This is a genomic window from Paenibacillus sp. 1011MAR3C5 (assembly GCF_003591485.1).
Taxonomy (GTDB): Bacteria; Bacillota; Bacilli; order Paenibacillales; family Paenibacillaceae; genus Pristimantibacillus.
Genome location: NZ_QZCF01000005.1, coordinates 1 through 57,157, shown reverse-complemented (window position 1 = coordinate 57,157; position 57,157 = coordinate 1). Strand labels below are relative to the sequence as shown.

The 57,157-nt window shown below is 53.3% G+C and carries 57 protein-coding genes and 1 riboswitch (1 of these 58 cut by a window edge); of the genes, 15 read left to right on the top strand and 42 right to left on the bottom strand.

Features of this window, described 5'->3' with window-relative positions; all coding sequences use genetic code 11:
* On the top strand, positions 1 to 328 hold the final stretch of the coding sequence (locus D3P07_RS16185) for an S-layer homology domain-containing protein (RefSeq protein ID WP_182914359.1). Its footprint begins 1,043 nt before the window's first position; the window shows 328 of its 1,371 coding nt (coding positions 1,044–1,371); its start codon lies off the left edge, out of view; its stop codon occupies positions 326 to 328.
* 47 nt (positions 329 to 375) lie between these two features.
* On the opposite strand, the gene trmD is transcribed toward D3P07_RS16185, so the two are convergent.
* The 21 genes from trmD to D3P07_RS16080 form a co-directional block, all read right to left on the bottom strand.
* Positions 376 to 1,125: a tRNA (guanosine(37)-N1)-methyltransferase TrmD gene (gene trmD, locus D3P07_RS16180; protein ID WP_119801289.1), complete on the bottom strand. Its 750-nt coding sequence runs from the start codon at positions 1,123 to 1,125 to the stop codon at positions 376 to 378.
* 4 nt (positions 1,126 to 1,129) lie between these two features.
* Complete coding sequence (gene rimM / locus D3P07_RS16175) at positions 1,130 to 1,654, bottom strand: ribosome maturation factor RimM (RefSeq protein WP_119801288.1); 525 nt, start codon at positions 1,652 to 1,654, stop codon at positions 1,130 to 1,132.
* A 90-nt stretch (positions 1,655 to 1,744) separates the two neighbouring features.
* The gene (locus D3P07_RS16170) at positions 1,745 to 1,975 is read right to left on the bottom strand and encodes a KH domain-containing protein (protein ID WP_119801287.1); all 231 of its coding nucleotides are present in this window, start codon (positions 1,973 to 1,975) and stop codon (positions 1,745 to 1,747) included.
* A gap of 25 nt (positions 1,976 to 2,000) precedes the next feature.
* On the bottom strand, positions 2,001 to 2,273 hold the full coding sequence (gene rpsP, locus D3P07_RS16165) for a 30S ribosomal protein S16 (protein ID WP_119801286.1): 273 nt from the start codon (positions 2,271 to 2,273) through the stop codon (positions 2,001 to 2,003).
* Between the two features lie 44 nt (positions 2,274 to 2,317).
* The gene (ffh, locus tag D3P07_RS16160; RefSeq protein ID WP_119801285.1) at positions 2,318 to 3,706 is read right to left on the bottom strand and encodes a signal recognition particle protein; all 1,389 of its coding nucleotides are present in this window, start codon (positions 3,704 to 3,706) and stop codon (positions 2,318 to 2,320) included.
* Positions 3,685 to 4,095, bottom strand: a complete 411-nt coding sequence (locus D3P07_RS16155) for a putative DNA-binding protein (RefSeq protein WP_119801630.1) — start codon at positions 4,093 to 4,095, stop codon at positions 3,685 to 3,687. Before D3P07_RS16155 ends, ffh begins: the two co-directional genes overlap by 22 nt.
* Before the next feature lie 187 nt (positions 4,096 to 4,282).
* Positions 4,283 to 6,916: a cohesin domain-containing protein gene (locus D3P07_RS16150; RefSeq protein WP_119801284.1), complete on the bottom strand. Its 2,634-nt coding sequence runs from the start codon at positions 6,914 to 6,916 to the stop codon at positions 4,283 to 4,285.
* The gene (locus D3P07_RS16145) at positions 6,913 to 8,151 is read right to left on the bottom strand and encodes a cohesin domain-containing protein (protein WP_119801283.1); all 1,239 of its coding nucleotides are present in this window, start codon (positions 8,149 to 8,151) and stop codon (positions 6,913 to 6,915) included. The genes D3P07_RS16150 and D3P07_RS16145 overlap by 4 nt, the downstream gene beginning before the upstream one ends.
* Positions 8,152 to 8,180: 29 nt before the next feature.
* Complete coding sequence (locus D3P07_RS16140; protein WP_182914358.1) at positions 8,181 to 10,040, bottom strand: S-layer homology domain-containing protein; 1,860 nt, start codon at positions 10,038 to 10,040, stop codon at positions 8,181 to 8,183.
* Positions 10,041 to 10,440: 400 nt separating this feature from the next.
* Positions 10,441 to 11,448, bottom strand: a complete 1,008-nt coding sequence (ftsY, locus tag D3P07_RS16135) for a signal recognition particle-docking protein FtsY (RefSeq protein ID WP_119801281.1) — start codon at positions 11,446 to 11,448, stop codon at positions 10,441 to 10,443.
* 47 nt (positions 11,449 to 11,495) lie between these two features.
* The gene (gene smc / locus D3P07_RS16130; protein WP_119801280.1) at positions 11,496 to 15,074 is read right to left on the bottom strand and encodes a chromosome segregation protein SMC; all 3,579 of its coding nucleotides are present in this window, start codon (positions 15,072 to 15,074) and stop codon (positions 11,496 to 11,498) included.
* A gap of 465 nt (positions 15,075 to 15,539) precedes the next feature.
* Positions 15,540 to 16,244, bottom strand: a complete 705-nt coding sequence (rnc, locus tag D3P07_RS16125) for a ribonuclease III (RefSeq protein ID WP_119801279.1) — start codon at positions 16,242 to 16,244, stop codon at positions 15,540 to 15,542.
* On the bottom strand, positions 16,234 to 17,475 hold the full coding sequence (fabF, locus tag D3P07_RS16120) for a beta-ketoacyl-ACP synthase II (protein ID WP_119801278.1): 1,242 nt from the start codon (positions 17,473 to 17,475) through the stop codon (positions 16,234 to 16,236). The genes rnc and fabF overlap by 11 nt, the downstream gene beginning before the upstream one ends.
* Positions 17,476 to 17,631: 156 nt before the next feature.
* Positions 17,632 to 17,865: an acyl carrier protein gene (gene acpP, locus D3P07_RS16115; protein WP_119801277.1), complete on the bottom strand. Its 234-nt coding sequence runs from the start codon at positions 17,863 to 17,865 to the stop codon at positions 17,632 to 17,634.
* Between the two features lie 94 nt (positions 17,866 to 17,959).
* Positions 17,960 to 18,709: a 3-oxoacyl-[acyl-carrier-protein] reductase gene (fabG, locus tag D3P07_RS16110; RefSeq protein WP_119801276.1), complete on the bottom strand. Its 750-nt coding sequence runs from the start codon at positions 18,707 to 18,709 to the stop codon at positions 17,960 to 17,962.
* A 21-nt stretch (positions 18,710 to 18,730) separates the two neighbouring features.
* Complete coding sequence (gene fabD, locus D3P07_RS16105; RefSeq protein WP_119801275.1) at positions 18,731 to 19,660, bottom strand: ACP S-malonyltransferase; 930 nt, start codon at positions 19,658 to 19,660, stop codon at positions 18,731 to 18,733.
* A gap of 72 nt (positions 19,661 to 19,732) precedes the next feature.
* A complete protein-coding gene (locus tag D3P07_RS16100) occupies positions 19,733 to 20,719 on the bottom strand; it encodes a beta-ketoacyl-ACP synthase III (protein WP_119801274.1) in 987 nt (328 codons plus the stop codon).
* Between the two features lie 9 nt (positions 20,720 to 20,728).
* A complete protein-coding gene (plsX, locus tag D3P07_RS16095; protein ID WP_119801273.1) occupies positions 20,729 to 21,718 on the bottom strand; it encodes a phosphate acyltransferase PlsX in 990 nt (329 codons plus the stop codon).
* The gene (gene fapR / locus D3P07_RS16090) at positions 21,702 to 22,298 is read right to left on the bottom strand and encodes a transcription factor FapR (protein ID WP_182914379.1); all 597 of its coding nucleotides are present in this window, start codon (positions 22,296 to 22,298) and stop codon (positions 21,702 to 21,704) included. The genes plsX and fapR overlap by 17 nt, the downstream gene beginning before the upstream one ends.
* A gap of 226 nt (positions 22,299 to 22,524) precedes the next feature.
* Positions 22,525 to 22,698 carry a 50S ribosomal protein L32 gene (gene rpmF, locus D3P07_RS16085; protein WP_116043433.1) on the bottom strand — a complete coding sequence of 58 codons (174 nt, stop codon included), beginning with the start codon at positions 22,696 to 22,698 and terminating at the stop codon, positions 22,525 to 22,527.
* Positions 22,699 to 22,732: 34 nt separating this feature from the next.
* Positions 22,733 to 23,248 carry a YceD family protein gene (locus D3P07_RS16080; RefSeq protein WP_119801272.1) on the bottom strand — a complete coding sequence of 172 codons (516 nt, stop codon included), beginning with the start codon at positions 23,246 to 23,248 and terminating at the stop codon, positions 22,733 to 22,735.
* 166 nt (positions 23,249 to 23,414) lie between these two features.
* Between D3P07_RS16080 and D3P07_RS16075 the strand changes: the two genes are divergently transcribed.
* Complete coding sequence (locus D3P07_RS16075; RefSeq protein ID WP_119801271.1) at positions 23,415 to 24,659, top strand: nucleotidyltransferase; 1,245 nt, start codon at positions 23,415 to 23,417, stop codon at positions 24,657 to 24,659.
* A gap of 312 nt (positions 24,660 to 24,971) precedes the next feature.
* Here D3P07_RS16075 and D3P07_RS16070 read toward each other — a convergent pair whose 3' ends face one another.
* Positions 24,972 to 26,060: a S16 family serine protease gene (locus D3P07_RS16070; protein WP_182914357.1), complete on the bottom strand. Its 1,089-nt coding sequence runs from the start codon at positions 26,058 to 26,060 to the stop codon at positions 24,972 to 24,974.
* Between the two features lie 104 nt (positions 26,061 to 26,164).
* Here D3P07_RS16070 and D3P07_RS16065 point away from each other — a divergent pair, with 104 nt between their 5' ends.
* Complete coding sequence (locus tag D3P07_RS16065) at positions 26,165 to 27,388, top strand: nucleoside recognition domain-containing protein (protein WP_119801269.1); 1,224 nt, start codon at positions 26,165 to 26,167, stop codon at positions 27,386 to 27,388.
* Between the two features lie 49 nt (positions 27,389 to 27,437).
* Here D3P07_RS16065 and coaD read toward each other — a convergent pair whose 3' ends face one another.
* Entirely contained in the window at positions 27,438 to 27,968 is a 531-nt protein-coding gene (gene coaD / locus D3P07_RS16060; protein ID WP_119801268.1) for a pantetheine-phosphate adenylyltransferase, read from the bottom strand.
* The gene (rsmD, locus tag D3P07_RS16055; protein WP_259391540.1) at positions 27,955 to 28,554 is read right to left on the bottom strand and encodes a 16S rRNA (guanine(966)-N(2))-methyltransferase RsmD; all 600 of its coding nucleotides are present in this window, start codon (positions 28,552 to 28,554) and stop codon (positions 27,955 to 27,957) included. The genes coaD and rsmD overlap by 14 nt, the downstream gene beginning before the upstream one ends.
* A gap of 162 nt (positions 28,555 to 28,716) precedes the next feature.
* On the opposite strand from rsmD, the gene D3P07_RS16050 reads away from it, so the two are divergent.
* A complete protein-coding gene (locus tag D3P07_RS16050) occupies positions 28,717 to 29,055 on the top strand; it encodes a L,D-transpeptidase (protein WP_119801266.1) in 339 nt (112 codons plus the stop codon).
* Between the two features lie 90 nt (positions 29,056 to 29,145).
* On the opposite strand, the gene D3P07_RS27610 is transcribed toward D3P07_RS16050, so the two are convergent.
* Positions 29,146 to 29,277, bottom strand: coding sequence for a hypothetical protein (locus D3P07_RS27610; protein ID WP_259391538.1), 132 nt, complete (start codon positions 29,275 to 29,277; stop codon positions 29,146 to 29,148).
* Positions 29,278 to 30,298: 1,021 nt separating this feature from the next.
* Between D3P07_RS27610 and ku the strand changes: the two genes are divergently transcribed.
* The 3 genes from ku to D3P07_RS16035 all read left to right on the top strand — a co-directional run bounded on the left by ku (position 30,299) and on the right by D3P07_RS16035 (position 32,648).
* Positions 30,299 to 31,165, top strand: coding sequence for a non-homologous end joining protein Ku (gene ku, locus D3P07_RS16045; RefSeq protein WP_119801265.1), 867 nt, complete (start codon positions 30,299 to 30,301; stop codon positions 31,163 to 31,165).
* Positions 31,162 to 32,064: an ATP-dependent DNA ligase gene (locus tag D3P07_RS16040; RefSeq protein ID WP_119801264.1), complete on the top strand. Its 903-nt coding sequence runs from the start codon at positions 31,162 to 31,164 to the stop codon at positions 32,062 to 32,064. Before ku ends, D3P07_RS16040 begins: the two co-directional genes overlap by 4 nt.
* Before the next feature lie 71 nt (positions 32,065 to 32,135).
* Positions 32,136 to 32,648 (top strand): hypothetical protein, encoded by a 513-nt coding sequence (locus tag D3P07_RS16035; protein ID WP_119801263.1) that lies wholly within the window; start codon positions 32,136 to 32,138, stop codon positions 32,646 to 32,648.
* A 50-nt stretch (positions 32,649 to 32,698) separates the two neighbouring features.
* On the opposite strand, the gene D3P07_RS16030 is transcribed toward D3P07_RS16035, so the two are convergent.
* From D3P07_RS16030 to D3P07_RS16020, 3 genes are all read right to left on the bottom strand, one after another.
* Positions 32,699 to 33,433: a suppressor of fused domain protein gene (locus D3P07_RS16030; protein WP_119801262.1), complete on the bottom strand. Its 735-nt coding sequence runs from the start codon at positions 33,431 to 33,433 to the stop codon at positions 32,699 to 32,701.
* Between the two features lie 82 nt (positions 33,434 to 33,515).
* The gene (locus D3P07_RS16025) at positions 33,516 to 35,093 is read right to left on the bottom strand and encodes a MutS-related protein (protein ID WP_182914356.1); all 1,578 of its coding nucleotides are present in this window, start codon (positions 35,091 to 35,093) and stop codon (positions 33,516 to 33,518) included.
* A gap of 1,221 nt (positions 35,094 to 36,314) precedes the next feature.
* Complete coding sequence (locus tag D3P07_RS16020) at positions 36,315 to 36,710, bottom strand: hypothetical protein (RefSeq protein ID WP_119801260.1); 396 nt, start codon at positions 36,708 to 36,710, stop codon at positions 36,315 to 36,317.
* A 587-nt stretch (positions 36,711 to 37,297) separates the two neighbouring features.
* Between D3P07_RS16020 and D3P07_RS16015 the strand changes: the two genes are divergently transcribed.
* The 4 genes from D3P07_RS16015 (at position 37,298) to D3P07_RS16000 (ending at position 39,169) form a co-directional block, all read left to right on the top strand.
* Positions 37,298 to 37,909 carry a hypothetical protein gene (locus tag D3P07_RS16015; RefSeq protein WP_119801259.1) on the top strand — a complete coding sequence of 204 codons (612 nt, stop codon included), beginning with the start codon at positions 37,298 to 37,300 and terminating at the stop codon, positions 37,907 to 37,909.
* A 127-nt stretch (positions 37,910 to 38,036) separates the two neighbouring features.
* Positions 38,037 to 38,267: a spore coat associated protein CotJA gene (locus D3P07_RS16010; protein WP_119801258.1), complete on the top strand. Its 231-nt coding sequence runs from the start codon at positions 38,037 to 38,039 to the stop codon at positions 38,265 to 38,267.
* Entirely contained in the window at positions 38,267 to 38,530 is a 264-nt protein-coding gene (locus D3P07_RS16005; protein WP_119801257.1) for a spore coat protein CotJB, read from the top strand. The genes D3P07_RS16010 and D3P07_RS16005 overlap by 1 nt, the downstream gene beginning before the upstream one ends.
* A gap of 69 nt (positions 38,531 to 38,599) precedes the next feature.
* Positions 38,600 to 39,169 carry a manganese catalase family protein gene (locus tag D3P07_RS16000; protein WP_119801256.1) on the top strand — a complete coding sequence of 190 codons (570 nt, stop codon included), beginning with the start codon at positions 38,600 to 38,602 and terminating at the stop codon, positions 39,167 to 39,169.
* Between the two features lie 222 nt (positions 39,170 to 39,391).
* Here the strand turns inward: D3P07_RS16000 and D3P07_RS15995 are convergent, their stop codons facing one another.
* From D3P07_RS15995 to D3P07_RS15940, 13 genes are all read right to left on the bottom strand, one after another.
* A complete protein-coding gene (locus tag D3P07_RS15995) occupies positions 39,392 to 39,889 on the bottom strand; it encodes a DinB family protein (protein WP_119801255.1) in 498 nt (165 codons plus the stop codon).
* A 212-nt stretch (positions 39,890 to 40,101) separates the two neighbouring features.
* Positions 40,102 to 40,254: a hypothetical protein gene (locus tag D3P07_RS27105; RefSeq protein WP_182914355.1), complete on the bottom strand. Its 153-nt coding sequence runs from the start codon at positions 40,252 to 40,254 to the stop codon at positions 40,102 to 40,104.
* A 136-nt stretch (positions 40,255 to 40,390) separates the two neighbouring features.
* Positions 40,391 to 40,783: a zinc ribbon domain-containing protein gene (locus D3P07_RS15990; RefSeq protein WP_119801254.1), complete on the bottom strand. Its 393-nt coding sequence runs from the start codon at positions 40,781 to 40,783 to the stop codon at positions 40,391 to 40,393.
* A 278-nt stretch (positions 40,784 to 41,061) separates the two neighbouring features.
* Positions 41,062 to 41,727: a peptidoglycan recognition protein family protein gene (locus tag D3P07_RS15985; RefSeq protein WP_119801253.1), complete on the bottom strand. Its 666-nt coding sequence runs from the start codon at positions 41,725 to 41,727 to the stop codon at positions 41,062 to 41,064.
* 75 nt (positions 41,728 to 41,802) lie between these two features.
* Positions 41,803 to 42,573, bottom strand: coding sequence for a glucosaminidase domain-containing protein (locus D3P07_RS15980; protein ID WP_119801252.1), 771 nt, complete (start codon positions 42,571 to 42,573; stop codon positions 41,803 to 41,805).
* A 121-nt stretch (positions 42,574 to 42,694) separates the two neighbouring features.
* Positions 42,695 to 43,519: a TatD family hydrolase gene (locus D3P07_RS15975; RefSeq protein WP_119801251.1), complete on the bottom strand. Its 825-nt coding sequence runs from the start codon at positions 43,517 to 43,519 to the stop codon at positions 42,695 to 42,697.
* Positions 43,509 to 44,285, bottom strand: a complete 777-nt coding sequence (locus tag D3P07_RS15970) for an ABC transporter ATP-binding protein (protein ID WP_119801250.1) — start codon at positions 44,283 to 44,285, stop codon at positions 43,509 to 43,511. Before D3P07_RS15970 ends, D3P07_RS15975 begins: the two co-directional genes overlap by 11 nt.
* Positions 44,272 to 45,069 (bottom strand): ABC transporter permease, encoded by a 798-nt coding sequence (locus tag D3P07_RS15965; RefSeq protein ID WP_119801249.1) that lies wholly within the window; start codon positions 45,067 to 45,069, stop codon positions 44,272 to 44,274. The genes D3P07_RS15970 and D3P07_RS15965 overlap by 14 nt, the downstream gene beginning before the upstream one ends.
* Entirely contained in the window at positions 45,059 to 45,361 is a 303-nt protein-coding gene (locus D3P07_RS15960; protein WP_119801248.1) for a thiamine-binding protein, read from the bottom strand. Before D3P07_RS15960 ends, D3P07_RS15965 begins: the two co-directional genes overlap by 11 nt.
* Before the next feature lie 94 nt (positions 45,362 to 45,455).
* The gene (locus D3P07_RS15955) at positions 45,456 to 46,493 is read right to left on the bottom strand and encodes an ABC transporter substrate-binding protein (RefSeq protein WP_119801247.1); all 1,038 of its coding nucleotides are present in this window, start codon (positions 46,491 to 46,493) and stop codon (positions 45,456 to 45,458) included.
* Between the two features lie 187 nt (positions 46,494 to 46,680).
* A riboswitch (TPP riboswitch) is annotated at positions 46,681 to 46,789 on the bottom strand.
* 62 nt (positions 46,790 to 46,851) lie between these two features.
* A complete protein-coding gene (locus D3P07_RS15950; RefSeq protein ID WP_119801246.1) occupies positions 46,852 to 47,967 on the bottom strand; it encodes a GerAB/ArcD/ProY family transporter in 1,116 nt (371 codons plus the stop codon).
* A 41-nt stretch (positions 47,968 to 48,008) separates the two neighbouring features.
* Positions 48,009 to 49,217: a Ger(x)C family spore germination protein gene (locus D3P07_RS15945; RefSeq protein ID WP_119801245.1), complete on the bottom strand. Its 1,209-nt coding sequence runs from the start codon at positions 49,215 to 49,217 to the stop codon at positions 48,009 to 48,011.
* 15 nt (positions 49,218 to 49,232) lie between these two features.
* Complete coding sequence (locus D3P07_RS15940) at positions 49,233 to 50,780, bottom strand: spore germination protein (RefSeq protein ID WP_119801244.1); 1,548 nt, start codon at positions 50,778 to 50,780, stop codon at positions 49,233 to 49,235.
* A gap of 135 nt (positions 50,781 to 50,915) precedes the next feature.
* Between D3P07_RS15940 and D3P07_RS15935 the strand changes: the two genes are divergently transcribed.
* Positions 50,916 to 51,986 (top strand): glycosyltransferase, encoded by a 1,071-nt coding sequence (locus D3P07_RS15935; protein WP_119801243.1) that lies wholly within the window; start codon positions 50,916 to 50,918, stop codon positions 51,984 to 51,986.
* A gap of 62 nt (positions 51,987 to 52,048) precedes the next feature.
* Here the strand turns inward: D3P07_RS15935 and D3P07_RS15930 are convergent, their stop codons facing one another.
* Positions 52,049 to 52,525 carry a hypothetical protein gene (locus D3P07_RS15930; RefSeq protein ID WP_119801242.1) on the bottom strand — a complete coding sequence of 159 codons (477 nt, stop codon included), beginning with the start codon at positions 52,523 to 52,525 and terminating at the stop codon, positions 52,049 to 52,051.
* A gap of 320 nt (positions 52,526 to 52,845) precedes the next feature.
* Between D3P07_RS15930 and D3P07_RS15925 the strand changes: the two genes are divergently transcribed.
* The 3 genes from D3P07_RS15925 to D3P07_RS15915 all read left to right on the top strand — a co-directional run.
* On the top strand, positions 52,846 to 54,117 hold the full coding sequence (locus tag D3P07_RS15925) for a DNA polymerase IV (RefSeq protein ID WP_119801241.1): 1,272 nt from the start codon (positions 52,846 to 52,848) through the stop codon (positions 54,115 to 54,117).
* Entirely contained in the window at positions 54,114 to 54,443 is a 330-nt protein-coding gene (locus D3P07_RS15920) for a YolD-like family protein (RefSeq protein ID WP_119801240.1), read from the top strand. Before D3P07_RS15925 ends, D3P07_RS15920 begins: the two co-directional genes overlap by 4 nt.
* A gap of 726 nt (positions 54,444 to 55,169) precedes the next feature.
* A partial coding sequence (locus tag D3P07_RS15915; RefSeq protein WP_220482029.1) for a collagen-like domain-containing protein occupies positions 55,170 to 57,157 on the top strand: 1,988 nt, incomplete at its 3' end.

Below are 57,157 nucleotides of genomic sequence, written 5' to 3'. Positions count from 1 at the left end.
GGACAAGCTTGCAGGCTCTGCTGCAAGAGACCATAGCGAAAACATGAGGGACAAGCAGTTTTTCAGCCACAAGAACCTGGACAATAAAACGCCGTTCGACCGGATGAAAGCCAAGGGCATATCATACCGGCTAGCCTCGGAGAACATTGCCGCAGGCTTCGATAACAGTATATTCGCACATTATACACTGCTCAATTCAACGAGCGGTCACCGTGAGACGCTGCTTAACGGAAAGCTGACTCGACTAGGTACAGGTATTGCGTTAGGCGGAAATTATCAAGTGTATTATACCCAGGACTTTTACACGCCGCTTGAGGCGGAAGAATAGCCTTACAGCAATAAGGGAATGCAGCCTCCCCCGGAAGCCGCATTCCCTTATTGTTGTTCTGCATCGTCACGCTTTGGTAAAGAAGCCAGCCACTTCTTCTCCTTCGCGGTCAATTCGGCCGTCTCCAGCAGGTCGGGACGGCGCTCCAGCGTCCGCAGAAGCGACTGCTCTCTTCGCCATGCATCAATCTTGGCATGATGCCCGGACACAAGAATATCCGGCACGCTCCATCCCCTGAATTCAGGAGGCCTTGTATAATGAGGATGCTCCAGCAATCCTGTGCTGTAGGAATCCGTCACCGCCGACGTCTCATTGCCCAGCACGCCGGGGAGCAGCCTGACGACGCTGTCGATGACCGTCATAGCCGGGATCTCGCCGCCGGTCAGCACGTAATCGCCGATGGAAAGCTCGTCCGTGACGAGATGCTCCCGAATACGCTCGTCATAGCCCTCATAATGGCCGCAGATGAGAACGAGATGCTTCTCCTTCGAAAGCTCTTCCGCCTTTTGCTGAGTGAACGTCTCGCCTTGGGGACACATCAGGATGACACGCGGCTTGATTCCCGGGTCGCTCTGAAGATCCTCTACCGCCGCAAACACCGGCTCGGGCTTAAGCACCATACCCCCGCCGCCACCGTATGGATAATCGTCTACTGTGTTATGCTTGTTATTGGCATACTGGCGGAAGTTGACCGCTTCCAGGGATACGATGCCCTTTTCCTTCGCTTTGCCCAAAATGCTTGCTCCGAAGACCCCTTCGAACATCTCCGGGAATAGCGTCAATACGTCAATTCTCACGTTGTTAGACCAACCCTTCCATCAGCCTTACGGTAACCCGCTTGTCCGTTACATTCACATCCAGTACAACCTCGTCGATGACCGGCAGCAGGAGCTGCTTGCCCTTCGATTTCGGACGCTCGACGACCCACACATCATTGGCCCCGGGGCTCAGGATCTCTGAAATAACGCCCAGCTCTTCCCCGTCTTCTGTACCAACAGCGCAGCCGATGATCTGATGGTAGTAGTATTGGCCTTCCTCCAGCTCGCCTTGCTCCGATTCTGATATTTTCAACAGCCAGCCTTTGTACTTCTCGACTTCGTTAATGTTATTGAAGCCGTCCAGCTTGAGCAGATAGACGTTTTTTTGTTCTCTGGAGCTTGTAATTTTGACCTCGCGTGAATCTCCGTTTTCCTCATTCACCATCAGCAGCTTGTTGCCTGGAGCAAACCGTTCCTCCGCAAAATCGGTCTGCGGCAATACCTTCACATCGCCCCGAATACCATGCGTATTTACGATCTTGCCTACCGTGTACCATTTTCCGTTCATGCCATCATTCCTTCTTTTCGTTGGTTATGACTATTATAACACGGCAAAGAGGGTCAGGACATTCGTCCCAACCCTGAAGATGCCAGTCCATTATGAAAGAATATCAACGATCACACGCTTGCTTGATTTGACAGAGGCGGAGGTTACGACGGTACGCATCGCTTTGGCGATACGCCCTTGCTTGCCGATTACCTTGCCTACGTCATCGGGATGAACCGATAACTCGTAAACCGTGCTGCGTTCATCATCCTTCACGCCGACCCGCACTTCGTCCGGATGATCCACCAAAGCCTTCGCTATGACAAGAATTAATTCTTTCATCACAAAGCCCTCCGCTCTTCAACCGTTACTTCTGTTGCTTAAGCTCATGGAACTTTTTCATAACACCAGCTTTGGAAAGCAGGTCGCGAACAGTGTCGGAAGCTTGCGCTCCAGTTTGAAGCCATTTCAGAGCTTTCTCTTCGTCGATCGAAACTTGAGCTGGCTGTGCAACCGGGTTGTAAGTACCAATCTCTTCAATAAAACGTCCATCACGCGGGGAACGGGAATCCGATACAACTACGCGGTAGAAAGGAGCCTTGTGAGCACCCATACGTTTCAAGCGAATACGTACTGCCATTATCATTCACCTCCTTCGAAAAATGAACTGCGGTCTATCTCACATTAAAACGGAAACTTCATATTGCGTCCGAGCATGCCCTTCAGGCCTTTCTTGCCGCCTTTGAGCCCCTTCGGACCTTTCGGTCCCATCATGGACGAGAATTGCTTCATCATCTTACGCATATCGTCGAATTGCTTGATCAGACGGTTCACTTCCACGATGGTCGTTCCGCTGCCTGTCGCGACGCGCTTGCGTCTGCTGTGGTTAAGAAGCTCGGGCTTCTGCTTCTCTTCCTTCGTCATGGAACGAACAATTGCCTCGATGCGGCCGATCTGCTTCTCATCGACCTTCAGATCCTTCATTCCGCCCTTCATCTTGTTCATGCCGGGCAGCATATCCATAATCTGATCCAGAGGTCCTAGCTTGCGGACCTGCTCCATCTGATCCAGGAAATCGTCGAACGTAAATTCGGCGGTCCGCATCTTGCGTTCCATCTCTGCCGCTTTCTCCGCGTCGATGCCCGCTTGTGCTTTCTCAATCAGGGACAGCATATCGCCCATGCCGAGAATCCGTGAAGCCATCCGCTCCGGATGGAAAGCCTCCAATGAGTCGATCTTCTCGCCCATAGCTGCGAATTTGATCGGACAGCCCGTGACAGCTTTGACGGACAGCGCTGCGCCGCCGCGCGTATCGCCGTCCAGCTTCGTCAGAACAACACCGGAGAGCTCCAACTGCTCATGGAAGCTCTGCGCTACGTTGACCGCGTCTTGACCTGTCATCGCATCGACAACGAGGAGAACCTCATCCGGCTTCACATGCTCATGAATTTGCTTCAGCTCATTCATAAGCTCTTCATCGATATGCAGTCGGCCTGCGGTATCGAATATGATGTAGTCGTTGCTGTTATCCTTCGCATGCTGGAGGCCAGCCTTCGCAATTTCGACCGGAGAGGTCTTGTCGCCAAGCGAGAATACCGGCGCGCCAATCTGCTCACCCAGCACTTGCAGCTGCTTGATCGCAGCTGGCCGATAGATGTCGCAGGCCACAAGAAGCGGCTTATGGTTGCCCTTCTGAAGCAGCTTCGCCAGCTTGCCCGACGTCGTTGTCTTACCCGCGCCCTGCAAACCGACCATCATAATAACGGTCGGAGGCTTGTTCGCCTTGGCAAGCTTCGCCTGCGTACCGCCCATTAATTCGGTTAGTTCCTTATTGACAATGTCGATAATGACCATGCCCGGAGTGAAGCTCTTCGACACGTCCAGTCCAACGGCCTTCTCCTTCACCTTGGCGATGAAGTCCTTCACGACTTTAAAGTTAACGTCGGCCTCCAGAAGCGCCAGGCGAACCTCCCGCATTGCGTCATTGACATCGGCTTCGGATACTTTGCCTTTGCCCTTCAGCTTGCTGAACACATTCTGAAGCCGATTGCTTAAGCTTTCAAATGCTGCCATGAACTCCCGCCTCCTTCTCTTGCCGTTCCTTCCGCCGCCCGAAATTGCCCGATGGCGTCGATGATCGACTGTTTATCCCATTCATTCGTCACGATGGCCTTCACATCGCGCTCCAGCTTATCGGTCATCGCCATCAGCTGCACATGTCTTGCCAGCAGGGACAGCTTCTCTTCATAGCTCTCTAGGATGCCCTCGGCGCGCTTGATGTTGTCGTAGACCGCCTGGCGGCTGATCCCGAACTCGGATGCGATCTCGCCAAGCGAGAAGTCATCGTGATAATAATAAGTAAGTATAGTACGCTGCTTATCTGTAAGCAAGCTCTCGTAGAAGTCGAACAGCAAATTGACTCTTGTCGTTCTGGCTAAGGCATCCGGCGTATGCTCCTTCATTCCGTCGCCCCCTTCTTCGTCTTGCCGCAACTGTTACCGTCAAGGAAAAACCCTTTACACTTATGCAACGACTCTTATCATACATGAAGGCGAATACCCTGTCAAGCATTTGACCTTGTCACTTGCGCAGACTTTCAAAGCAGCTTGAATAGCCCGGGCTTATGCACCCGGGCAATTCTATTCAGCGTTAATCCTCGAATAATACAAGCGCTACAAGTGCGACATCCGTGACGTCTACCTTTCCGTCTCCGTTCAGGTCATATCGTTCATCTGCTGCCGGCTTGCCCGCTTGCTTCGCAACGGCAACGAGATCCTCGATACTCACCTTTCCGTCTCCATTCACATCCTCGCGATGCTTCTTCAAAGCCACGATTACGGTTACATCGGTATCCGCAGCATACAGTAGACCGCTCTCAGGCGTGTGCACAGCCCCGACAGTCGAACCCTTCTTCAGCACGACAGAAGCTTGGCCGCTCCCCTCTTTGGCTTCAAAGAAAAGCCTCAAGATATCCGCATCCCCGTTCACTCCGCTCGGACCAGTCGCCGAGACGACTGCAAGTGCGCTTCCGTCCTCCTGGTTTATGCGGCTGTCCAGATAGGCCTCATCGCCAAAGCTGTCTCCTCGCTTGATTTCCTTCAGCTCCAGCAGGCGAGGATCGAAGCCGAAAGCCATATTGGCTCCGTACAAGCCAGCCGCCCCATCCATCTTCACACGGACCTCAAAGGTGTTGCCCGGAACAGCCATGCTCGGCGCCGTCAATCGCAGCTCGCCAGGCGCAGCATACAGTTCCTCCTCAAGCCCAACGCTCATGAGCCTTCCCTCCTGAGCGTAATAGATCCGGCCGTCATCGCCAATATCAAACAGAGCAGTCGTATTGCCGGATTCCACATGCGCAAGCGTCTCCGGGTCAACCGCAATAAGCTTGCCGAATAAATCTGTGTACATATTGCCGTCATCGGCGAATCGGATATGGATCGGACGCCACATTCCGTAGTTTTGAACGCCGCTGTATACCTGCTTGCTCTTAACGATAGCCCTCGTCTTCGGATCAATCGCAAATAATGCCCCGTCTGCTGCCGCCCATAGCAATCCTTCTTCGTCGAAGGTCAAGCCGCTAATCATGATCGGCGCTTTGGACGCACCGGGAATATCCGGCTCCCACTCCGCTACCTTCTGTTCCTTTGCCACATCCCAAATGAACATCTTGGCCTTTGTCTCAGGCGTAACGCTGTCAAGCCCCCCGCGGATCGTCGTCGAACCGTAGATCAACCCGTCACGGTAGGCGAGCCCTACGATGCTTTGCCCGGATACGATGTTGCGGTGGACGCGCAGCGTACCCTGCGGATCGGACTCCTCAAATACAGCAAGCGCTCCCCCGATTTCTCCATAAGACGGTATCGTGCCGAAGAAGGCCTTCCCGTCGCCAAAGGTATTCACATAAGGCCGGTCCTGGGACTCCTCAAGATGAAGCAGCGTAACCGGATTCCGGTTCGGCTTCGCCGCATCCGGCTGAAGCGGAAGATCCGTATCATACATATGGATGGAAGCGCCAGGATATTCGCCATAGTAGACTCGGCTGCCGCTAATGCCAATGCTCTCCGCTTGCCCCATGGTAAAGGTCGAAAACTGTTCAGATGCAGGATCGTATACCGCAGCAGTCGCAGCTGTATACCCGCTCATGAACAGCTTGCCCCCAGGCCCTTTCTCCAGCGCATGAATGGACAAGGCGCTTCCTTGAATGCCGGGCAGCCGGGTCGTTACTTTGCCCGCATCGACATCGAATAAGGCGACACTGCCGCCATAATGCACCGTAGCAAGCACAGGGTTCTTAAAGTCGGTATCGCCCTCAAGCTCTACCCAGCCTGAATTGCGAAGGCTTGAACCGTATGCTATGCCAGTTGATACCGCCTCATGCGTAGCCATATCCCATGCCATCAGCTCTTTGTTTTGCAGAAAATAGACTTTGCCGTTGTATGCAGGAGAAGCCTTCAATCCCGCTGCTCCCCAATACTCTTCCTCAAGCCAAGCGCCGCTCTTCAGATTATAGATGATATAGATTGCCTTGCCGTCTCCGCTCAAAAACGCAAATAAGTAGTCGCCTCGTACATCTAGGCCATATACAAATGGATACTGCTGAACGCCGTCGATGGGCTTCAGGGGAATAAGCGTCTTCTCTCCTGTCTCGACATTCAGCTTTACGATATCCCCGATGGAGCCAATGCCCGCATAAATAAATCCGTCTTGATAAGCAATGGAACGGACATAATCCCTGCCCTCCACCATCACGCCGTAATCTCTGAATTGTCCAGTAACCGGATTGTACTGAAACACTTTTCCTTGATCGAAGGTACCGCCATAGACATTGCCTTGCTCGTCGGAGATCAGCGACCAGATCGACTTCGCTCCCGATACGGCATTCCCCAAATGCTCGATTGTGCCCGTTTCCGGATTATAGCGATGCAGGATCGGACCGCCGTCGGATACGCCGATATAGACGCTCCCGTCAGGCGTTGTCGTATGAGCCCAGGCGCTTTTCCCTTCTGGAAGCGGAACGGCCCGCACAAGCCGGTTGGCGTCAAGATCTACCGCATTGAACATAGCTGGATTGCCTGCCGAAGTCGTGTACACCATGTCGTGACCCTTTTCCTTGCCGAACACTCCGTCGAACAAAGCGGCCTGCTGAATCGGCTGACCGATTTCGACCGGGGTCCCAAAGCTTTGCTTGGCTGCAGCGCTTGCATGTTCAGCCGGCACAGCCAGCGTAGCCGCGATTAAAGCAATAGACAGTAGCCAAACCATCGTGTAGCGCTTCATTCTCATTCCGCATCCCCCTCTACCAATAAGCGTGAAATTACGGCCAAATCCGCAAAATCGATTTCACCGTCGCCATTCAGATCCAAGCGGACATTGGAGCCATTCACAGGTCTGCCGATCGCTTGCGCTACGATAATTAAATCCGCCAAGTTTATTTTGCCGTTATCATCGACATCGCCGGCATGAGTCTTGATCGTGGTCTCCAGCGTCATGCCTGCTTGGAAGACCGTCGATTCTCCCGTTTCGTCCGCGTCTTGTTTGGCAGCGATGGCGAAGGGCTCCAGATTGATTTTTGCTGACACTGCAGCAGCAAGCGGCACAAATTGCATAATAGCAACCTCGGCATCACCCGATATGGAGCGCTCGCCCAGCTGCGACACAATCACCTTTACCTTTCCTGGAGCCAGCTCTCTCGCCTCCGCATACACCTCTTGTTCGCCATGGAACGATTCGGCGGCTTGCATGGATACAAACCGGAATTGTCCCGGATCATACGATAGAACAGCCTCAACCGCATACAAGGAGGAAGCGCTCTCGGCGAACAGCTTCACCGGGTAATCCCCGTCAACAGTCGCCGTTGCAGGACCGCTTAACGCTAGCAAGCGAGCGGCAGGAGCGGCTTCGCCAGGGAAAACGCCTTCTATCTCAAAATCATCGTAGTAAGCCCCGGAAGTCTGATAGAAGTTGGAGAGCGACGCTATCAATCGAACCGTCTTGGCGTCAGACGGAGCCTGCAGCGGCTTGGTCGACAGCTTCACCCACTTGGACTGGCCAGTATGATGGATGAGCGCATCTGTATCGGAGCCGACCTGCTGACCCGCTTCATTGTAAAACCTCATAATAAAGCTGCCGCGGTTCGGGACCGAGGAACCATTATGCATGAACGACGAGCCTTCTATATACATCCACACCGAGCCCGAATAGCTCTCTCCAGGCACAACGTCAACCGTGTGAGACCAGATGGATACGCCATCGGCGCCGTCTTTATCTGTAACTTTGAGGCTGTAGCTGCCGCTATGCGCCTTCTCGTCCGTAACTTCATAGGTGACAGAGCTTCCTTTGGGCGATATAAAGGTTGACCAGCCGGGGATCAAGCCACCGGATACAGGCTCCTCAAACCCGGGGTTGCGCAGCCCCGATGAAGCAGCCCATGCCGTCTCCACAGAGGCCCAGAGAGATAGTGCAAGCATTGCCGCCAGCACAATGGAGATTGCCCGATACCAGCTATTCCGAATCAACATGAATCATTCCTCCTTATTAGCTTCATGATCTATTTCACTACATGAGTGGAGGTGCTCCATGCTACGATCATACGCATAAGCACCACAGCAGCATCATCGCGGCCGACCTCATCATTCGGATGAAAACGATAATACTCGTCGCCCTTCATGAATCCGGAAGCGCGCATTCGGTAGACCGCACTCACCGCCCATTGCGGGATATGTTCGTCATCGGTATAGCTTTGGATAGCTGAATGGGATTCGACTCCATGACCTGGCCACATTCTATCCAGCATAACCGCAAGCTCGGCTCTGCTGATCCGCTCATCCGGACGGTAGGTCCCATCCTCATAGCCCGTAATCCACCCTTGAGAGCTAGCTGCCGCAATAAACGGCGCATACCAGCGTCCGTTCTCCACATCCTTGAATGCTGTATCGCTTCGTTGTCCCGCTTTCTCATGCGCATCCAACCCCAACGCCCTCACGAGCATGGCTGTCCATTCCGCTCTCGTCACAAGTTGCTCCACGCCGTAGGAATCGCCGCCTTTGCCACTCACCACGCCTCTTGCCCCAAGAGCGCGTATCGCTTGTGCCGCTTCATCATACGTAGAGCCAAGATCAGCAAATTCCTTCTCGTAGAGAAGAAAACCGTACTCGCCATTTTCCAGAAACGTCGTTATGGTGCGTCCCGCATGATCCCGTTCGCTCTCACGCCTATATGCCCAATCCCCGGATTCGGCATCCCATCGATAGACGCCTGCCAGGACTTCGTTCATACGTGCGGGAATTAACCATCGAACCTTCACTGAAGATGCATCCTCAAGCTGCCCAAACTGAAACCGGTAGCTTCCGACCGGCTCCACTCGGGTAATTCCATGGTGTTCAACAGGCCGAATAACTGGAACAACCGATACACTTGCATATCCCGATGAATTGAATCGCAAGCGGTCCGGTTCCAGCATGATGACAAAATGCCTGTTTTTCATTTCTATAGCCAGTCCGAGAGAGGCTGCACGATCATGAATCAATGAAGCTATGCGCAGCTCCGTGCGGTCGCGCTCATCCGCTTCGACTGTCAGCGCATACGGATACGATAGGACTGCTCCTGCTGCCTTGGCAGTCTGCTGGAGCAAGTGATAGGCCTCCAGCACAGGCATGAGCGAGGCATCGTTGAGAACGACTTGCATGACGCTTCCAACCTCTGTTCGAACAGGATGGACTGTCAGCAATCGGATCGAAATGTCCCGAACAAGCGCTGACCAGCCTTCGATATCCGACTGGATATCCGACTGTCTAAGCCTATCCGTCAGTAGCGCTACCGCTTTCAGCGCGTCAGGCTCCTTCCGAATGTCAGATGGGCTCGGGTATGTAGTCTGATCTGCAGGCACTGACGATTCGCTGCTTGGCAGCAGCCGGATAGTCAGAGGAGACCCCGCATGTACCTTGATTTCCTTCAGGTCGGGGTATACTTGACCATTCTGCTCTCTTGTCGTCCTCTCGCGGCTAACCCCTTTAACTGCTGTGAGCTTGATCTCCGTACGGACGCCTGCTTTCAAAGCGCGAAATCGAAGCTTGGCGATCGTCCCGCCGGCAGATTGTTTTGCAATGGCCGATACATGCAGGCTGCCAGACGCCGGGTTCGCCGCCTCGCTTTCAAATAAGGAATAGTCGACTCCCGTTGACTCACGAAGCATCAAAGCGCTGGCATCGTATTCCAAGATGAACTCAATTCCGTATGCATTCTCCTGCGGCTTCGCCGTTACCAGCACTTCGGTCTCAGTCCCCTTGCCTATGGCGTCCTTGGAGGCGGATAGTGATATTTCCGTTGATTCAGCTACTGCGTAAGCGGGCATATCCATGACAGAGCAACAGATGACGAAGGCGATAAGCCAATAGGATAATTTCCTCATTGTATCTCTCCATTCCGAATGCATGGCGATTTAGTTGCTTTCCTTTCATTCAAGCCGACGCTCATGTATGCGCTTACCAAATAGTCATAATCAAGCATCACCCCTGTATTCACAATTGTATTTTTGAGCACGCCAACATTGTATACAGGCTTCCTTTTCCCCGTAAATGTATCGAATTCCCTCAGCTGAGCAATTTCGATTCAGTTCCATCCGATTCCCCATCATCCCTTGACCTGTCTGGCTTCAGGGCTGAGGCATTTCGCTAAAGATATAGAAAACGCTAAAATAAGCGGAATCCGGACGAGGAGGACTGCCAGGATGGAAGGCACAAAAAAACGTCCAATGTCGGCCGGGATCGGCCGCCACTAGACGTTCTTCATTCTTCTTATATCGCTCTTGCCTAATTTGCAGCAGGCGGCTGCTGCTCCGACTCGCGGCTGATCAAGCCCGCGAACAAGGCATGTACGAACTGCTCCGAATCAAAGGTTTGAAGATCGCCCATCTTCTCGCCAAGGCCTACCAGCTTCACCGGCAAATGCAGCTCATTGCGGATTGCCACTACAATACCGCCTTTGGCTGTGCCGTCGAGCTTCGTCAGTACGAGCCCCGTAACACCGCTCTTCTCTCCGAACATCTTCGCTTGGCTAAGTGCGTTCTGGCCTGTCGTCGCATCAAGCACCAGCAGCACTTCATGAGGAGCCTCCGGCAGCTCGCGCTGAATGACACGAAAAATTTTGTTCAGCTCTTCCATCAGGTTCGTCTTATTCTGCAAGCGTCCCGCCGTGTCGCATAGCAATACGTCGACCTTGCGCTGCTTGGCCGCTTGAACGGCATCGAACATGACGGCCGCAGGATCGGCGCCCGACGATTGCTTAATGACGTCCACGCCTACGCGCTGGCCCCACACCTCTAGCTGCTCGATCGCGCCCGCGCGGAATGTATCGCCTGCTGCCATCAGCACGTTCTTGCCTTCGTTCTTAAACTTATGGGCCAGCTTGCCGATGGTTGTCGTCTTGCCGACGCCGTTCACGCCAACGAACAGGATGACCGTGATTTGCCCTGGAGGCGCCATTCGCAGCTCAGCATGGTCGTCGCCCTTCAGCAATCCAACCAGCTTCTCTGACAGCACCGGCTGCAGATCGGACGCGTCTTCGATTTTGCGCTTCTTCACTTCCGCGCGCAGATCGTCAATTAACGTCATGACCGTATTGACGCCAACATCCGCACCAATCAGAATTTCCTCAAGCTCTTCATAAAACTCTTCATCAATCTTCTTGCGGCGAGTAATCAGCTCCTCGACCTTCTCGACGAAAGCCGTGCGCGTCTTCGCCAACCCTTCCTTAAAAACATTCGTAACCGCTTCTGTCTTGGAAGCGATGCTTTCCTTCAGCTTTTTAAAAAAACTCATCCCAGCCGTTCCTCCTGACCTTTCCTAGCCTGCATGTATAGATCCATCTAAGCCGATACCGGCTCTCCCTCTTCTTCCAAACGTACCGACACCAGCTTCGATACGCCGCCTTCTTCCATCGTAACCCCGTAGAGCACATCCGCTTCCTCCATCGTTCCTTTGCGGTGGGTAACGACGATAAATTGCGTCAGCTCCGAGAATTCGCGCAAGTATTGAGCGAATCGGGATACGTTCGCTTCGTCCAGCGCAGCCTCGACTTCGTCGAGCACGCAGAACGGCACCGGCTTCACCTGCAGGATGGCGAACAACAGCGCGATCGCCGTTAGTGCCCGCTCTCCGCCGGAGAGAAGCTGAAGATTTTGCAGCTTCTTGCCCGGCGGTTGCGCCACGATGTCAATGCCGGTATCCAGAACTCGATCCGGATCGACCATGACCAGGTCAGCTCGTCCGCCACCGAACAGCTTGGAGAAGACGACACCAAAGTGTCCGCGAATGGCTTCGAATGTCGTACGGAATCGCTTCGACATCTCGTCGTCCATCTCTTTGATGACCTGATAGAGAGCTGTCTTCGCTTCAATCAGATCGTTCTTCTGCTCCGAGAGGAACTCGTAACGTTCCTTCACGCGTTCGTATTCCTCGATCGCCCCCAGATTGACCTCGCCCAGCGCGGCAATCTGCCGCTTCAGATCGCGAACCTCGTTCTGCGTGCCGAGCACATCCTCCGGCACCGGATATTGCTCCTTCGCCAGCTCGAAGCTGAGCTCATATTCCTCGCTCAGCTTGCGAAGCAGGTTGTCCAGCTCCACATCCTGCCGGTTGACGGCAATCTCCGTGCTTCTCATCTGATCCTCAACGGCGCGAAGCTGGGCACGCTGCTCCTTCGTCTCGCTTTCGCCTTGCTCCAGCTCTGCGATGCGCTGCGCTCTGGCTGCCCGCTTCAGGTCTGTCTGCTCCGCGCAATTCGCCTTCTTGATTCGCAAATGATTGAGCTGCTCAATCTGGGTAACGCTCTCCTCAGCATGTCTTGCCATCTCTTCAACCTGCTGCTCCGATAAGGCGCGCAGGCCCGCAAGCTCGCTCTTGGCGCGCTGAATATCGCTTCTCACGCGGTTAGCCTGATCCTCGAAGCTATGCTTCTCTTGATCGGTCTTGGCCACCGCGATCTTGATATCTGTCAATTGTCCCTGCAGCTCTTCCTTCGCCGACTCGCTCGCCTTGCGCCGCTCCTCGGCCATCCGGATCGCTTCCTGCAGCCTAGCCTCGTCCAGTGTCAATTGCTCCAGACGCTGCTCCGCCGCTGCCGCCATCAGTTCAATCTGCTCCCGCTCTTCCGTCTGGGAGCTTCTCTCAGAGGTCGACACTGCGTTTTGCTCCGACAGATGCTTCGCCTCGGAACCAAGCTGCTGCAGCTCAGCGCGGATGCCTTGCTCGCGAATCCGGGTCTGCTCGGCTTTCTCGCGCAGCTCCTCCATATCCTGCGAACGGATCGATTGTTCCTTACGCAGGTCGCTCAGCCGGTTCTTCAGCTCCGCCACAGTCGCTTTCGCATCCTTGATCTCCTGATCAAGCGCTTCGATCTGCCGTCCTCTTCCGAGCAAGCTTGCGCCTTTCTTCTGCAAGCTGCCGCCTGTCATTGAGCCGCCTGCATTCACGACATCGCCTTCCAGCGTTACGACGCGATAGCGGTACTGACACCTGGAAGCAATCCGGTTCGCTTGTTCCAGCGTCTCCGCGAGCAGCACATTGCCCAGCAAATTGTTTACGATTGCTTGATAACGGTCATCGCAGCTTACCAGATCAGCTGCGACACCGACAAAACCTTCCACTGCGGCAATCGTCCGCTTGTCGTTCTCCGGCACCATCCGTCCCCGGATAACATCCAGTGGGAGGAAGGTCGCCCGTCCAAGCTGACGCTGCTTCAGGAAAGCAATCGCCGCCCGAGCCGTGCGCTCATCTTCCATCACGACATGCTGAAGCGCGCCGCCAAGCGCCGTCTCCACCGCAACCTCGATGCGCTGAGGCACGCGAATGAGCTCGGCTACAGCGCCATGAACGCCTTCGATAGCGCCTGAGCCGCGCCGGGCGGACTTCAGCACTTCCTTCACGCCCTGCATAAAGCCGTCAAGCGCGTCCTGCATCTCCTTCATCGTATCTCGCCGGGAAATATGGCTGTCAAGCCGCTGCTCCCACTTGCGGATAGCCGACATCACTTCCTCCAGCTGCAAGGTGAGCGACTTGGTTGCTTCCGATTGCTCCAGCATGCGATTTCTTGTCGTGCCGAGCGTCTCCAGCGTATCGGCTAGCGACTGCTCCAGCGCACTGCGCCTCTCATCCAGCCGAGCCATCTGCTCCGTCCACTTCGATTCATCCTCGCTGAGCCGCTCCATGCGTCGCTGAAGCGTCTCTCTCTGCTGCGTTGCGTAACGGATTTCGTTGCGATGCTGCGCCATTGCGCTCAATACATCAAGCAGCTCGCTCTTCAGCTTCTCCTCCGCATCCACGACCGCGCCGCCGGCAACTCCAATCAGATTCGCTTCCTCGGCAGCCAGCTTGGCACGGAGCTCAGCAAGCTCCAGCTCAAGCGCGGCAGCTCGGCTGCGGAATTCCGCTTCTTCCTTGGCAAGCGCCACGATTCGCTCGTCCTGCGCCGCAATGGACTCCTCCAGCTGGCGCTTGTTCTGCTCCAGATTGCGTCCGCGCTCCTTCAGGACTTCGCCGTAGCCTTCGCATTTCTCCGCGTCCTCGCTAATTTGCAGCATGGAAGCATGCAAGGCGTCCAGCTCTTGCTCGATCTCGCGCAATTGAAGACGGTCTTGCTCCAGATGCGCATCATGCTTGCTGACGACTGTGGATAGCTGAAGCTGCTCCTCTTGAAGCTTCTCCAGCTTTTCCGTCGCTTGCGACCAAGCTTGATGAACCGTCTCTATATTATGTACGTACATCGAAATTTCTTTGGTTTTCAGCGTTTCCTTAAGCGCCTTGAAGTGGATCGCTTTCTCCGACTGCTTGCGCAGCGGCTCGACTTGATCCTCCAGCTCCGACACCAGGTCGTGAATCCGAAGCAGATTCTGCTCGGTCTCGTCGAGCTTCTTCTGCGCCTCGCGCTTGCGGGACTTATATTTCACAATGCCGGAAGCTTCCTCGAAGATGCCTCGGCGGTCCTCGGAGCGCGTACTCAGAATCTCTTCAATACGCCCCTGGCCGATAATGGAATAGGCTTCCTTGCCGATGCCCGTATCCATGAACAACTCCGTAATATCCTTCAGCCGGCATGGCTGCTTGTTAATCATATATTCACTATCGCCGCTCCGGTGAACCCGTCTCGTCACCGTTACCTCGTTATACTCCAGCGGCAGAGCGCCGTCCGCATTATCGAGGGTCAGCGAAACCTCGCCGTAATTGACCGCTTTGCGCGCGTCGCTGCCGGCGAATATAATATCCTCCATCTTGCCTCCGCGCAGGCTCTTGGCGCTTTGCTCGCCGAGCACCCACCGGATACCGTCGGAGATATTGCTTTTCCCTGAGCCGTTAGGCCCGACCACCGCCGTAATACCGGTTACAAATTCAAGCTCGGTCTTGTCGGCGAAGGATTTGAAACCCGCTAATTCGATCCGCTTCAAAAACATAGTTTGGCTTTCACCTCACCCACCATTGTACCACAAAATTGTTATTTGCGTTAATCATTTCGGACACTCTGCATCCGGCGCTCACAACAATTCGGAGTAACAAAAAAGAGGCTTTCCGCCTCCTCCAATATTGCTTTATCGTCCTATTCCATTGCTTATTCGCATTCAGACTCTTGCGTCAATCTGCTTACCTTCTTCTCGACTGGTTAGAAGCACGGGATAAGCTAGAAACAGCTAATAGCCATCACAATCGAGCCAGTTGAATGCACCCGTCTCCCTAATGCCTGCATCAAGCTTTTCTGAATGATTCTTTCCATCTTTGACCATTACAATCCAATTCTCGCTAACAAAAAGACCCCTTCATACCGTCATCCGGCCAAAAGAGGTCTTATCCATCCGTTACTCTTGATATAGCCGGAGTCCATGAGTTCTCCAACAGCCACGGCAACCGTCCCGAAAGCGCCGTCACGCATCTTGAGCGGCAAGCGTGTTCCATGCTTCCGCAGCTGCCCGCTGCTCCGCTTCCTTCTTCGTGCGTCCGGAGCCAAGACCATACCGTTCCTCGCCCAGGCAAACCTCGACGATGAACTCCCGGTCATGTGCAGGGCCGCGCTCTTCCACAATGCGGTACTCGACCGGACCTAGTCCGTTATGCTGCGCTTTCTCCTGAAGCTTGGACTTGGCATCCTTCATGAGCAGGCCAAAGTCGTTGGATTCAATAAACGGAAACATGTGCTCTTCCAGAAATACACGCGTGCGCTCAATCCCTGCATCGAGAAAGATCGCTCCGATAAACGACTCGAACAAGTCCGCCAATAACGCTTGGCGATGCCTGCCTCCAAGCTGCTCCTCGCCCCGTCCCAGCAGCACATACTTGCCCAGCTCCATCCGCTCCGCAAAGTAAGCGAGCGACGGCTCGCAGACGACGGATGCCCGCATCCGGGTCAGCTCGCCTTCCGGCCGCTTCGGATAAGTGGTGAACAGATATTCGGAGACCAGCAGCTGCAGCACCGCGTCGCCCAGAAACTCCAGACGTTCGTTATCCTGTACCGATCCGCGCTTATGCTCATTCACATAGGAAGTGTGCGTGAACGCTTGCCTCAGCAGTCTTGGACGTTTGAAAGCGAGCTGCAGCTTCTGCTGCAGCTCGTCAAAATGTTCATGCTTCATATGCTTTCATCACGATCGTAGCATTATGGCCCCCAAAGCCGAACGAATTGGACAGGGCATACTTCACGTTCGCTTCGCGAGGCGTATTCGGTACGTAATCCAGGTCGAGCTCAGGGTCCTGGTTGTCCAGGTTAATCGTCGGAGCGATGACGCCGCTCTTCAGCGTCAATCCAAGAATCACGGCTTCTACGCCGCCCGCCGCGCCGAGCAGATGGCCCGTCATCGACTTTGTGGAGCTGACCGCCACCTTGTAAGCGTGATCACCGAACGTCTTCTTAATAGCGGTCGTCTCGGATTTGTCGCCTACCGGAGTGGATGTGCCGTGCGCATTGATGTAATCGATCTCTGACGGCTCGATGCCTGCGTCCCGGATCGCCTTCACCATACAACGCGCTGCTCCGTCCGGGTCCGGCTCCGTCATGTGATGAGCGTCTCCGCTCATGCCATAACCGACCACTTCAGCGTAGATCTTCGCACCGCGGGCTACCGCATGATCCAGCGACTCCAGCACAAGCACTCCCGCGCCTTCGCCCATTACGAATCCGTCGCGGTCGATATCGAACGGACGGCTGGCTTTCTCCGGCTCATCATTGCGCGTCGACATCGCACGCATCGAGCAGAAGCCCGCCATGCCTGTTGGACGAATTGTCGCTTCGGCACCGCCGGCCAGCATCACGTCTGCGTCACCGCGTTGAATCATCTTGAATGAATCGCCGATGGAGTGCGTACCAGTCGCACAAGCCGTAACCGCCGTACTGTTAGGGCCTTTTGCGCCAGTCAGCATCGACACTTGGCCGGATGCCATATTCGCGATCATCATCGGAATGAAGAACGGGCTAACGCGCTTCGGACCTTTCTCCAGCAATACGTTATGCTGATCTTCCCAAGTGCCAAGGCCGCCAATGCCGGAACCGATCATCACGCCAACGCGCTCTGCGTCGGCATTCTCACCGATCTTAAGCGCTGCGTCCTCTACTGCCAGCTTGCTTGCGACAGCCGCGAATTGAACGAAGCGGTCCATGCGGCGCGCTTCTTTTTTATCCAAACCGTATTCTTCGGGATTGAAGTTTTTGACCTCCGCCGCAATGCGCGTCGGGTATTCGGAGAAATCGAATGCCTCCACAACGGATACGCCCGATTTTCCTTCTAGCAGGTTCCCCCAAAATTGCTCCAGATCGGAACCTAGCGATGTAATGACCCCCATGCCTGTAACGACAACTCTCTGTTTCATTGCATTCACCTCTGCAGACAGCGATTTAGAAGACCGTAATAAGGAATCTTCCTTCTATATGAAAAGCGGTTAGGCTTCATTATAAACGTTATAAAAGCGTCGAAAATGCGCTACATGGAGAGAAGTCCCGTATATCGCAACGGGACTTGTCCATCCTTAGGTATGAGATTGTATGTAAGTCACAACTTCTCCCACCGTAGTGATTTTCTCTGCATCTTCATCAGAGATTTCCATATCAAACTCGTCTTCCAGCTCCATGACCAATTCTACGACGTCAAGAGAGTCAGCTCCGAGGTCATCTTTGAATGAAGCTTCAAGTTTTACTTCTGCTTCGTCTACGCCAAGGCGGTCGATGACAATACGTTTTACGCGTTCTACTACTTCGGACATCCGGTTCACCTCCTCCACCGTATTATACGAGAATTAAATGTAAATTGCCATCTTTACCTTACGGGGTAAAAGGCCTGCACTGTCGGGTCAGCGACTACATGTACATGCCGCCGTCGACATGGACGGTCTGACCTGTCATATAGGCAGCAGCATCGGATGCGAGGAATCTGACCGCATTCGCAATATCAGCCGCGTCGCCTAAGCGCGCAAGCGGGATTTGGGCGGACAGCGATTCCTTCATATCCTCTGGCAGCTTGTCCGTCATGTCGGTCTGGATGAATCCAGGCGCGACACAGTTGACGGTAATTCCGCGCGACGCCAGCTCCCTAGCACTAGCCTTAGTCAAGCCAATCACGCCTGCTTTCGCTGCGACGTAGTTAGCTTGTCCCGGATTGCCGAGCACACCCACGACGGAAGAAATATTAATAATTCGGCCAGAGCGCTGCTTCATCATCGGACGCGTAACGGCTTTGATGCCGTTGAACACGCCTTTCAGATTCGTCTCGATGACCTGGTCGAACTCTTCTTCCTTCATGCGCATAATTAAATTATCTCTTGTAATGCCGGCGTTATTCACAAGAATATCCAGCGCGCCGAGCTGCTCGATCACGTCCTTCACCATCGTGTCGAACTCGTCGGCTTTCCCGACATTCGCTTTCACGATGATGGCGCGGCGCCCCAGCGCTTCGACAGCGGACGCCGTCTCCGCAGCAGCGGCTTCGCTGCCGGAATAGTTAATCGCCACGTCGGCGCCCGCTTCTGCCAGCGCAATGGCGATCGCGCGGCCGATGCCGCGCGATGCGCCCGTCACGAGAGCCTTCTTCCCTTCCAGACTCGCAAACATAATGATTCCCTCCGTCTTGGATTAGTTCACCTGCAGCGCATCCAGCGCCGAGATGTTGTTCACCGATATGACGCGAACGCCCCGGTCGATTTTTTTGATCAAACCGGCAAGCACCGTACCCGAACCAATCTCAACAAACGTATCTACGCCTTGCTCAATCAAGTAGCGCACGCTGTCTTCCCACAATACAGGAGAATAGACCTGCTCCACAAGCAGCTCGCGAATAGAGGAAGCATCTGTCACCTCGCGCGCCGTTACGTTCGCCACGACCGGAACGGCCGCATCCGTGAACGCAACGTCTGCGAGCGCAGCCGCAAGCTTCTCGGCCGCGGGCTTCATTAGCGAGGAATGGAACGGACCGCTCACTTCAAGCGGAATGACCCGCTTCGCTCCCGCCTCCTTGCCCCGTTCCGCAACAGCCTGTACGCCTTGCGCCGTTCCGGAGACAACGATCTGAGCCGGGCAATTCACGTTCGCCAGCTCCACCGCGCATCCATCGGCTGTAATCGCTTCGCACAGACTCGCAAGCGCGTCGCGCTCAGCACCAAGCACAGCAGCCATAGCGCCTAATCCGCTAGGCACAGCCTGCTCCATATACAAGCCGCGAGCGCGAACCGTACGCACCGCATCCTCGAAGGACAATACGCCCGCCGCGACGAGCGCGCTGTACTCACCCAAGCTGTGACCCGCTACATAATCCGCCTTGAGACCGCTCGCCTCCAGCAGCTTCAAGTATGCAACGCTAACTGTAAGAAGAGCCGGCTGCGTATTCGCCGTCTGTTTGAGCGCCTCTTCCGGGCCCTCGAATATAAGGCTCGTCAATTCCATGCCCAGTGCCTGATCAGCCTTCTGGAAAATGTCCCGTACGCTCTCGAATGCATCGTAAGCATCCTTGCCCATGCCTACCGCCTGGGCTCCCTGTCCGGGAAATACAAATGCTGTCTTCGCCAACGCGTTTCCCCTCCTACACCAAATCCAATACGGTTCATCCGCCCCGGAGTGCGGACCTATCACCGCGTTCTATTACCAAACGAGTACGGAAGCTCCCCATGTCAAGCCGCCGCCGAATCCGACGAACACCAGCGTATCGCCTTCCTTTACCCGGTTCTGCTCTACGGCTTCCGCCAGCGCAACCGGAATGGAAGCGGCCGACATATTCCCGTATTTGTCCAAATTAATCATGGCTTTCTCCTCGGGCAGATTCAGCCTGTTCAGCGCCGATTGAATAATCCGGATGTTCGCTTGATGCGGGATAAGCAAGTCAACATCCTCCTTGGCGAGGCCCGCCTTCGCAAGCGCGTCCTCTGCTGCGCTGCCCATAATGCGCACGGCAAACTTAAAGACATCATTGCCTGCCATATGGATAAAATGCTGCTTCGTCGCGATACTGTGCTCGGAGGATGGCATCCGCGATCCGCCGCCTCCGACTTTCAGCAGCTCGCCGCCGCTGCCGTCTGCTCCCAGCTCAAAGGAGCGGAAGCCTCTGCCTTCCTCAACCTGTCCGAGCACGACAGCGCCTGCACCGTCACCGAACAGGATGCATGTGTTGCGATCGGTATAATCCGTAATGCGGGACAGCGTCTCAGCGCCCACGACCAGGACATGGTTGTACATACCTGTAGCGATCATATTCGTTGCCGTCGCCAGGCCGTAAATAAAGCCCGAGCACGCTGCGGACAGATCGAATGCCGCCGCTTTGGTTGCGCCTAATTTCGTTTGAAGAAGGCAAGCGGTGGACGGGAAGAACATATCCGGCGTAATCGTCGATACGATGATCAGATCAAGATCCTCCGCAGTCACGCCTGCGGCAGCAATCGCTTGCTTCGCCGCTTCATAAGCCAGATCGGAGGTCGCCTCCGCTTCTGCTGCCATACGACGTTCTTTGATTCCGGTTCGAGTAACGATCCATTCGTCGTTCGTTTCTACCATTTGCTCCAATTGTTGATTCGTAAGAATGCGTTCGGGCACATATTTGCCCGTTCCAATAATGCCGACAGGATGCAAACCCATGCTTCACACTCACTTCCCGTTAATTTCAGAAGAGATTGATTCTATCATATTGCCTTGAAGAGCAATTCTTGCCTGGCGAACCGCATTTTTCACCGCGACCGCGTCGGATGAGCCGTGGCATTTCACGACCAGTCCATTGAGGCCGAGGAGCGGCGCTCCACCATGCTCCTTGTAGTCCATCTTTTTCTTCAGTTTTTTCAATTGCGGCAGCATAATCGCAGCTGCTATCTTCGTCAGGAAGGAATTGCCGAACGCGCTCTTCAGCATTGTGAAGATCGTACCCGCCGTACCCTCCAGCGATTTCAGCATAATGTTGCCTGCGAATCCGTCGCATATAAGCACGTCGCAATTCCGGTTCAGCACATCTCTGGATTCCACGTTGCCAATGAAATGAATCGGCGCCTGCTCCATTAGCTCATAGGCCGCTTTTGTCATCTCATTGCCCTTCTTCGCTTCTGTGCCGACATTCAGCAATCCGACCCTCGGCTGCTTGATGCCATGCACCTTTTCACGATAGATGCTGCCCATAACTGCGTATTGCGCCAGATGCTCCGGCTTCGCATCCATATTCGCACCCAAATCCATAGCGAGAATGCCTACATCATCCATCGTGGGCAAAACAAAAGCGAGCGCGGGACGCTCAATGCCTTCCATCCTGCCTACCACCAGCAAGCCAGTAGTCATAAGCGCTCCCGTATTGCCAGCGGACAGCATAGCGTCAGCCTGCTTGTCCTTGACCAATTGGCCGGCCACGACCATGGAAGCACCCTTTTTCCGTCTTACCGCTTTCACCGGCTCGTCATCCGGACCGATTACTTCATCCGCGTGAATGAGCTGCACATTAGAAGGAATTCCTTCCTTCAGCAACGGCTCGATCACCGCTTTATCGCCAACAAGCAGCAGCTCGGTGTCCGGCCATTCGGCCGCGGCATCCAGCGCGCCTTTTACAATCTGCTCAGGGGCGTGATCTCCCCCCATGGCATCAATGGCGATCCGCATGTTCTTCTCCCCCTCCATCATCCCTGTTGCCAGCGGATCTGAAGATGACGAAGTTGCCTTGGAACACCATTTCGTCACCTACATATGTGAATAGTTCGACTTTCGATTTGCTTCGCTCTCCCGAGATCGAACGGACATAGGCCTTGGCAATGCATTTCTCGCCCAGCCTCACCGGTCGTATGAAGCGAATGTCAGCCGTAACGGTTAGCGCAATGGCGTCGTCAATAACGGCAACCGCAAGCGAATTCGCTTGCGCGAACACATGATGTCCCCTGGCAATAGACGTGCGGGAGAAGACATGCTCTTCCCTGATCTCGAAGATCGAGATGCCGCTCTTGTCCAGCTCCAGGTCCACAATCTCCCCGATCACCTCATGAAGGGGCAGGGAGCGTACGGAATCATAAGAGCGTTCTGCCATCAGCTTCAATCGTTCCCGAAGCTCCGGGATCCCAAGCTCCATCCGGTCCAGCCGAATGGTCTGTATGCTGACCTTCAGCAGGCGCGTCAGCTCCCGGTCCGTCATAAAAGGATTCTCTTCGATATGCTGGGCCAGCAGCTGATGCCGTTGGCGTTTGGGCATTCGTTCCATGCTCGGCTTCACCCCTTTGTCCATCAATGCGTATAGGAATGACTGAGCGCCTATTCTAGCAAAACGTTATCGCCGACCATTCCCTACTAGATATATGTTAATTATATGTTTTTATCACCTGGTACTAAATTAGTATATAAAAAAAAGTCATTCTGCGCAATGAAACCAAAAAAATAGCACCTCACCGCGAGATGAAGTGCTATCATGGAAATCATTATTATTGGGAAATGATCTCTTTTGTTTTGTAATATCCACACACTTTGCATACGTGGTGAGCCAATTTCAGCTCTCCGCATTGCTCACATTTTACCATACCCGGTATCGCAAGCTTGAAATGCGTGCGACGCTTGTCGCGGCGAGTTTTGGATGTTCTACGTTGAGGTACTGCCATCTTTCCCACCTCCTTCACAAAATCAATGCCGTTACTACTCCTTAAACAAATCCTTCAGCGATTCAAAGCGAGGGTCAATCCGCTCGTTTTTGCATTCGCAGGTTCGCTCATTTAAGTTTTCTCCGCAGGTCTGACAGAGTCCCTTGCAATCCTTGCCGCACAGCGGCGCGAAAGGCATGAACACCAGAAGCGCTTCTTCCAGAAACGGCAACAGGTCCAGTCTGTCCGATTTCAATTCCACAAATTCTTCGTTTTCATCCGTATTGCCGTCAGCTTCCTCATTGGAAGGAGGCTTGAACTGTTCGAAGAAGGGAATGACCGTATGTTCCTTAGTCGGTTCAAGACAACGTGAGCATGCAAGCTCCAAATCGATGGTTAATGTACCTTCGACTGTTACGAATCCTTCATGACCAGCAACCTCAAGCGACACATGGAGCGGACCAGCCGCAATTACATCCGCCCGTCCCTTGAACAATTCGCTCACATCGAGCACTTCTTGTACGGTTGCCTTCAGGCTTCTGGACATCATCTCTTGCATATGAAACTGCATATCATCACTCCAAACAAACAAAGATTATTATAGCGATTCAAACGATCTTTTGTCAACAATTTCACTTTGCAATTCATATTGGACATCTTCCGCTGTGTTGCGGCATCCTCTCTATGCTATAGTGAAATCACCTATAAATCAAGAAGATGGGAGAGATGTCTATTCCATGCGCGCTGTAGGCTTGATCGTAGAATACAATCCGTTTCATAACGGACATCTTTATCATTTGCTCGAATCAGTCAAATTAACAGAGGCCGAGGCCGTTGTCGCCGTCATGAGCGGCAACTTCCTGCAGCGCGGCGAACCTGCGATGTGGGACAAGTGGACACGGACCCGCATGGCGCTGCACGGAGGCTGCGATCTAGTCATTGAGCTGCCTGTCGCCTATGCGACGCATGCTGCTGAATGGTTCGCTTACGGCGCTGTATCGCTGCTGGAGGCAACAGGCGTCGTTGACGCCTTCTGCTTCGGAACGGAGAGCGGCGAGCTTGCTCCGCTGCTGCACGCGGCGGAGATCGCAGCGGATGAGCCGCCGCGCTTTCAGACACTGCTCAGAAGCCGTCTGGATACAGGAACGAGTTATCCTGTCGCCTACAGCGGCGCCCTTCAGGCGTATTTGGCCGAGCAGGGCTACGCGGACGCTGCTTCATTTTCCTTTGATACGCCGAACCATACGCTCGGCCTGCACTATCTTATCGCTTTGAAGCGAATTAAAGGCGCAATGAAGCCGTACACGATCGCCCGCGAAAAAGCGCAGTACCACCAAGAGTCGATCACCGACGGCTCCATTGCCAGCGCGACGGCTATCCGAAAGCTGCTGCTGGATAGCGAATCGCTGGAGGCTGCCTCGCCATTTGTACCGGTGTCGACTTACTGGAACATTCAGTCCAGTGCCTCAGGGGGCGTCGCCCCTGTGAGCTGGGAGCGCTATATGCCTGCGTTGATGCACAAGCTGGTAACGAGTGACGCTGCATCGCTTGCGTCTTACCGTGATGTTAGCGAGGGATTGGAGCATCGCATGCTGAATGCGCTGCCTGAGCTTGGCGAAGCAAGCTTCGCGGAGCTGTTGTCGCTGCTCAAGACGAAGCGATATACCCGTACCCGGCTGCAGCGTGCGCTACTGTCCATTTTGCTCGGACATGCCAAAGCTGACTTCACACCGGACAAGCTGGGCAGCGGAGTAGAATATATTCGCGTTCTGGGCTTCACTGAGAAGGGCCGAACGCTGCTGAAGCGGATGCGCGAGACATCCTCTCTGCCCATCCTGCTCAGCGCGGCAAGGCCTCCTGAGCCCTGCCGCTACCTCAACCTCGACGTCAGGGCCAGCAACGCCTACATGCTCGGTACAGGCGGCAGCGAGCTGTCAGCATCGCTGTTCCGTGACTACCGCGAAAAGCCCGTCATGATCTGACGGGCTTTTCGTTTGGATGCGTTGGCTGGGTTACGCGATGGATGAAACGCCGCCAGACACTTTTACGTCGGTGTCGACGACCTAACACGCTCGTGTAGACTCCCCAAGACACATTTAAATCGGTGTCGCCGATCTTAGTACGCTCGTGTGAACTCGTCAGGCACATTAAAGTCGGTCTCACCGACCTGTTTCGCTCGTATGAACGCTTCACACACCGCCAAAGCTCCGCACATACGCTGATCTAAGTCACATCGGTGCTAAACTCACAGTTCACTTCACCGCATTACCACAAATATAAATGAGTCCAAAAACTCACACATTAATACGATTTGATGCAAATGCAGCTATGGCGTCCAGCGCATCCTGAAGCGTGTCTACACCAACGATTTTCATATCCGTCTTAATGGATTTCGATTTGCTGAGCGCATCCCTTTCATTCGCCTTAGGGACCAGGAATAGCTCTGCGCCCTCTCCGGAGGTGGATACCACCTTCTGCTTGATGCCGCCTATCGCGCCGACTTTTCCATCCGGGCTGATTGTTCCAGTGGCAGCAATCCGAGCTCCCTGCGTCAGATCGCCTTCCGTCAGCAAGTCGATAGCGCCAAGCGTAAAGACTAGTCCAGCGGAAGGCCCGCCGATCTCGCCTGCGGATATGGACAGTCTCTGCTTCTGATGTGTCGCTTCAACCGTCCGCAGCTCGACAAAGCTCTTCGCGCCCAGCAGGAGCGCCAATCGCTTCTCATCCGATTGAGCTGCGCTATCCGCATAGGAAACCGATGGCTCCAGCTCGATCATCATCTGCTTGCCGCCCCGCTCGATCTCGATCATGACCGAATGGGATGTGCCGTCCGCTTTCCCTTCCAGCGCTTTGATCACTTGATCTGCGGCACTTTCGACGCTTTGGAATGCTTCCCCGCCATCTAACCGCAGCAGCTTATCTCCCGCGCGCAGCCTTCCAACCGGCTGTTCGGCAATTCGGATAATATCTGTAATCACTATTGCTTCCGTTTTCACTTCGTAAGGAACACTCAAATACCGGTAAGCGGCCTCGACCGCATCGTATTGCGAGCCCTCCATAATAACCGTCAAACGTTCTGCGTACTGTTCCTTTGTGTAATTGCCAAATACGGAGCTTTTCTGATAGACATCCCGGTCCCGATTGACCGTCGCCTTCAGCACACCCCACAGATTAGGTTCAATCAGCTTGACCGCCGTCAGCAAAAACTGCCCTCCATCCGCCGAAGCGCCGGATTCCAATGCAATCATCGGCTCCACCGGCACAGCTATGCCAGGTTCGTATACCAGATAAGGTGTGGGAGCATATAGAAGCCCCCACATGACAAACGCAGTAATCGCCGCCGTCAATAAGATGCGCCGCACGGCAGTTAGTCCTCTACGCATAGGCTTCCTCCCATCGATGCAAGCTTTTCGATTCATGGTCTATCTTCATTTCGTACAACGTAAGAATAAACGTAAATGGTTTGTCCCAAAAGGAGTTGATCGGCATGCCCAAAACCATTGTTCTAGCCGTCTTGTCCATCCTGCTGGTCGGCTCCATCATTGTGCGGCCCGACGCCTCGTTCCAGGCTTCGCTGCAAGGCCTTACCGTATGGTGGAATATCGTATTCCCGGGACTGCTCCCGTTTCTCGTCTTATATGAAATCATGCTGGCCTTTGGCCTGGCCCATGCCATCGGAACGATGCTGCAGCCGCTCATGCAGCGGGCGCTCGGCTTGCCCGGCGAAGCGGCGCTAGCCCTCGTATTCGGCTGGGCAGGCGGCTATCCAGCAGGCTCGGAGGCCGTCGCTTCCTTACGCAAGCGAGAGCTGCTCAACCGGGCACAAGGACAGCGCCTGCTATCCTTCGCCCATATGCCGAACCCGCTCTTTATGCTTGTGGTAATCGGAGCGGGCTTCCTTCATAAACCGATTGCGGGCATGATGATAGCAGCAGCCGTCTGGGTATCCGCCCTGTGGCTGCTGCTAATGACTTCGATATTCCGCCAGCGGAAGCAAGCACCAGCAGCCCAGGATCAAGTCCGTTCTTCAGGCTGGCTGTCGACATTCGCGCACGGCCTTCAATCCGGCCGTGAACAAGACGGCCGAAGCTTCGGCAAAGTACTCGGCGATGCCGTCTCAGGCAGCGTGCAAAAGCTGATGGTAGTAGGCGGGTTTATGATATTCGCCGCCGTATTAGCGAAGCTGGTGGAGCCTCTGCTCGCACCGCTGCAGAAACAAGGCTTCTCCTTCATCGGCGCCGCCTTCTTCGAGAGCCATCTGGGATCGTATGCCGCGGCGATCTGGAATGCGCCGGGCGGCAGCGCTGCTTTCGGCTGCGCCGTCATCGCAGCCATATTGGCATGGAGCGGGCTGGCCGGAATCCTGCAGACCGGCTATGCCATTGCCGGCACCGATCTGAGATTGCTTCCTTTCGTCATCCATCGCCTGAACCATGCGCTGCATGCATTTCTGCTAACCCTATTGCTATGGCGTCCACTAAGCTGGCTCGCTGGCAAGCTTGCCCCGGAAGGCGGGTTTCCGGTTATGGTATCCGGCCGCTATTATACGTCCGCAGCAGATGTCAGCATGCCGATGAACACCATGACGGCAAGCGATTTGCCTGTCCTATGGCTGTACTCGATCGGATCGGCAGCCATTCTATTGACTGTAATGCTCATTCTATATGCCTTTATGCCGGGAAAATCCAAGCCAATTCGCATCCATCGCTAACAGTCCGAATGAGAGAGCTTCTCGGTCCTAAACGCTTAATAGAATGCAATCAGGAGCGGGCTTCGTATTTCTCCTTAAGACGCGCCTCTACGACAGGCGGCACCAATTCCTTCACTTCGCCTTTAAATTGGGCGATTTCTTTTACGATACTGGAGCTGAGATAGGAATATTTGGGATTCGTCATCATAAACATCGTGTCGATCTCACCATCAAGCAGATGGTTCGTTGAAGCTAGCTGAAGCTCATATTCGAAATCGGTTACCGAGCGAATGCCGCGAATAATGACATCCGCCTCTTTGCTGCGCATGAATCGCACCAATAAGTCACGGAAGCTGTCAATTTCCACATTCGGCAAATCTTTGGTTACCTCTCGAAGCAGCTCCTTGCGCTCTGCGACACTAAAGAGCGGGTTTTTGCTCGTGTTGTTCAAGACTGCGACGATCAGACGATCGAATTGTTTTGCCGAGCGCTGAATGATGTCCAGATGGCCATAGGTAACGGGATCAAAGCTGCCCGGGTATACGGCGATGCGTTCCTTCTTCAGGGGTTGTCCTGCTGCTTTCTTCTCATTCGTTGACATCCGATTCGCTCCTATTCGTATCTTCCGTAGTACCTTCTATGTATCGATATATGGTAACGGCTGTATCGCCATATTTTGCGGTTCTGATTTGATGGAACCCTGGTATGTCATCCGAATACATAGCGGAGGCGTCATGCTCTATGATAATGGTTGCATCCGGTGCCAGCATGCCCTTAGCGGCCAGCTCGCCCATCATTTCATTCATCTCCGTCATCCGGTAAGGCGGATCCAGAAACACGAGTGTAAAGCTGATATCCCGCTTTGCCAACGCTTTCAAGGCGCGATCGGCATCATTGCGGTAAATTTCAGAAGCGTTCTCCGCTCCCGCTGTTCGCACATTGTGACGGATTATATCCACACTTATCTTTTCCTTATCGACAAATATTACTTTCTCCGCGCCCCGGCTCCATGCCTCAAGGCCAAGTCCGCCCGTTCCTGCGAACAAATCAAGCGCGATACCTCCGTCGAAGTAAGGACCGATCATACTGAAGATCGCTTCCTTTACCTTATCCGTTGTAGGCCTTGTATTCATGCCCGGCACGGCCTTCAGCGCGCGCCCTTTCGCCGCGCCTGCGATGATTCTCACTGCTTTTTGCCCCTTTCGCAATCGTTCCCGCCTATCGTACCATACATTCCCACGGAGAATAAAGATGAATGCATGAATCGGCTGGCATCGGATTTATCCTTTTTTCCGCCACCCAACCACTCCAGCCCGCAGCGCCATAGTATACAGAAAAGGAGGAAGCTTATGCCTAATTACCGCATTATTGTAGACTTGTCCGACCGGCAGCTGTACCTGCTGGACCAAGATATTGTCGTTCGCGCTTACCCTGTGGGCATCGGGAGAATGGTGACCCAGACCCCTACGGGAGAGTTCACGATCATTAACAAGCAGCCGAATCCGGGAGGTCCCTTCGGCGCCTTCTGGATGGGCCTCTCCAAGCCGTCATACGGCATACACGGCACCAATGATCCCTCTTCGATCGGGGGATTAGTCTCGCACGGCTGCATCCGAATGTATAATCAGGACGTCCTGCAGCTGCAATCGCTGGTGCCAGTCGGTACCCGAGTGACAATCCGGCCTTAGTGCGCAAAGAGCGCTATTGGAGGGTTATCCTCGAATAGCGCTCTTTTGGGGTTATTCCACTCGCATCAATATCAGCACATCCGGGTTCAATCAGCTCGGCTCGACTCTGCCCATCGCCTTGAATGCGTCCAGAACGTTTTGCAGCGCCTTCTTCTCTGCCGCTGTATCCGTTATCCCGTTGAATCTCACCATAGGACGGGGAGACGGTGTATGTTTCGTCATCCGCTTTAATCGTATAGCTGTCCATAAATACCCAATCATCGCCGGTATATCGAATCGCAAGACGGAGCCATGGAGAAGAGCCTTCCTGAGTGCCGAAATAAATATGAAAGGAGTTGGAATTTACATATTTTGCAGACGTTTTATCCGTATAGAACTAAACGCTGCTCTTTCTTTTCACGAAACCAATAGGCACGCTTGATAGTATGTAGTAGACTGACTATTTAGGGATTCACCTACTTCCGAAAGGGGCATCACGATGAACGATTATATCTACATTTGCCCTGCGTGCAGGACTCATAACGATCAATCAATAAACAATTGTGTTAGATGCGGGCATTCGATGCTAAGCACAACCTATCCGCCAATCATTGTAAGAAAGAAATCTTCTGCAGCAAAAATTATTGGGATAGTCGCTATTTGTTTTGGCGGCATCGTTATTTTTGGAACTCTCCTAGTTGTAGTATTCCTCTCCACTAAATAGTACAAGCGAGAATACGCGCGCTGCTATAAGTCAAAGGGGGAGGAAATCACCCATAAAAAATTGTTGGTACGGGAATAATCCCGTTCCCGTTCCCGTTCCCGTTCCTATATGCAAGGAGCATGAATGGACAGTTGATGCAGCAGCCGCTGGATTTAATGATATTCGAGGTTAATTGGGGCTCGTTTTGAAATTTTGGTCGGCAATTGGTCATCAACTTCTTATGACCATAAACTTCCACCACCCAAATCCCTTGATACTTAAGCATTCCTACAAAAATAATCGAGGCCCCCTTTCGGGGGCCTCTTTCATGGGAGAGGAGAAACCGGACGAAGAACTTATGGGGAAACGTAAGTCTTCTCCGCGGTTGTCTACGGCATCTTCCGACGCCGATGATTTTATCTTGTCCGGTTTCACCACGAATATACATCGCAGGCAAAAATAATATGGTGGCCGGAATGGGAATGCTGAAAGTAATTATTCAATAAAGCAGCTTGCATGCACTGATTGTGTCCCCAAAAAATCGATGGAGGTTATCTGCTCATGCATACCGTATGGAAAGGCGCTATCAGCTTTGGTCTCGTCCACGTACCCATCAAAATGTTCACCGCTACCGAGGATAAGGATGTGCGGTTCCGCAGCATCCACAAGGAATGCGGCACGCCGATCTCCCAGAAGCGCGTCTGTGCCCACTGCGACCGGGAAATTGAAAATGATGAAATCGCAAAAGGCTTTGAATACGAGCGAGGCAAGTTCGTCCTGTTCAGTGAAGAAGAGCTGGATGCCCTTCGGCCGGAGTCAGCTCGAACGATTCAAATCCTGGATTTCGTCAATCTGACCGATATCGATCCCATCTATTTCGAAAAAGCCTACTACCTGTCCCCCGATATGTCAGGCTCCGGCGCTTACGGCTTACTGCTTGAAGCTATCCGGCAAACAGGGAAAATCGGCATCGCCAAAATTTCCATCCGCAGCAAAAGCCGGCTTGCGGCCATACGCGTCGTAGACAATTGCTTATGCCTGGAGACCATGCACTTCCCGGATGAGATCCGCTCCATTTCCCAAGTGCCTAACTTGCCGGAGCAGGTGTCCGTCAACGATAAGGAACTGGAGATTGCCAAGCTGCTCATTGATCAGCTCTCTGCTGCGTTCGACCCGGAGAAATATACGGATGACTACCGCAACTCCCTGCTGCAGGCGATCGAATCCAAAGTGGCTGGTGAAGGCGTCGATATTGTTGCTGCGCCAGCTACCGACTCCACAAAGGTTATCGATCTGATGGCTGCGCTCCAGGCCAGTCTCGACGCAGCCAATATCCCGACAGATACCGGCAAAACCGGCGCAAAACGCAAGCCCGCTGCCACCAAAGAGAAGAAGCCTAAGAAAACGACCAAAGGCACTGCTTCATGACGGCTCCAACCAGCAGAATGCCACTGCCGTCTGTTCCGATGTCCCCGATTCTGGCGCCGGATATTCCGGAAGGACCGGAGTGGTGCTACCAAATCAAGTGGGACGGAGTCCGTACAATCATCAGACTGGACGGAACAGGCGGCGTGGAGCTGTTCTCCAAGCGGATGGAGCGTCGGAACAAGACCTTCCCGGAAATAGTCGAGCATCTGGCAACCTTGCGGGTCGGACCATGTGTAGCGGATGGGGAAATTGTCTATTTTGACGGCGTAAGGCCGAATTTTCAAAGAGGACGGCTAGGGATTCGCAATGGCAATGGACGGGACGAGCTGCTTCTCGTCCTGTTCGACTTGCTGCATGACGGGGACGAGGATTTGCGCCCGCTTCCGTTCCGCGAACGATTTGCGAGGCTGGCCTCGAAATTCCCGGAGAAGACGCCGCGGTTGATGGTATCGGATTTATTTGACGATGGACATGCCTTATGGGAGTGGCTCTATGAACGTGGCTGGGAAGGTCTTGTCTCCAAGCGGCTCGACAGCCCTTATACGGAAGGAAAGCATCATCAGTCGTGGTACAAGAAACGCAAGGAGCTGTTCCTTCAAGCCGAGGTGGTCGGCATCAAATTAAGGGAGGGACAAGTGTCCAGTCTTGTGCTACGATATGAAGGGCAATATGTCGGACATGTATCGGGGCTGGATTATGCGTCGAAACGCATACTGGAGCAGTTCATGCGGGACTATCCCGGCGAATGCCCTTTTCCGGTACTGACGCCCGGCATGAAAAAAGCCGAAGTAGCCTGGCTAAGCGTCCCCTTCCCCTGCCGCGTCTCCGCGCTTGAATTTACAGACAGCGGCTTGCTCCGCCAGCCGAAGCTGATTCGATTTGGCGTGGGTGAAGCTTGATTGGAAATCGGAAGCATTGGACTTACATAGCGCCTAAGGATCAGCTAGATATATGCAGGAGGTAATAGAGCATGAACAAAAAAGCATTAGTAGCCGCAGCACTTGCCATGGCGTTATTAGCGGGCTGCAGTCAAAACTCATCTAATCCGTCTCCCTCGCCAAACGGACAAACGGAAGGTTCTACCAAGCCGGAGCCGACCAAAAAGCCGAAAAAGGAATGGGTTGAAGCCCAGAAGCTGGCTCTCGATCACGTCAATATCTACTTGAATGGCAGCGATGTAACAAAGAAGCAAAAATATGTGGAAGAAAGCGTCAATCCGGAAGTAGCATCGCTCTTTCTGTTAGGTGCAGCGTCTATTCGTAAGGAAGAAGAGAAATTTATAAACCCAACCGTTGCCGAAACGGTGGATTTCACAGGCGAGAACGGGGCTAAAGGAACGCTGACGTTAATCAAGGCGGATAACAATCGTGAAATCATCGTTCTCGTTATGGATTCCAAAGTAACCTTCGCCTTCTTCAACGAAAACAACAGCGGCGAGATGCAAGAAACGTATGAGAAAATGAGAGCACACTTCAAGAGCTAATAAGAAACCCGCTGATCTGGACAGATCAGCGGGTTTTTGTATATTAAATCTTATCGAAAACCAAACCATGATTTTTTACATACGTTTTTGCGTTGAATTTGCAGAAACTCGTTGATTCTCTCTCGGTCCAGCTTCTGGAACAATTCCTCTGCACCATGCTTAAGCTTAAAATCCATCTCCTCTTTGTAAATAGGCAGCAAAGAGAAAAAGTGCACTTCCTTCTCCTCGGACATCTGGAGCGTAAAAAATCCATTCGGATCTTCCGCTATTGTTGGCAGGGAAAGCAACATGCCCGACAGCTTCGTATTCGGAGCAAAGGGCTCGGCCGGATCACCGTTCGGAATGGAATGGCCTGCGTATAACCAGCTATTATAGTCATGTGGCAATCTGGCCAACGTCTTCAACCAGCGAATCGGCCAATAGTTCTCCTCTTTTTGCATAGCTTCTTCCGTCAGCGGCCAATTAGAAGGCAGACATAGCAGCAACTCCGCGAAGCGGAATTGCTCTGCTCCTGGAGGTACCGTCATGGACAACGCGCTCATACCGCATGTGACTAGTGTATAATAATTTCTCTCTTGCGTTGGCGGTACACGAAGCACATCGATATGCATCTTATCGGATACGATTTCATGAAAGACAAAGTCAACTTCACCGATATGCTTTTCGACATGGGCAGTTATCTTCTCAATCGTTTCTTCATCGCCATAAGCAGGTTGAAAAGAGTCGTCCCTCTCCTTTTGCCTGTGTATAGGCTGGCCTGATGCCGAATATTCCGTTTGGCTCATTTTAGCAGCGCTCTTCTTTTGAATTATGTCTCCTTTAACATCATTCCACCCACACCTTCACTTTTCCTGTCTGCATTCGACTTTATTTGTCATAAATCGCCAATGAACCAGCCTTGCGTTCACGAATCGTCTCCGCTAACTGGTTGAAGCTGATGCCGTATTGTCTGGCGATATCCATGGCAAAGCTCTTTCCCTGCGGGCGGCACGGACGAACTTTATAGGAGCGGTTCGATAACGTGCCGCCATGATCTGTGGCTTCTTTCATACCCGCAACCATGCTGATCAGCTTGCTGCTTCCTTCAACCTCTTCATTAATGCGGTCGATGCTCTCAGCCAGTTCGTGAAGATGCGTAGCCACTACCGCCCTAACCCCTAACAGCTTGAGCGCGCTGACGATGTCTTTCATCAAATAGAAGCTTTCCCCCGGACTTGTTGACGAAAAAGCTTCATTCAGCAGCACCATGCTATTCGAGGTAGCCGCGCCAAAAATCTCGCCAATCCGCTTCGACTCTACCCCTAAACGGCCCGTTTCCAGCGCTGCTTGTTCTTCAACGTTGAAATAGACATGCAGTGCATCCACAGGGCTGATTTCCGCCCGGCTGCATGGGACATAGAGCCCGCATTGCATAAGCACCTGCGTTAATCCGATAGCCTGCGCATAGGTCGTTTTGCCGCCTGAATTGGGACCCGTCAAGATAAAGATGCGACCCTCTTCATCAAAACAGACATCATTGGACACGATGCGGTCATTCAGACTGCCCTCGTCAATCTTGTAGGACATTCGCAAAGCCAGATTCACATTGTAGTTGTCGTACAAACGGCCCTCCTTCTGCCCCATCGGAAGAATGGCCGGTCTGCACATGGGCAATCCAAGGCCGCGCATCCGCTGAATGAATTTGACGGCGCCGATATAAAAAGCGAATTCCGCTTCCAAGCCCAATATCCACTTGCAGCGAATATGCAAATACTGATCGATGATGGGATAAACAGGCTTCAGCACATTTTTGAGCAGCTTCTTCAAATCCCGGAACAACACTCTGCGCAAAGAAGCTTCTTCCTCCGCCGCGATGCTGACCTGGATCTTTTCCGTGTTATGGACGATCGATTCGATGACGTCAGGGTCCTTATACAGCTCCGATATCCCTTGATATTCATTGCCCCCCGCGAATAGTTTGCCAAATAAGGATTCCCCCGTGAAACGCCTGTCATTAATGGATACCAATGTGGCCTGCACAGGATTAAGCTGCGCATCCAGATTAATGCCGATCGTTACGCTTGCGATGGAGTCGAGCCCATGCTGTAATTTGGGAAGTTGGATCGCCAGGTTTTTGTAATCTGCACTATCGAAGATACGCAAGATTCGGTCCCGCAAACGGCGTAAGCCTGCAGATTTTAACGACTCCTGGCCTGCAAAAGCCCTCTGCATTTGAGCAATAAAATCAACATAAATCGTTAATTCTCTCAGACGGGAGACCGTCTGCAACAGCCCGCTGTCGTGAGAGTGGCTTTTGCCGGTTGCAAACCTCATCTCATCTATGATCGTATTACTCTTTTCCACGTGGCTGAGCAGCTCGGGATGATCAATGAAATCATCTATTATGTCCAGCCTGTATGCAATTACGCTGGGATCGTGAGTGAATTGCTGTATGATGCTTCTCATGTTTTGATCATATTTCCGCTCTCCGGCTATCGCATGAATAAGAGGCATACATTCAAGTTCTTGAAGTTCCTGTTCAGAGAGACGTGCTGCCGATTCATATGTTCCTGATGGATATAATAGATGGATAGATTCCGAGGAAGAGACTGCCACGTTGTTCATCCTTTCATATACAAGATCATTAAACGCGATGCTAGCAACTGGAAGTTTTCTTCCTTCTATCATATCCATCTCTATTTGTTTTGTGAAATATGGAATTTGTATCCACTTATTCTTTAGGTATAAATGAAATAGTTACCAAATGTATCTATCAATATTAATATTCAAGTATTCACAGTAACTGGTATATCACATACATTCGTAATCCTGAAGGGAGGTCGTCGTTACTATGACAGAACCAATAAATTCTGCCAAATTGTAGTATGTCTCAACAGTCCTTTAGGCTCGGACTATCAATACTTTACTCCTAAAAATGCACATCTGCTGGATGGCGGAAAGCATCTTCCTACTCCTACTGCAAATCTCTATGGATGACGTTCGAGTATTCGCCAAGGGACTTAACGGATTGATTGCCGTTACAGATACGATTGTATATATTGTTCTCGGCACCTCGCTTGAGAGAAAGATCATAAATTCTTATTCTATTCCAAGTTTAATAGCATTGAGTTGAAAAAAACAACTTGCTTACAAATGGATATATATTAATCGTATCTAGCGGTAGTCCTGATAAAACGAGCAGATACGCAACTGTTTTTGATTATGAGCGAGATGGAAATACGATTACAAGACTACGACAAATTTCTTAAAGTTGAGCAGCTGATTATAAGCTGCGTGACCACTCTGCTGCCATATTCGAAACGACCATCTTGTCTGTACATGATGACGATGCTTTTATTAAACTTGAAAAATAAGCAAAGCTTAGAGAACAATATATTATTACAGAAGAAGAGTTTAATGCCAAGAAGGCAGAGTTTTGGTGCGGATTCTATAAGTTGTGTATCGGTAATTACGAGGAGGAAGCGGGGGAACGCATGCGATTCCTGATCAAGTCATCGGAAAGTTTACATATATTAGACAAAGGAATCAAACTGAATTCACCAAATATCTGATTGATGTAAACTCAGTTGGATCTTAGAAACATGAACGGAACTAAACGATTTAGAAGACTGTAATCATTATTAACTATTAATTGCTCTAACCCATTTGAAAACTTATTGAGTGTAGTCAGACTGTAATATCTGTGGCAAGAAGGTTATAGCCATCATTCGATAATTGTACAGTGAAAGTAATAATTCTATCTATCTCCATTTCTTCTGCCTCTATTTGTTCTCCATCATGATTATGAATTCTTGTCTGTTTTGTAAGATGAATGTGCTTAAATTCTCCATTTTGTACGAATTGACTATTATATTTTTGAAATTCGACTTCTGAGGGATCAAAGTCTTGTACTTGAATTGTGTATACAATTGGAATACCATCGATTAAATCTCCTTTATGCGAGACAACGCTAATCAATTTAGCAGTAAAAGTATATGATGGGTTTTGGATAGTTTGTTTTCCGGAACAACCAATATTCATTAAGAATATCAACCCTATTGCGATAAATTTCAATATTTTCATATTAGCCCCTCCGAAAGATGACAAAACCAGATAGAATGGGTATACCCACTCTACTGGTTTTGTTTTAATAGTTAAATTAATGTGGTACATACCAATTTTGTCCATTATTATTAATGTCGTAGTGATGAAATTAATTTTCTTTTTACACTCCTTTTTCCTTCGATTAAGATTGCTGTTCTGTTATAAATTATATCCAGACTCAAAAAAGGAACCCAGTTGCTTTATACCTATTTGTTGGAAAAAAAGAGTTTATTTGTTTATTTTGTTTGCGACTTGGTCTTCCCTTAATACAATCCCGCTATTTATATAACGCCTCCATTCATCACTTAGTTGTTAGTTAAATAGAGATGAATTAGTTGTAGGTCACATTCCCATGACATTTTCCTTTTACCTTCAACCTGAATGCCATGCTACAAAAACCTTTGATTCTTCTATAGAAAAGGTAAAGGTGAGAGCTTGACATGAAACGACTCGTTCACCAGCATACTCTTTACATTTCGCAGCCACACTTGTTGCATTGCAACCATAATCTTTTGTAGTCGTATAGGTTCGTAATTATGATACTCATCTTGAGATGGAGGAATCTTATGACAAATCCCGCCTTTAACTGGAAAGTTGAATTCAAAAAAGCGCTCATTCCCGCAATAATCGCCGCTCTCCTCAGCTTCTCCTTCTGGGCCATTCAAAACACTTTGCAAACCAACGAAAAAGAAAGGGATTACAAGATCAAATTATTCGAAGCACAGGTCTCCTTATTGCAAGATTATCGTGCAGCTGTTATCGATAGGCTTGAGCTCAAAATATTAGAAAATGAGAGAATGGGGAGTTACGGACAATCTTCAACAGACTACTTCGCGCTGCAAGATGAACTGAAATCGTTATCTCCTGCCCTGTATGAAAAAGCGGCAAGATTAGATGACATTCAAAACCGTTTATTAAGTAACTTTATCCTGATGGAGAACTTAATGAATGCCAAGTCTAGTGAAGCCATCCAAAACTTCAAACGGGACGTGATGCACTTAACCTTCTCCGATCATCTTGCTATTTATGAAGCTTACAAGCTGGCTAATAACCCTAGTTACATCCCGGGCGAACAAAAGATCGACTATCATATTCAAGAGATCAAACAAGCGATAGCCGATCATTACAATTCGCATCTGGAGAAGCTGTTGAAGACGACTTCTTCGGATATTTTTTGAAACGCTAATCAAATCAATCAACGAACTGATGGAATTATGGTCGCATCCATTCTTTCATACCTTGCATATCGTCCAACCTTTCGTACATATAGTGGGGCGAGGAATGATATGGAAAGGAGCGCCCCCTATGAATGCAAGCGATCAGTTCCGAACGTACCGGCCGTTTATCGGGCCGTTCGACCCTTGCCCGCCCATCACCGAAAAAAGCTACAATGTGCCGCCGCAGCTGTTCATCCCATTCCAGCCTCCCAATCTGCCGCAATTCTCCCCTTACGAAGCCTTGAAGTATGGAACGCTTTGGCCAGCCCTGTACGCTCCCTATCCGGACCCATCACGCAAGGAAGCAGGTGGTGATTGATGTCTCACGTGCTCGATGAAGCCTACTACAAGCAGCTTCACGACTTGCAGGCCGTGGATTTTGTATTAGTGGAATTGAACCTGTATCTGGACACCCATCCGGGTGACGAAGCTGCGATTGCTCAATTTAATCAGTTTGCCGAGCTTCGCAAGCGTATCGTTGAACAGTTTGAAGCGCAATACGGCCCGCTCATGAATTTCGGGTACAGCCTCTCCAAATCTCCTTGGCAATGGAAGGAAGCGCCTTGGCCTTGGCAAGTTTGAGCCTTACAGGTCAACCCTGAAGTTTATTGCTTTAGCCAAAAAGTTGGGGAAAGCGGGGTATGTGCGTCAATGTGGGTATACGAGAAGAAGCTTCAATATCCGGTTAGAGTTAGCAAGTGCGATCCGTTAATGGCCAAATTTCTGCTAGAGCAGTACGGCGGCGCCGATGGGGAACTGGCGGCTGCATTGCGGTATTTGAATCAGCGTTACACCATCCCAGACAAAGTAGTCGGATTATTGACAGATATTGGAACGGAAGAATTTGCCCATCTTGAGATGATCGCGACCATGGTCTATAAGCTGACAAAGGACGCTACACCGGATCAAATGAGGGCAGTCGGTCTGGGAGATCACTACGCCAACCACGACAAAGCCTTGTTTTACCAAAATGCTGCCGGAGTGCCATGGACAGCTTCCTACATCCAGGCCAAGGGCGATCCCATCGCCGATCTGTATGAGGATATTGCCGCGGAGGAGAAGGCGAGAGCCACCTATCAGTGGCTCATTGACATGACGGATGATGTGGACCTGCAAGACAGCTTGAAATACCTTCGCGAGCGGGAGATCGTGCATTCCCTGCGTTTCCGCGAGGCGGTTGAAATACTTAAGGAAAAGCAGGATCAGCGGATTTATTTTTAATGTTTATTATCAAAATGAAATAACCCAGCCCTCTGGAACATTGCGGCTGGGTTATTTGCGTGGCAAGGATTTTTATAGAAAGGCAGCGTTCATCTTGTCCCTTTTCCAAGATTCCTCTGCTAGCTCAACGTTTCCGCTTGTTTGGCTGAATAGACGTCAACCTGCCGAGTTAGCGAGAATTATACCGCCTCATTTATTCAGAACACCTGACAGTACATACACTCAAAGCGGCGGCGTTACTCCTAACTGCGCCCATCCTTCCTTGGAAGGACCGTACACTGCAGGTATAGGCAGCTCCGCTTGACGCATGAGAACCGTAGCCTGGCCCCGATGATGAACAATGTGTTTGATCAATCCCATGAAGATCGTCGCGTTGGATTCGAGTCTTCCGAACGCATTTTGGACATGCTTCAACGAGTCGTCCGTCCACTGCTCTTGAAGGGCTTCGACTACGCGAGAGCTGACCGTATTGAACGTCTCCGCCATCTCCTTTGCGGACGGCACCTCGTCCGAATTAGATACTTTCTCCACCAAGACTCCGAATTCAGTTAAGTAATCCGGGATATTCGCAACAAAATGCCACGCAATTCTTCCCAGCGTACGTCCCCCAGGATATACCTGCTGCTGTAGCGCTTGATCGGTCAGCCCGTCCAGCACCTTTTGGGTTAATTCCGCCTCTCTATTCCATTCGACAATCAAATCCTGTACGGTAGCGTACATCTTCTCATCCCTTTCCTGAGGTTATTTTTCTCTTCAAGCGTTTGTCTCGTTTCTCCATATCCATAACCGCAATCCCTTAAGAAGCTAGACCCTGATCAAAATGTTTCGCAGGTATTCATCGTTAGGCTCTCTCTCCCTTCCATATAAATTTTGTCTAGCTCTAATTCATCTTAAACGTTAATAGTGACAGCTTTCGTCACTAATTATTTTTTTCAACCGCCGATAGGCAAATGACTGTGCTCCAGCGTCCGTTGCTGTTGTCCATACCAGCTGGCGAGAGCACCGGCAATCGTCATACGGATTGCACCAGATGCCATGCCGAATTGTAAACCGCATCGTTCGACCACTACGCCTCCAACGATCATTTAAGTTTCTATCTGCTTAGGGAAACTGAACGGAAACATGAACAAACGAAAACAAGCCGTCACATGATGTGGACAGCCTGTTTTTCTCGCAGCATAGCTTGTATATGCAACATATCTCATTTTCCCTGCTCCACTGCTATAAAAACAAATCCAGCCCGGAACCCAGCAGCCCTTTCTTGCGCGCTTCCAGCACATTCGGATCATACACATCGACCTTTCCGCATTGCAAGCAAGATACGAAGAAATAATGATGATGCTGGATATCCAGCAGCTTGCTGATGCCTGTACCCGTCATCGCCACCTCTTGGACGTTGCACTCCTCATGTCCGCACCGTGCGCATGTATAGTTATGGATCAATTGAGAGGCTATAGCCTCTTCCTCCAGCTCACCTTGCAGACCTTCATCTCCAACCGCCGAGCTTTCCTTTCCGCTTAAATGCTCCGGCAGCACCTCATGCTTGCATAACGGACATATGCTTCCGTCCAAGATGACTTGTTCGCCGCACCACGGGCAATTGACTTCCTCCATCCGCAGCCCTCCCATTGATTGGTTTAATTTCCTCAACAGTGATAGCCCTTACATAGTATTAACTGTATTCGCCGAACTCTTCTGTAATCCTTTATTCTATGATTTTCCCGCATGCTTCTCCCGCCGCATCGATTTTCCTATGAGCAAAAAATTCCCGCATGCGCCTAGCATGCGGGCAGATAGCCGACGATACGTAATCGTCGTGCCGGGAGATCTCTTTCATGCCTATTAAGAATTCCGTTACCATAGGATCGCTTCAGCAGATGGATCAGACCGCCTTAAGGCTGCGGGTCCTGATCGCTGACTCGGCGCAGCTCGTTCGCCAGCCGATTGAACTCCCTGCGGGCTTCCGGCACTTTCGTGGACATATAGGCTGCGCTCAAAAACAGAATAATGGCGTTCGCATCCTCCGGTTTCAGCATCGGCTCTTCCACCTCCCCGCCGTCGTCCTTCAGCTTGGCGTCGACGCTTGCGACGAATGCTCTCCAGCCGCTCCAATCGCCCTCATCATTCATGAGGCGGGGACAGTTTTTGCCGCTCCAGTCGTAATGCCTTCGCAGACGATTCGTTCCCCAGCTTCGCTCCTTGAGCATAGACGCAACAAGGGTCGCCGCATTATCCAGCGTTTGGGCGTAATTCCCGCTTTCCGTAATTTCGATGCCGATCGAAGTCCGGTTGCCGCTGCCTGAGCTGCTGCCGTCACCTGCATGCCACGCCACTTCCTGCAGCGGGAGACATTCGATAGCTTCTTTCTCGTCGATGACGATATGAAAAGAAGCGGTTACTGTATTGGATGGATTCGTCAGCCAATTTCTTTCGTTCCGTGCCGTGCTGGTTGGGTTTGCCGTGTTGTGTATCGTGATGGTCGTAGCATTCAATGCGTAACCGGGCCGCCTGTTATGCGGCGTCGACTTCGGAATATGATCTACCACATACGCGTACATTCCGACTGCTCCCCTCATAAGCTTGTTGTTCTATTATATTACCTAATATATTCTTCAGAAGGGCGAGCGGAAGGGCTATTCGAACAAAACCGCCCTTGCCCGGTCGTCCCAGGTCACCGCAAATCCTAACACGCCCGCCATATCCCTTACCTTCACATATCCGGTAGACGAAGACAGCACCGACTCCAACTCAAGGCCGTTGACGGTCACCTGAGTGCCGGTCCAGCCTATCTTTGCTCCCAACGCCTCGCCAATCCGCCTTGCCGGTATCCAGGTCGTGCCTCCTTGCAAATACCCGCTTCCCAACACTTGGCCTTGATAAAGGATAGGCACAATAGAAGCCGCTTCAAATCCCTTCGGCAATGGGACCGGCTTTGCCATCTCATCATAACGGAGCAATCCATACTGGCGAATAATCGCCATCAGCTTCGACGGGTAGGCAGGGTCCGTCGCATAGCCGCAGGCCAGCAGCATCTGAGCCTGTCGCTCCGGTGTTGCGGCATGGCGCACTCTATCGTATCTGGATGTATTCAGCAGCAGGTCCAAGTCTTTGTAGAAATGATAGATGCTCTTGTAAGCTCGGAATGCCGCCTTCGATACGACGGAACGCCCGTCTACATACTCCCACGTTCCCTTCACGACAGCTTCACCTTGCCAATAGGCATTCGTCCGCCCGCTGCCGACTTTAATACCGCCCAGATTGTTCCATGCATGAATATCCCCCCCCGATTCCAGCAAGCTTTGAGCCAGTCTTACCGACGGGAACATCGAAGAGCCTTCCTGATGAACGAACATGACGGCCGGTGCGATGGCCGCAAAAAATTGATCTCTTGTAAGCATTGCCATGCTTGTCACTCCTTTACGCCGCGTCACATGCGCACGATCTCCTCTTTACGTTGTATGCGACAGCTTGGCATAAGGAAACGGCCCTTTGTCCGCCATGGACAAAGGGCCGTTCTTCAATCGTTTATGCTATTCCGTAAAACTCCTTCGTGTTGCGGAGCAATATTGCCTCAGCTTCTTCTAACGCCAAGCCCTTGATGCGGGCAATGTCAGCTGCGGCATATCGTGCCATTCCCGGTATGGTCCTGCGCCCGCTGTATGGTCCTTCGAACGGCCACGGACCGTCCGTCTCTGCCATTAATTGCCCCATTGGATAGCGCTCTACCAGATCAATGATCTCTGATTCGTATGCCACATCAGGCGTGATCGAAACGTAGTAGCCACATTCGATCATGCGGGCAATCGTCTCCGCACTCCCTTTGAACCAGTGAAAATGTGCTTTCCGTACCCTGTGGCGTTGCAGGATATCACAAGCCTTGTCCGCATCCTCATAGACGGCATGCAGCACAATGGGCCGGTCAAGCTCGGCAGCCAGCTTCACGAACGATTCCAGCCACTCCAGATAAGGCGTCTCGTCGAAGCTCTCGCCCGCAGCTTCCCTCTCGGTGCGCATATAATAGGGCAAGCCCACTTCCCCGATAGCGAACGCTTCGCCTCGCTCATGTCGGGCACGTATCCACTCCAATAACCGATCCCGCTCATCATCCCCCGGCAGCTCCTGCTCCGGATGGAAGCCATACGCCGGATGCACGCGGCCCCGATAGCGTCTGGACAAACCTTCATTCTCCTTGCAGGAGGCCAGATCCATCGAGACAGCCACGACCGCTTCTACGCCGCTGTAGAAGGCTTCCTCCAGCATGGGATGAAGCTCGGCCGGCTCATACAGATCGAGATGAATATGCGCATCAATCACACTGCTCTCGCACCCCTGCTTCGCACTATCTGCCATTCCCGCTCGCCTCCTTCGTTCCTTCCGCCAGATGGCGGTAGATCCGGCTTCTCAGCTCCATAAATCTGGCATCCTCGCGCAGCTCTTCCTTTCGCGGGCGGTCAAACGGAACCGTAATTTCATCCAAGATAACAGCGGGAGACGCCGACAGCACAATAATGCGGTCAGACAGGTACAGGGCTTCCTCGATGCTGTGGGTAACGAGCAGCACCGAGCGGCGATTCTGCTCCCAGATCGACAAGAGCCACTTCTGCATATGCTCACGCGTCAAGGCGTCGAGCGCCCCGAAAGGCTCATCGAGCAGCATCAGCCGCTGCGGAGACAGCAGCGCCCTGAGGAAAGACACACGCTGCTGCATGCCGCCCGACAGCACATGCGGGTAGGCGCCCGCATATTCGGCTAGACCAACCCGCTCCAGCCAGACCAGCGCTTCCGATCTTGCCTTTTTCTTCTCCACGCCTGCAATGCTTAGCGACAGCTCGATATTGCCCGCGACTGTCCGCCATGGCAAGAGCGACGCCTGCTGCGGCATATAGGCAACATGCCCGGTCTCGCCCGTCGTCGCTTGTCCGCCGATCCGCACTTCGCCTTCCGTAGGCTGCTGCAAGCCTCCAATAACGCCGAACAGCGTCGTCTTGCCGCTGCCGGAAGGCCCTACGATGGAGACAAACTCGCCATCGGCTACTTGAAGAGACAGCTGCCGCAGCACGTCTTTCGTCCCGCGGGCATCGGCAAAGCTCTTGCTTACATTCTTAACTTCCAGCATGACGCCCTGCCTCCCCCTTTCCTGGCCGCCAGCGGATAACCGCCCGCTCTACAAGCGCAATCAGTCCAAACAAGGTCAAGCTAATCATAATGATCAGAATTGCGGAAGCGAATGCCCGCTCCGGCATATAGCCCCGCGTCGACAGCACCATATAGCCGCCCAACCCCATCTTGGGCGACAGCATCTCCGCGAAGGTCGCGCTCAGCACGCTGTAGGATGCGGCGATTTTCAGACCCGAGAACAGGCTTTGCAGCGCGCTCGGCAGCTCCAGCCGCCAGAACAGCGTCCACTTGCCGCTGCCGATCATGCGCATATAATTGCGCAAGCTCTCGTCTGTGCCCGTCAATCCGCCTAGCATAGCAATACAGACCGGGAAGAAGCAGACGAGCATGACCAGCAGCGCCTTGGGCAGCAGGCCATAGCCGAACAGCATGGTCATAATCGGTCCAAGAATCACAATTGGCACGTTCTGCGACAGGATGAGCAGAGGGTAGATGCCCCGGCGCACCCCCGGCAGCAGATGCAGCAAAGCGGCGAGCACGAAGCCCGCCGCCGTTCCCCCTGCGAATCCAATGGCCGTAAGGCCCAGCGTCGCGCCCGTATGCTCCATCAGTCTCGGCCAGACGTTGCTTGAGAACGCGGCTTTGACCACTTCGACCGGCGACGGAATCATCCAGTCCTTGACAAGAGCGAAGGAGACCGCCGCCTGCCAGCAGGCGATCAATATCCCCAATACGAGAGCTGGCGGCCATACGCGCGACCACAGGCTTCGCTTATTGTCCATCTGGATATTTCTCCAGCAAACGGCCCATGGAAGCGCCGATCTCCGGATTATAATAAATCTTCACCTGGGATATGACCGACGGGCAGCCCATCTCGGCCATCGCCTCGCTCATGCGCTGCACGATAGCCAGCAGATTGCCGAGCTCACCCTCCATCGTCGTCTCCAGCGGGGCGACGCGGTACGGAACGCCCGACTCCTTGATAATATCGATTGCCCGGTCCACGTAAGGAAGCACGCTGGCTCCTCCAGGTGTTGTCGGCAAGATTTGAATGCTTACGAGTGCGTTAGCCATATGATCCCTCTTCCCTTAAGTTGTCAGCCGTCTTGCTCTACTAGATTGTCTCTTTCAAGCTGCGTCTTTCGCTCAGCCCATCTTGCATTCTCGCTTACTCTGGAAGAAAATCGTTCGTGAACGCCTTCTCCGCTTCCAGTTCCGACTCCAGCAAGCCGCGCTCATACATCCAGTCGGCATAATTTTTCCATACGCTCAGCTTCTGCTCGCCCCAGCGCGGAGCGTCATCCTGGTAGCGCGGGCTCAGCCACTTCTGGCTCGCTCTGACCAGCTCCGGATTAAGGTCCGGCTCAGCCTGAATCAGAATTTCCGCTGCGTCCTCCGGATTGTCGATCGTATATTGGTAGCCTGCCGCTGCACCCGCCGTGAATGCCTTGACCAGCTCCGGCTGCTTCGATACCAGCTCTTCGCTCGTCACGAGGACCGGCGTGTAGTAGTCCAGCTTGTCGCTATAGTCGGTCAAATAAACCATATTGATTTCTTCGCCGCGCAGCTCCGACTCTACACCTGTCCAGGCGTAGTAGATCCACGCAAAATCGATGTCGCGTTTGACGGCCGTGAAGAAGTCGCTGTCGCCAATGCTCATAATGTCGACTTTGCCGACATCCGCGCCTTCCTCGCGCATGATGGAATCGATAACCGCTTCCTCCACAGGAGCGCCCCAGCCGCCATAGCGCATGCCTTCGAACTTCTTCGGCGAATCGATGCCCTTCTCCTTCGGCGATGCAAAGCCCGATGTGTTATGCTGAATGACCGCCGCGACGGACACAAGCGGCACGCCCGCAATGCGAGCCATTGTGACGGACTCCTGATAGCTCACGCCGAATTGCACATTGCCGGAAGCGACCATTTTGTCCGCGCCGTCCTGGCCTGGTTGAATAATCTCGACATCGAGGCCTTGATCCTTGAAGAAGCCCTTATCCCTGGCAACGTACAGCCCTGTATGATTCGTATTCGGCGACCAGTCCAGCACGACCTGCACCTTCTGCAGCTGCTTGTCTCCTTCGCTTCCGCCTTCATCGGTATTTTTGTTCTTCGCTCCCCCATTGCCGCCTCCGCATGCGGCAAGCGCCACCGTCATCGCGAGTATCGCGAGCGCTAGGCTCCAACGCTTCTTTTTGCTGCTGTACATGGTGTTTCCCCTCTCCTCTTGCTCTCTTCTTTGTCCATTGACGTCGGCCTTGTCCGGTCCCTGCGCGTGAATAAAAGAAAGACGCCTTCCAGAAATGGAAGACGTCGTGTTGTCGGCTAGTTTCTTCACTTCCCCCGCAAACTTCCACCGCTACAAAACCACAAGGTTTCATAGTGAAGGTCTCGCGAAAGAAGCATAGCTTCAATTCCTACGCCGGCATTATCCGGATCAGGTATACGGGTCGGAACGCAATCATTCCCTCTCAGCCGGACAATCCAGCTCCCCAGAGCGTATTCGGTTACGTCAATTACGTATCCATTATAGCAAACTCCGATCAGAATGCCAGACTTTTTTTCCCTTATGTGCTCTGCGCCCCGCCAAGCGCCGCGCCGCGGTACTTCTTCCTGATCCCCATCACCAGCATGGCGAGCGGCAGCGCGACCTGGAAGAACGGCGCAATCTTCAGCGTGATGTCCAGTCCGACCCAGATATGATAGGTGTTGTTCGGCTCCAGGAAAGAAGCGGCATAGATGAGGATGCCGATAGGGAATACAAGCGCGCGGTAAGACCAGCCCGTTGCCTCGCTCGCCATCAGAATAGAGGCAATATACAGCGTTGCAATTTTCACAAATAGTCCGATGAATAGCAGGAGCGTCACCACGACATCCAGCCGTTCCAGGAAATTGGCGAGCCTGACAAGCTGCACCACATGAAGCAGCGGCAGCGCAGTCAGCTCCGCCAGCTCCGGTCCCAGCACGCACAGGATAAGTGCGTTCATGAATACCAGAAAGATCGAGACGCCGATCTGAGACCAGTACGTTACTTTGCTGATCGACTTCTTCTCGCTCACATGGCCGAACAGCACGAGAAAGACGACCATCTGCGCAAAAGGAAACGACAGCAGATTGGGGAATGCCGCTTTTAGAATCGGCATCGGCCCGTTCTCCATGATCGGCAGCAGCTGGTTAAACTTGACCAGACCGCTGAAGAAAACCAGCAGGATGACGACAAAATAGCTGAATAGGACAACAGGGAACAGCAGCTGTATAATGCGGACAAGCACCTCGATCCCTTTGCTTGCCGTATAAACGGCCACCGCCAGAATGAGAAGCATGATAATCCATTTGGGCGTAAAGTTGAGCAGCGCCATCGTTGTCAGCTCTCCTACGTCACGGACGTTCCGCATCGATTCATAGGCGAGCCAGAACGCATGGACAATCGCAACGAAGCCGCCGATATAGCGGCCAAAATGGTATTTGTACAGATCCCCGAGTCCGGCGTTCGGAGCGCGTTTATGAATGCTGAGATAAATGACAGTCAGCAGCAGCCCGGCGGCGGCCGCGACCAGCATGGCGATCCAGGCATCCTGCTTCGCCGTGATGCCTAGCTCGAAGAGCGGCGTGCTGCCAATCAGAAATACAATAATGAGAATCGCCAGCTGATACTTGCCGAACTGCTGCTGTTGCTGCTGCATCACTACTTCCCCTCCTTCGCAATCAAGACGTATGGCGCGGTTTACGGTCCCGGCTTCTTCTGCGCTTCCTTGAAGCTTTTGCCGCTCATGCCCGTAGAGCTTAGCTTCATGTTCACGTTCAGTTCAATCTCCATAAGTGGAAACTCTTCCTTCCAACGGCTCTCTATGGCTTTCCAAGCCTTGGGATGCTCTTTATAAATGTGCGTGCCGAAGCCGAGCACATCCGTCTTGTGCTTGCGGACTGCTTCCCAGCCACCGGTCACAATCGAAGCAATCCTCTCTTCGATAAGCCGCTCGACCTCCCACACTTCCCCCGGCTTCATCAAGTCGCCGCCGCAATCGTATTCGAGCAACGTGCCTTGCGCCGCGATATCCACCTTCATCACCCATTTGCCATCCCGCTGCAGCGGCTTCACCTTCGTAGAGGAGTGAAGGATTCGCGCCGAGGAGCCCTCCCTGCCCTTGCCTCCGACGGAGCAGGCGAACGCAACCGTTGACTTATCCACATGATCCGTCAGCCACATGACGCCTTTGCTCTGTTCGTCGCTAATCCACCCTACGAGCTTGTCCCCATAGACGAGGCCAAGCTCGCTGAGCCGCAGCTTGGATGGCGTCGAGGTCTGGCTCAGCATCTCGACCCTATCCGTACTCTCCCCGGAGCCAGCTAGCGCAAGCCCCGGTATGCTCGTCGCCTTCGTATGTCCAAGCAAATCCATAAGCACGTGATGAATCGTCATCTGCCTGTAGGACGAGCTGTTCATCTCTTCATTGACGATCATCCGCTGAATGGCTGCTCCCGGAATCTGCTCCAGCGGAATTAGCTGCTCCAGCATCAGCCGAGCCTTTCCTTTGGAGAGAAACACATCGACCGTCTCCCGGGAATCATGATTGCGGAGGTAAGCCTCCAGAAGCGGTCCGAACCCTTTCCTCGCTGCTTCCTGACCGATAATAACAATCTGATTATGCGAGAAATACAGCCGCCTGGACGACTCCTGACTCGCCTTGCTGATCGCAATGCGGAAGTTGTCTCCTGTCGAGGAGAACACGTTCACCGCAGCCGTCCGCCCGCCGCCTGCTTGCCCGGAAATCGCCTTGGGGATGACAACTTGATTGGTCAGCACCCACTTCCCGTTCTCCCAATCCACCCCCGTTGCGGATATGATCGCAATATCATTCAGCTCGACTCTGTTCCAGCAGCCCGTCTGGAGCAGAAGCAGCGAGCCTAACAGCAGAAGCCGAATCGCTTTCATCCCGTCCGCCTCCTGTCAAGGTTTTCCCGAATGGCGCTGGGCGGGAGGCTTTCTCCCATTGCCCTGTCGCTTCGGATTACGCAGCTTCATATCTAGCGGACGCAGTACAATCGACCACCATGGCACACGGACGAATACATCCCGCCATAAGCCGTTGTTCTTGGCTCCCGGAGCAATCGGCGACATATACGGAACCCCGAAGGAGCGCAGCGACGCCAGATGAACCAGTACGAACAGTACGGAGATAAAGATGCCGAAGAAGCCCAGCATGCCCGCCATAATCATAATGCCGAAACGGATAATGCGGGAGGTCGCCGCCATATTGTTCTCCGGCATCACAAAGTTGGAGATTGCCGTGAACGATACGACGATGACCATCCCTGCGGAGACGATGCCCGCTTGCACCGCCGACTGCCCAAGAACGAGCGCTCCAACAATGGAAATCGCCGGACCGATTGCTCGCGGCATGCGAAGCCCCGCTTCCCGAAGCACCTCGAAGGTCATCTCCATAAGCAGCGCTTCGACAAGTCCGGGGAAGGGCACGCCTTCCCGCTGCGCAGCAAGGCTGATCAGCAGCGTCGTCGGCAGCATCTCCTGATGAAACGTAGTCACCGCAATGTACAGAGCGGGAAACAACATGGACACAACGTACGCCACGTAGCGGATTATGCGAACAAACGAAGCGATATCATACCGCTGGTAGTAGTCTTCCGGAGACTGGAAAAAGCTGAAGAACGTCGTCGGAGCGACCAGTGCGATAGGCGTCCCGTCGACGAGAACGGCCACCCTGCCCTCCAGCAGCCCTGCTGCGATAGAATCCGGCCGCTCCGAGTTCAGCAGCGTCGGGAACATCGTGAACGTCTCGTCCTGAATGAACTCCTCGATGTACCCGCTCTCCAATATGCCGTCGAGATTGATCGCTGCAAGCCTTCGATACACTTCCTTCACAATGCCTTGATCCGCAATCCCATGAAGATACAGCACGGCGACGTTGGAATGCGTCTGCGTACCGATCTTATGAGTCTGCACATGCAGATCGGGTGAGCGGATAATTCGTCTGATCAAGCTGATATTCGTACCCAGCTCCTCCACGAAACCTCGCTGCGGCCCCCGAATGACGGTCTGTGTCTGCGGGATGCCAATCGCTCTCTCCTTGGCACCGCCCACCGCAGCCATTAGCGCAACCGTGCTTCCATCAACGAGGATCAAGCACCAGCCATCCGTCATCTGCTGGATTCCTTCCTCCAGCGCCACGGCTTCCTTCACGCCGCCTACGGACACAACGCTTGAGCGCAGCGCCTCCACCAGCCGGTCGCTTTTGCTCTCCATATGGGGCGGCAGCTTCATCGACATCAAGGGAGCCAGCAGGCTTTCGTTAATCACATCCGAGTCAACGAGTCCCTCGATATACAGCAGCCCCAGCTCCCTCTCCGGCGCGGCATCGCTCCGGAACAAGCGCACGACCAGATCGCTGCTTCCGCCGAACCGGGCATTCACGGCTTGAACGTTCGCCCGCAGCGAGGGACTAAGCGGCGTCAATGCTGTTTTTTTCGTTTGTGTCATGTCGCACCCTCTGTTTCCAAGTTGCCTCTATTTTGGCTCGATTCCCCTTGGAATATGTATGTAACCAACTTCGTCGCGGGCTAATACAATGTACTGACGAAAAAGCAAGAACCGAGAGGGAAAGGTTGTGACAGCTTGAACAGCATCAGCTTGTGCATGATCGTCCGCAATGAAGAAGACAGCCTGGGGCGCTGTCTGGCATCCGTCAAGGATGCGGTGGACGAGATCGTTATCGTAGATACCGGCTCGACAGACAAAACCAAAGAAATTGCGGCTTCGTTCGGAGCCGTTATTTATGATTTTGAATGGATCGACAACTTCGCGGCGGCCCGCAACTACAGCTTCGAGCAGGCGACCAAAACGTTCATCCTGTGGCTGGATGCCGATGACGTGATTGAGCCGGAGGATCTCGCCCGCCTGAAGGCGCTGAAGGAGAAGGAAGAGCTTTCGTATGACAGCGTCACGATGAACTACAATCTGACTTTTGACCATAACGGCAATCCCGTCTTCAGCCTGAGAAGAAACCGCCTGGTCCGCCGCAGCCGCGGCTTCCGCTGGATCGGTCCCGTGCACGAATACCTGGCCGTATCGGGCTATACCTACCATAGCGATATCGCGGTGACGCACCGGAAAGAGCGGCGTCATACCGACCGCAATCTCCGCATCTACTTAAAACGTCTGGAGGGCGGTGAGGAGTTCTCGCCACGCGACCAGTATTATTTCGCCAATGAGCTTCGCGATCATGCCCGCCTTCAGGAAGCTGCCGACTGGTACGAGAAGTTTCTGGTATCGGGACTTGGCTGGGTGGAGGACGAGATCGCGGCCTGCATGAAGCAAGCGGATTGCTACGGACGGCTGGGACAGCCGGATGGGCAGATCTCGTCGCTGCTGCGCACGCTGAACTACGACGTTCCCCGTGCCGAATTTTGCTGCCAGCTCGGAGCTGTCTTCCTGGAGAAGCAACGTTACCAGCAGGCCATCTACTGGTTCACGCAGGCGACGCGGCTGGAGAAGCCGAAGGATATGATGGGCTCCACGGACAATGCCACATGGACCTGGCTGCCCCATCTGCAGTTGACCGTATGCTACGACCGGCTCGGCGACCGCGACAAGGCGATCGAGCATCATCGCATCGCCCGGAGCTACAATCCGAAGCATCCCAGCATTGTGTACAACGAGAAGTTTTTCAGCAGCTTGAAGAGCTGATTACTCATGCAAGCCCAAAAAGCGGCGTCCTCCCTTCTACAGGAAGACGCCGCTTTTTGATATTAGTACGCGCCAGAAAGCGCTTCTTGCCATTCCGGGTTCCCATCCAGCTCATCGATCTGCTGAAACCTTGCGATGCCAAAATCGGCCAAGCTTCCTTTAAAGAAAAATACAACCTGATAATCTCTTGGCTCGCCCTGCTCCTCAATCGTCAGCGTCACTCTTCCGACCGGCGAGCTGTCATCATTCTGTACCCTCAAATTTTTATACGAAACAGCGTGAACCCCTTGTTCCCTCAAATCCTGGACTCTCTTGATCCAGGCCGTGCCGGCCCCGCTCCGCTCCCAATTGTCGGTACCATCCTCTTCGTCAAAGTACATATTCTTCGCAGCAGCTTCAAGGCTTCCGGCTGTAAGATTGCTAAAAAAGGAATGCGCGACATATCGGCCATATAGCACATCCCAGTTATTCAATCCGGCAACAAGGATAAAAAATAAAATCATGGCCCCGACAAGCGTTCTTTTTAAAACAAGTCTCATTTCGCAACCTCGCTTCAGCCGATCCGCGAACCCGCAGCCGTCCGGCTCATTCTTGCTCGCTTCCTATCCTTAATTATACTCCTCTGAATTGCCAATACAAATTTGTGAAGTTAACGATCAAAGCCTGTAGAATGCGCCTTAACGGCTGCGTGTCGCGCAAAACCTCTCTATTGCAGAAGGGACGCCGCTTTCGCGTCATTGTCAATAATAACCACTTAAAAAAAGATAGCACACGATCGTATGTTCTGTATATAATAAGCATATCCTATAGAGAACGTACATTCGCATTTTCATTATAAAGGGATAGGGAGGCAACAGGCATGGCTCGCGACAGAGTAATCATGCTGGCCGACTGCCAATCATTCTACGCCTCCGTCGAGAAGGCGGAGCATCCGGAATACCGCGACCGGCCGCTCGTCGTAGCGGGCGACCCGAAGCGTCGCTCCGGCATCATATTGGCAGCCTGCCCCATCGCCAAGGAATACGGCGTGACAACGGCCGAGAGGCTGGGCGATTCGCTCGCCAAGTGCCCGGACCTGGTCATCGTGCAGCCGCGCATGGCGCTGTATATTGACATTTCACTCATGATTACACGCATTTATCAATCGTACACCGACCTCGTCGAGCCCTATTCGGTCGACGAGCAATTTCTGGACGTGACGGGCTCCCTCCACCTGTACGGTTCCGCCGAAGAGCTGGCCGCGCTCATCCAGAAGCGCATCCAGGAGGAGACGGGCATCCACACCCGCTTCGGCATCGGGCCGAACAAAATTCTAGCGAAGACGGCCTGCGACAATTACGCCAAGAAGAACGACTCAGGCGTCTACACGCTTACACCCGATAAGCTCGCCACGACGCTGTGGACACTGCCCGTAGCGAAGATGTTCATGGCAGGAAGCCGCATGACCCGGCACTTCAACGCGATGGGGCTGGAGACGATCGGTCAGCTCGCCGCCACCCCGCTAGAGAAGCTGAAGACGCTTATGCGCCGCAAATTCGGCCGTAACTCCGATATTAACGCGGAGCTGTACTGGCGGATCGCGAACGGCCTGGACGACAGCCCCGTTACGCCGGGCACGCATGAGACGCCCCCGACGACGATCGGACACATGATGACCCTCCCGCGGGACTACGGAAGCCTGGAGGAGATCAAGGTCGTGCTGCTGGAGCTGACCGAGCTTGTCTGCCAGCGCTGCCGCAGCAAGGGATATATGGGGCATGTCGTGTCGGTCGCCTGCATGGGCGCGGATTACAGCAAGCCAAGCGGCTTCAGCCGCCAGATGAAGATGGACGATCCAACCAGCGTGACGAACCAGGTATACAGATATGCCGTCCAGCTGCTGAAGCGGCATTGGGATGGACTTCCCGTCCGCAAGGTAGGCGTCAGCCTGTCCCAGTTCGCCGCGGACGACGAATACCAGCTCTCGCTGTTCGAGACGACGGACCGTGAGAAGTGGATGGCGCTGGAGAAGGCGACGGACGCCATCAAGCGCAAGTACGGCGATGCAAGCATCATTAGGGCGGTCTCGGCCACCGAGGGTGTCGGCCAAGCGAAGGACCGCTCCAGAAAGATCGGAGGGCATTACAAATGAGAAAAAAGCTTGAAGGCAACGGACTATGGGAATCCAGCCGCATGATGCTGCCGGAGCACAAGGCGGCGATCAACGACCATTCGGAATCACTCAAGCGCCGCACACGCATCGAGCTCGACGAACAAGAGTGGGAGCATGTATCGCGGGTCGTCTCGGAATCGCTGCTCAGGCGGCAGCCTATCGCTGTGCGGCTGTTCCACCCCTTCGAGCGGCTGACCGTCATCGGCATCGTCGACCGCATCGACGAGTTGAGGGGCCGCTTTATGGTCGACGGCGAGTGGTTCCCGATCGGAGACATCGAAGGGGCCGCGCTGGAGGGGCTGTAAGGCCATTGGTCGACTGTGGGACGTTAGGGGTGACAACTTGCTTTAAGAGGTTACCTATGCGTAGTTTTTAGAACTTTTATGGCAGACTCATGGAGTAAACCAGACCATGTCTGGATGGATAAATAAAGCGCTCGTTCTGGGGCTACATTAACCCGGACTTGCGCTTTTTGCTTCATCCACGGCCCACTTGAACAAGTTGTGAGCAGCGAAAACCCCCAAAACCCTCTTCCCCAGACTTACCTAGGGTAAGCCGCGAAGTAAAGAAATGAGCAGAAATACATATAATCCTGCCCAGTTAAAGATGCGTTTTATCGCCTAACTCTACAGAAACCCATGCAGATCAGGCGAAGATTACACAACGGAAGCAACCATCTATTTTAAAATCTAATTGGATATGAACATGAAACATACAGCCAATCGACTCATGATCCGTAGCGGTTTGTCCATGATTGTATGCTTAATTCTGCCTGCTGTACTCTATCATTCACACACTCATATCTATTTTAGTTGTCATAAAATACAAAATGGTTGCGAAATTTGATTTTAGGACAATGTTGCGAGGAGGTGTCAAAAATTTCACACATGGCAAAAGAAAAAAAATTCAAGAAAGCAATTGATTCCATATATATTGAAGATATCAAGGAAATGGAATTTAAATATTTTAACAGAGACAAACTGAAGTTATCATTCGATGAAGATGAGGACGAAGAAGATGAACGGGAGGAAATGCTTGAACGTTTTTTGGAAAATGTCAATTGGAAACGAGTTAAAAGGATTGAAATCGAGCTGAATAACGGAACAAAAATTGAAATCAAATTTGATGATGTTGATGACTGCCATCATCGTCACCATCACCATGGTAAACGTGGCCCGACAGGCGCGACGGGCGCAACTGGAGCAACAGGTGTGAAAGGCGCTACGGGTGCGGCAGGTGCGACGGGCGCTACAGGCGCAACAGGCGCAACAGGTGAAACGGGTGCGACAGGCGCAACAGGTGAAACAGGTGAAACGGGCGCGACAGGGGCAACAGGTGATACGGGTGCGACGGGCGCAACGGGGGCAACAGGTGCGGCAGGTGCGACGGGTGCAACGGGTGCGACAGGCGCTACAGGCGCAACGGGGGCAACAGGTGTGGCAGGTGCGACGGGTGTGGCAGGCCCAACGGGCCCGACAGGGGCTGACGGGGCAACAGGTGCCGCTGGTCCAACAGGTCCCACGGGGGCTGATGGCGCAACAGGGGCAACGGGGGCAACAGGCCCAACGGGTCCAACAGGGGCAACAGGCCCAACGGGTCCGACAGGGGCTGACGGTGCCACGGGGCCAACGGGCCCGACAGGGGCTGACGGCGCAACAGGGGCAACGGGGGCAACAGGAGCGACAGGACCAACAGGTGCTGACGGTGCAACCGGTGCAACCGGCCCGACAGGGGCTGATGGCGCAACCGGCCCAACGGGCCCGACAGGGGCTGATGGCGCAACCGGCCCAACGGGATCGACAGGTGCTGATGGCGCAACCGGCCCAACGGGACCGACAGGTGCTGACGGCGCAACAGGAGCGACAGGACCAATAGGTGCTGACGGTGCGACGGGTGCAACGGGGCCAACAGGTCCCACGGGGGCTGATGGCGCAACAGGGGCAACGGGGCTAACAGGTCCAACAGGAGCAGACGGTGCAACAGGTGCAACCGGCCCAACGGGCCCGACAGGGGCTGACGGCGCAACAGGTGCAACGGGTGCAACAGGAGCGACAGGACCAACAGGTGCTGACGGTGCGACGGGTGCAACGGGGCCAACAGGAGCGACAGGACCGACAGGTGCTGACGGTGCCACGGGGTCAACAGGTCCCACGGGGGCTGATGGCGCAACAGGGGCAACGGGGCTAACAGGTCCAACAGGTGCTGACGGCGCAACAGGTCCCACGGGGCCAACAGGAGCGACAGGACCAACAGGCGCTGACGGTGCAACAGGTCCCACGGGGCCTACAGGAGCGACAGGACCAACAGGCGCTGACGGTGCAACAGGTCCCACGGGGCCAACAGGTCTAACAGGAGCAGATGGTGCAACCGGCCCGACAGGGGCTGACGGTGCAACAGGTCCCACGGGCCCGACAGGGGCTGACGGGGCAACGGGTGCAACCGGCCCAACGGGCCCGACAGGGGCTGACGGTGCCACGGGTGCAACAGGCCCAACGGGCTCGACAGGTGTTGACGGTGCAACAGGTCCCACGGGGCCAACAGGAGCAGACGGCGCAACCGGCCCAACGGGCCCGACAGGGGCTGACGGTGCAACCGGCCCAACGGGTCCGACAGGGGCTGACGGTGCAACAGGTCCCACGGGTGCAACAGGCCCAACGGGCTCGACAGGTGTTGACGGTGCAACAGGTCCCACGGGGCCAACAGGTCTAACAGGAGCAGACGGTGCAACAGGTCCCACGGGGCCAACAGGAGCAGACGGTGCAACAGGCCCAACGGGCCCGACAGGGGCTGACGGTGCAACGGGTGCAACGGGTGCAACAGGCCCAACGGGCTCGACAGGTGTTGACGGTGCAACAGGTCCAACGGGGCCAACAGGTCCAACAGGAGCAGACGGTGCAACAGGTCCAACGGGGCCAACAGGTGCAGCCGGTGCAACAGGCCCAACGGGCCCGACAGGGGCTGACGGTGCAACCGGCCCAACGGGTCCGACAGGGGCTGACGGTGCAACAGGTCCCACGGG

Bases quoted from the DNA above. Each gene is read 5' to 3' on its own strand.
- D3P07_RS16080 (WP_119801272.1), bottom strand. From the start codon at position 23,248: ATGCAGTTTCATATGCAAGAGATGATGTCCAGAAGCCTGAAGGCAACC.
- D3P07_RS15920 (WP_119801240.1), top strand. From the start codon at position 54,114: ATGAGAAAAAAGCTTGAAGGCAACGGACTATGGGAATCCAGCCGCATG.
- ftsY (WP_119801281.1), bottom strand. From the start codon at position 11,448: ATGAGTTTTTTTAAAAAGCTGAAGGAAAGCATCGCTTCCAAGACAGAA.
- D3P07_RS15975 (WP_119801251.1), bottom strand. From the start codon at position 43,519: ATGGCAGATAGTGCGAAGCAGGGGTGCGAGAGCAGTGTGATTGATGCG.
- D3P07_RS15940 (WP_119801244.1), bottom strand. From the start codon at position 50,780: ATGACACAAACGAAAAAAACAGCATTGACGCCGCTTAGTCCCTCGCTG.
- D3P07_RS15965 (WP_119801249.1), bottom strand. From the start codon at position 45,069: ATGGACAATAAGCGAAGCCTGTGGTCGCGCGTATGGCCGCCAGCTCTC.
- D3P07_RS15960 (WP_119801248.1), bottom strand. From the start codon at position 45,361: ATGGCTAACGCACTCGTAAGCATTCAAATCTTGCCGACAACACCTGGA.
- smc (WP_119801280.1), bottom strand. From the start codon at position 15,074: ATGTTTTTGAAGCGGATCGAATTAGCGGGTTTCAAATCCTTCGCCGAC.
- D3P07_RS15950 (WP_119801246.1), bottom strand. From the start codon at position 47,967: ATGCAGCAGCAACAGCAGCAGTTCGGCAAGTATCAGCTGGCGATTCTC.
- D3P07_RS16010 (WP_119801258.1), top strand. From the start codon at position 38,037: ATGAATGCAAGCGATCAGTTCCGAACGTACCGGCCGTTTATCGGGCCG.
- rpsP (WP_119801286.1), bottom strand. From the start codon at position 2,273: ATGGCAGTACGTATTCGCTTGAAACGTATGGGTGCTCACAAGGCTCCT.
- D3P07_RS16170 (WP_119801287.1), bottom strand. From the start codon at position 1,975: ATGAAAGAATTAATTCTTGTCATAGCGAAGGCTTTGGTGGATCATCCG.
- D3P07_RS15925 (WP_119801241.1), top strand. From the start codon at position 52,846: ATGGCTCGCGACAGAGTAATCATGCTGGCCGACTGCCAATCATTCTAC.
- D3P07_RS16145 (WP_119801283.1), bottom strand. From the start codon at position 8,151: ATGTTGATTCGGAATAGCTGGTATCGGGCAATCTCCATTGTGCTGGCG.
- D3P07_RS16030 (WP_119801262.1), bottom strand. From the start codon at position 33,433: ATGAGCCAAACGGAATATTCGGCATCAGGCCAGCCTATACACAGGCAA.
- D3P07_RS27610 (WP_259391538.1), bottom strand. From the start codon at position 29,277: ATGACGAAACATACACCGTCTCCCCGTCCTATGGTGAGATTCAACGGG.
- D3P07_RS16065 (WP_119801269.1), top strand. From the start codon at position 26,165: ATGCCCAAAACCATTGTTCTAGCCGTCTTGTCCATCCTGCTGGTCGGC.
- fabG (WP_119801276.1), bottom strand. From the start codon at position 18,709: ATGTTTGCGAGTCTGGAAGGGAAGAAGGCTCTCGTGACGGGCGCATCG.
- D3P07_RS15955 (WP_119801247.1), bottom strand. From the start codon at position 46,493: ATGTACAGCAGCAAAAAGAAGCGTTGGAGCCTAGCGCTCGCGATACTC.
- rnc (WP_119801279.1), bottom strand. From the start codon at position 16,244: ATGAAGCATGAACATTTTGACGAGCTGCAGCAGAAGCTGCAGCTCGCT.
- D3P07_RS15990 (WP_119801254.1), bottom strand. From the start codon at position 40,783: ATGGAGGAAGTCAATTGCCCGTGGTGCGGCGAACAAGTCATCTTGGAC.
- D3P07_RS15995 (WP_119801255.1), bottom strand. From the start codon at position 39,889: ATGTACGCTACCGTACAGGATTTGATTGTCGAATGGAATAGAGAGGCG.
- D3P07_RS15930 (WP_119801242.1), bottom strand. From the start codon at position 52,525: ATGAGACTTGTTTTAAAAAGAACGCTTGTCGGGGCCATGATTTTATTT.
- D3P07_RS16025 (WP_182914356.1), bottom strand. From the start codon at position 35,093: ATGAGAAGCATCATACAGCAATTCACTCACGATCCCAGCGTAATTGCA.
- ffh (WP_119801285.1), bottom strand. From the start codon at position 3,706: ATGGCAGCATTTGAAAGCTTAAGCAATCGGCTTCAGAATGTGTTCAGC.
- D3P07_RS16040 (WP_119801264.1), top strand. From the start codon at position 31,162: ATGACGGCTCCAACCAGCAGAATGCCACTGCCGTCTGTTCCGATGTCC.
- D3P07_RS16070 (WP_182914357.1), bottom strand. From the start codon at position 26,060: ATGCGTAGAGGACTAACTGCCGTGCGGCGCATCTTATTGACGGCGGCG.
- D3P07_RS16050 (WP_119801266.1), top strand. From the start codon at position 28,717: ATGCCTAATTACCGCATTATTGTAGACTTGTCCGACCGGCAGCTGTAC.
- D3P07_RS16140 (WP_182914358.1), bottom strand. From the start codon at position 10,040: ATGAGGAAATTATCCTATTGGCTTATCGCCTTCGTCATCTGTTGCTCT.
- D3P07_RS27105 (WP_182914355.1), bottom strand. From the start codon at position 40,254: ATGATCGTTGGAGGCGTAGTGGTCGAACGATGCGGTTTACAATTCGGC.
- coaD (WP_119801268.1), bottom strand. From the start codon at position 27,968: ATGTCAACGAATGAGAAGAAAGCAGCAGGACAACCCCTGAAGAAGGAA.
- D3P07_RS15970 (WP_119801250.1), bottom strand. From the start codon at position 44,285: ATGCTGGAAGTTAAGAATGTAAGCAAGAGCTTTGCCGATGCCCGCGGG.
- rpmF (WP_116043433.1), bottom strand. From the start codon at position 22,698: ATGGCAGTACCTCAACGTAGAACATCCAAAACTCGCCGCGACAAGCGT.
- D3P07_RS16000 (WP_119801256.1), top strand. From the start codon at position 38,600: ATGTGGGTATACGAGAAGAAGCTTCAATATCCGGTTAGAGTTAGCAAG.
- D3P07_RS15945 (WP_119801245.1), bottom strand. From the start codon at position 49,217: ATGAAAGCGATTCGGCTTCTGCTGTTAGGCTCGCTGCTTCTGCTCCAG.
- D3P07_RS15980 (WP_119801252.1), bottom strand. From the start codon at position 42,573: ATGGCAATGCTTACAAGAGATCAATTTTTTGCGGCCATCGCACCGGCC.
- fabF (WP_119801278.1), bottom strand. From the start codon at position 17,475: ATGAAACAGAGAGTTGTCGTTACAGGCATGGGGGTCATTACATCGCTA.
- D3P07_RS16155 (WP_119801630.1), bottom strand. From the start codon at position 4,095: ATGAAGGAGCATACGCCGGATGCCTTAGCCAGAACGACAAGAGTCAAT.
- plsX (WP_119801273.1), bottom strand. From the start codon at position 21,718: ATGCGGATCGCCATTGATGCCATGGGGGGAGATCACGCCCCTGAGCAG.
- D3P07_RS16035 (WP_119801263.1), top strand. From the start codon at position 32,136: ATGAACAAAAAAGCATTAGTAGCCGCAGCACTTGCCATGGCGTTATTA.
- D3P07_RS16075 (WP_119801271.1), top strand. From the start codon at position 23,415: ATGCGCGCTGTAGGCTTGATCGTAGAATACAATCCGTTTCATAACGGA.
- D3P07_RS16020 (WP_119801260.1), bottom strand. From the start codon at position 36,710: ATGAAAATATTGAAATTTATCGCAATAGGGTTGATATTCTTAATGAAT.
- acpP (WP_119801277.1), bottom strand. From the start codon at position 17,865: ATGTCCGAAGTAGTAGAACGCGTAAAACGTATTGTCATCGACCGCCTT.
- fapR (WP_182914379.1), bottom strand. From the start codon at position 22,298: ATGCCCAAACGCCAACGGCATCAGCTGCTGGCCCAGCATATCGAAGAG.
- D3P07_RS16005 (WP_119801257.1), top strand. From the start codon at position 38,267: ATGTCTCACGTGCTCGATGAAGCCTACTACAAGCAGCTTCACGACTTG.
- D3P07_RS16150 (WP_119801284.1), bottom strand. From the start codon at position 6,916: ATGAGAATGAAGCGCTACACGATGGTTTGGCTACTGTCTATTGCTTTA.
- D3P07_RS15985 (WP_119801253.1), bottom strand. From the start codon at position 41,727: ATGTACGCGTATGTGGTAGATCATATTCCGAAGTCGACGCCGCATAAC.
- D3P07_RS16100 (WP_119801274.1), bottom strand. From the start codon at position 20,719: ATGGGTTTGCATCCTGTCGGCATTATTGGAACGGGCAAATATGTGCCC.
- rimM (WP_119801288.1), bottom strand. From the start codon at position 1,654: ATGAACGGAAAATGGTACACGGTAGGCAAGATCGTAAATACGCATGGT.
- ku (WP_119801265.1), top strand. From the start codon at position 30,299: ATGCATACCGTATGGAAAGGCGCTATCAGCTTTGGTCTCGTCCACGTA.
- D3P07_RS16015 (WP_119801259.1), top strand. From the start codon at position 37,298: ATGACAAATCCCGCCTTTAACTGGAAAGTTGAATTCAAAAAAGCGCTC.